This is a genomic window from Candidatus Eisenbacteria bacterium, assembly GCA_016867715.1.
Classification (GTDB): Bacteria; Orphanbacterota; Orphanbacteria; order Orphanbacterales; family Orphanbacteraceae; genus VGIW01.
Window position 1 is genome coordinate 57,672 of record VGIW01000001.1, and the last position, 57,671, is coordinate 115,342.

At 66.9% G+C, this 57,671-nt stretch carries 51 protein-coding genes (2 of these 51 cut by a window edge); all 51 read left to right on the forward strand.

Annotated elements, in window-relative coordinates; translation table 11 throughout:
* Positions 1–868, forward strand: the 3' end of a protein-coding gene (gene ligA / locus FJY73_00235; GenBank protein ID MBM3319089.1) for an NAD-dependent DNA ligase LigA. It extends 1,142 nt beyond the left edge of the window; only the last 868 of its 2,010 coding nucleotides appear in the window; the start codon falls outside the window, past its left edge; its stop codon occupies positions 866–868.
* On the forward strand, positions 868–2,397 hold the full coding sequence (gene hutH / locus FJY73_00240) for a histidine ammonia-lyase (protein ID MBM3319090.1): 1,530 nt from the start codon (positions 868–870) through the stop codon (positions 2,395–2,397). The genes ligA and hutH overlap by 1 nt, the downstream gene beginning before the upstream one ends.
* A gap of 3 nt (positions 2,398–2,400) precedes the next feature.
* Positions 2,401–4,068, forward strand: a complete 1,668-nt coding sequence (gene hutU, locus FJY73_00245; GenBank protein MBM3319091.1) for a urocanate hydratase — start codon at positions 2,401–2,403, stop codon at positions 4,066–4,068.
* Positions 4,065–5,357 (forward strand): imidazolonepropionase, encoded by a 1,293-nt coding sequence (locus tag FJY73_00250; GenBank protein MBM3319092.1) that lies wholly within the window; start codon positions 4,065–4,067, stop codon positions 5,355–5,357. The genes hutU and FJY73_00250 overlap by 4 nt, the downstream gene beginning before the upstream one ends.
* Positions 5,358–5,587: 230 nt before the next feature.
* Positions 5,588–6,946, forward strand: coding sequence for a tetratricopeptide repeat protein (locus FJY73_00255; protein MBM3319093.1), 1,359 nt, complete (start codon positions 5,588–5,590; stop codon positions 6,944–6,946).
* Between the two features lie 61 nt (positions 6,947–7,007).
* Positions 7,008–7,832 (forward strand): PHP domain-containing protein, encoded by an 825-nt coding sequence (locus FJY73_00260; protein ID MBM3319094.1) that lies wholly within the window; start codon positions 7,008–7,010, stop codon positions 7,830–7,832.
* A gap of 16 nt (positions 7,833–7,848) precedes the next feature.
* Positions 7,849–9,738 (forward strand): hypothetical protein, encoded by a 1,890-nt coding sequence (locus FJY73_00265; protein MBM3319095.1) that lies wholly within the window; start codon positions 7,849–7,851, stop codon positions 9,736–9,738.
* A 1-nt stretch (position 9,739) separates the two neighbouring features.
* A complete protein-coding gene (locus tag FJY73_00270) occupies positions 9,740–10,303 on the forward strand; it encodes a CvpA family protein (GenBank protein ID MBM3319096.1) in 564 nt (187 codons plus the stop codon).
* A gap of 36 nt (positions 10,304–10,339) precedes the next feature.
* Positions 10,340–11,716: a phosphomannomutase/phosphoglucomutase gene (locus FJY73_00275; GenBank protein ID MBM3319097.1), complete on the forward strand. Its 1,377-nt coding sequence runs from the start codon at positions 10,340–10,342 to the stop codon at positions 11,714–11,716.
* On the forward strand, positions 11,670–12,788 hold the full coding sequence (locus FJY73_00280) for a mannose-1-phosphate guanylyltransferase (protein MBM3319098.1): 1,119 nt from the start codon (positions 11,670–11,672) through the stop codon (positions 12,786–12,788). The genes FJY73_00275 and FJY73_00280 overlap by 47 nt, the downstream gene beginning before the upstream one ends.
* A 451-nt stretch (positions 12,789–13,239) precedes the next feature.
* Positions 13,240–13,638, forward strand: coding sequence for a helix-hairpin-helix domain-containing protein (locus FJY73_00285; protein ID MBM3319099.1), 399 nt, complete (start codon positions 13,240–13,242; stop codon positions 13,636–13,638).
* Positions 13,532–15,226 (forward strand): type IV-A pilus assembly ATPase PilB, encoded by a 1,695-nt coding sequence (gene pilB / locus FJY73_00290; protein MBM3319100.1) that lies wholly within the window; start codon positions 13,532–13,534, stop codon positions 15,224–15,226. The genes FJY73_00285 and pilB overlap by 107 nt, the downstream gene beginning before the upstream one ends.
* A gap of 17 nt (positions 15,227–15,243) precedes the next feature.
* Complete coding sequence (locus tag FJY73_00295) at positions 15,244–16,332, forward strand: type IV pilus twitching motility protein PilT (protein MBM3319101.1); 1,089 nt, start codon at positions 15,244–15,246, stop codon at positions 16,330–16,332.
* Positions 16,333–16,344: 12 nt separating this feature from the next.
* Complete coding sequence (locus FJY73_00300; GenBank protein MBM3319102.1) at positions 16,345–17,556, forward strand: type II secretion system F family protein; 1,212 nt, start codon at positions 16,345–16,347, stop codon at positions 17,554–17,556.
* Positions 17,557–17,569: 13 nt separating this feature from the next.
* Positions 17,570–19,378 carry a PAS domain S-box protein gene (locus FJY73_00305; GenBank protein MBM3319103.1) on the forward strand — a complete coding sequence of 603 codons (1,809 nt, stop codon included), beginning with the start codon at positions 17,570–17,572 and terminating at the stop codon, positions 19,376–19,378.
* Positions 19,375–20,724, forward strand: coding sequence for a sigma-54-dependent Fis family transcriptional regulator (locus FJY73_00310; GenBank protein ID MBM3319104.1), 1,350 nt, complete (start codon positions 19,375–19,377; stop codon positions 20,722–20,724). The genes FJY73_00305 and FJY73_00310 overlap by 4 nt, the downstream gene beginning before the upstream one ends.
* A gap of 308 nt (positions 20,725–21,032) precedes the next feature.
* Positions 21,033–21,479, forward strand: coding sequence for a type II secretion system protein (locus FJY73_00315; GenBank protein MBM3319105.1), 447 nt, complete (start codon positions 21,033–21,035; stop codon positions 21,477–21,479).
* Between the two features lie 669 nt (positions 21,480–22,148).
* Positions 22,149–23,072: an ABC transporter ATP-binding protein gene (locus tag FJY73_00320; GenBank protein ID MBM3319106.1), complete on the forward strand. Its 924-nt coding sequence runs from the start codon at positions 22,149–22,151 to the stop codon at positions 23,070–23,072.
* Positions 23,073–23,083: 11 nt separating this feature from the next.
* Entirely contained in the window at positions 23,084–23,848 is a 765-nt protein-coding gene (locus FJY73_00325) for an ABC transporter permease (protein MBM3319107.1), read from the forward strand.
* Complete coding sequence (locus FJY73_00330) at positions 23,845–24,939, forward strand: hypothetical protein (protein ID MBM3319108.1); 1,095 nt, start codon at positions 23,845–23,847, stop codon at positions 24,937–24,939. The genes FJY73_00325 and FJY73_00330 overlap by 4 nt, the downstream gene beginning before the upstream one ends.
* Positions 24,936–26,333 (forward strand): PAS domain-containing protein, encoded by a 1,398-nt coding sequence (locus FJY73_00335; protein MBM3319109.1) that lies wholly within the window; start codon positions 24,936–24,938, stop codon positions 26,331–26,333. The genes FJY73_00330 and FJY73_00335 overlap by 4 nt, the downstream gene beginning before the upstream one ends.
* Positions 26,330–27,691, forward strand: coding sequence for a sigma-54-dependent Fis family transcriptional regulator (locus FJY73_00340; GenBank protein MBM3319110.1), 1,362 nt, complete (start codon positions 26,330–26,332; stop codon positions 27,689–27,691). Before FJY73_00335 ends, FJY73_00340 begins: the two co-directional genes overlap by 4 nt.
* Entirely contained in the window at positions 27,688–29,043 is a 1,356-nt protein-coding gene (locus FJY73_00345) for a hypothetical protein (GenBank protein ID MBM3319111.1), read from the forward strand. Before FJY73_00340 ends, FJY73_00345 begins: the two co-directional genes overlap by 4 nt.
* A 182-nt stretch (positions 29,044–29,225) precedes the next feature.
* Positions 29,226–29,684, forward strand: a complete 459-nt coding sequence (locus FJY73_00350) for a prepilin-type N-terminal cleavage/methylation domain-containing protein (protein ID MBM3319112.1) — start codon at positions 29,226–29,228, stop codon at positions 29,682–29,684.
* A 2-nt stretch (positions 29,685–29,686) separates the two neighbouring features.
* Positions 29,687–31,240 carry a hypothetical protein gene (locus FJY73_00355; protein ID MBM3319113.1) on the forward strand — a complete coding sequence of 518 codons (1,554 nt, stop codon included), beginning with the start codon at positions 29,687–29,689 and terminating at the stop codon, positions 31,238–31,240.
* Between the two features lie 2 nt (positions 31,241–31,242).
* Positions 31,243–31,725: a prepilin-type N-terminal cleavage/methylation domain-containing protein gene (locus tag FJY73_00360; GenBank protein ID MBM3319114.1), complete on the forward strand. Its 483-nt coding sequence runs from the start codon at positions 31,243–31,245 to the stop codon at positions 31,723–31,725.
* 2 nt (positions 31,726–31,727) lie between these two features.
* Positions 31,728–34,598, forward strand: coding sequence for a prepilin-type N-terminal cleavage/methylation domain-containing protein (locus FJY73_00365; protein ID MBM3319115.1), 2,871 nt, complete (start codon positions 31,728–31,730; stop codon positions 34,596–34,598).
* Between the two features lie 99 nt (positions 34,599–34,697).
* Positions 34,698–35,744: a type IV pilus assembly protein PilM gene (gene pilM / locus FJY73_00370; protein MBM3319116.1), complete on the forward strand. Its 1,047-nt coding sequence runs from the start codon at positions 34,698–34,700 to the stop codon at positions 35,742–35,744.
* Positions 35,745–35,757: 13 nt separating this feature from the next.
* Positions 35,758–36,372 (forward strand): PilN domain-containing protein, encoded by a 615-nt coding sequence (locus FJY73_00375; GenBank protein ID MBM3319117.1) that lies wholly within the window; start codon positions 35,758–35,760, stop codon positions 36,370–36,372.
* 6 nt (positions 36,373–36,378) lie between these two features.
* Positions 36,379–37,050, forward strand: coding sequence for a type 4a pilus biogenesis protein PilO (gene pilO / locus FJY73_00380; GenBank protein MBM3319118.1), 672 nt, complete (start codon positions 36,379–36,381; stop codon positions 37,048–37,050).
* A complete protein-coding gene (locus tag FJY73_00385; protein MBM3319119.1) occupies positions 37,010–37,702 on the forward strand; it encodes a hypothetical protein in 693 nt (230 codons plus the stop codon). Before pilO ends, FJY73_00385 begins: the two co-directional genes overlap by 41 nt.
* Positions 37,702–39,042, forward strand: a complete 1,341-nt coding sequence (locus tag FJY73_00390) for a hypothetical protein (GenBank protein ID MBM3319120.1) — start codon at positions 37,702–37,704, stop codon at positions 39,040–39,042. The genes FJY73_00385 and FJY73_00390 overlap by 1 nt, the downstream gene beginning before the upstream one ends.
* Entirely contained in the window at positions 39,039–42,320 is a 3,282-nt protein-coding gene (locus FJY73_00395; protein MBM3319121.1) for an Ig-like domain-containing protein, read from the forward strand. The genes FJY73_00390 and FJY73_00395 overlap by 4 nt, the downstream gene beginning before the upstream one ends.
* A 21-nt stretch (positions 42,321–42,341) precedes the next feature.
* Positions 42,342–43,094: a hypothetical protein gene (locus FJY73_00400; GenBank protein MBM3319122.1), complete on the forward strand. Its 753-nt coding sequence runs from the start codon at positions 42,342–42,344 to the stop codon at positions 43,092–43,094.
* A 66-nt stretch (positions 43,095–43,160) separates the two neighbouring features.
* Entirely contained in the window at positions 43,161–43,685 is a 525-nt protein-coding gene (locus tag FJY73_00405) for a shikimate kinase (protein ID MBM3319123.1), read from the forward strand.
* Positions 43,686–43,769: 84 nt separating this feature from the next.
* On the forward strand, positions 43,770–44,324 hold the full coding sequence (gene rsmD, locus FJY73_00410) for a 16S rRNA (guanine(966)-N(2))-methyltransferase RsmD (GenBank protein ID MBM3319124.1): 555 nt from the start codon (positions 43,770–43,772) through the stop codon (positions 44,322–44,324).
* The gene (gene coaD / locus FJY73_00415) at positions 44,321–44,809 is read left to right on the forward strand and encodes a pantetheine-phosphate adenylyltransferase (protein ID MBM3319125.1); all 489 of its coding nucleotides are present in this window, start codon (positions 44,321–44,323) and stop codon (positions 44,807–44,809) included. Before rsmD ends, coaD begins: the two co-directional genes overlap by 4 nt.
* On the forward strand, positions 44,809–45,363 hold the full coding sequence (locus FJY73_00420; protein ID MBM3319126.1) for an NUDIX hydrolase: 555 nt from the start codon (positions 44,809–44,811) through the stop codon (positions 45,361–45,363). The genes coaD and FJY73_00420 overlap by 1 nt, the downstream gene beginning before the upstream one ends.
* A 3-nt stretch (positions 45,364–45,366) precedes the next feature.
* Positions 45,367–45,687, forward strand: coding sequence for a zinc ribbon domain-containing protein (locus FJY73_00425; protein MBM3319127.1), 321 nt, complete (start codon positions 45,367–45,369; stop codon positions 45,685–45,687).
* A 175-nt stretch (positions 45,688–45,862) separates the two neighbouring features.
* Complete coding sequence (gene obgE, locus FJY73_00430; protein ID MBM3319128.1) at positions 45,863–46,852, forward strand: GTPase ObgE; 990 nt, start codon at positions 45,863–45,865, stop codon at positions 46,850–46,852.
* Positions 46,849–47,931: a DNA-protecting protein DprA gene (gene dprA / locus FJY73_00435; protein ID MBM3319129.1), complete on the forward strand. Its 1,083-nt coding sequence runs from the start codon at positions 46,849–46,851 to the stop codon at positions 47,929–47,931. The genes obgE and dprA overlap by 4 nt, the downstream gene beginning before the upstream one ends.
* A complete protein-coding gene (locus FJY73_00440) occupies positions 47,928–48,842 on the forward strand; it encodes a lysophospholipid acyltransferase family protein (protein MBM3319130.1) in 915 nt (304 codons plus the stop codon). Before dprA ends, FJY73_00440 begins: the two co-directional genes overlap by 4 nt.
* On the forward strand, positions 48,839–49,834 hold the full coding sequence (locus FJY73_00445) for a carbohydrate kinase family protein (protein MBM3319131.1): 996 nt from the start codon (positions 48,839–48,841) through the stop codon (positions 49,832–49,834). Before FJY73_00440 ends, FJY73_00445 begins: the two co-directional genes overlap by 4 nt.
* Complete coding sequence (locus FJY73_00450; GenBank protein ID MBM3319132.1) at positions 49,821–50,903, forward strand: glycosyltransferase; 1,083 nt, start codon at positions 49,821–49,823, stop codon at positions 50,901–50,903. The genes FJY73_00445 and FJY73_00450 overlap by 14 nt, the downstream gene beginning before the upstream one ends.
* 18 nt (positions 50,904–50,921) lie before the next feature.
* Positions 50,922–52,094, forward strand: coding sequence for a glycosyltransferase family 4 protein (locus FJY73_00455; GenBank protein ID MBM3319133.1), 1,173 nt, complete (start codon positions 50,922–50,924; stop codon positions 52,092–52,094).
* A complete protein-coding gene (locus tag FJY73_00460; protein MBM3319134.1) occupies positions 52,091–53,374 on the forward strand; it encodes a glycosyltransferase in 1,284 nt (427 codons plus the stop codon). Before FJY73_00455 ends, FJY73_00460 begins: the two co-directional genes overlap by 4 nt.
* Positions 53,375–53,470: 96 nt before the next feature.
* Complete coding sequence (locus FJY73_00465) at positions 53,471–53,947, forward strand: hypothetical protein (protein MBM3319135.1); 477 nt, start codon at positions 53,471–53,473, stop codon at positions 53,945–53,947.
* Positions 53,944–54,375: a hypothetical protein gene (locus FJY73_00470; GenBank protein MBM3319136.1), complete on the forward strand. Its 432-nt coding sequence runs from the start codon at positions 53,944–53,946 to the stop codon at positions 54,373–54,375. Before FJY73_00465 ends, FJY73_00470 begins: the two co-directional genes overlap by 4 nt.
* Positions 54,369–55,898 carry an alkaline phosphatase family protein gene (locus tag FJY73_00475; protein MBM3319137.1) on the forward strand — a complete coding sequence of 510 codons (1,530 nt, stop codon included), beginning with the start codon at positions 54,369–54,371 and terminating at the stop codon, positions 55,896–55,898. The genes FJY73_00470 and FJY73_00475 overlap by 7 nt, the downstream gene beginning before the upstream one ends.
* A 27-nt stretch (positions 55,899–55,925) precedes the next feature.
* Positions 55,926–56,990 (forward strand): Gfo/Idh/MocA family oxidoreductase, encoded by a 1,065-nt coding sequence (locus tag FJY73_00480; protein MBM3319138.1) that lies wholly within the window; start codon positions 55,926–55,928, stop codon positions 56,988–56,990.
* Positions 56,987–57,671: the 5' portion of an alkaline phosphatase family protein gene (locus tag FJY73_00485; GenBank protein MBM3319139.1), read on the forward strand. The gene runs 920 nt beyond the window's last position; the window shows 685 of its 1,605 coding nt (coding positions 1–685); the start codon lies at positions 56,987–56,989; its stop codon lies beyond the right edge, outside the window. The genes FJY73_00480 and FJY73_00485 overlap by 4 nt, the downstream gene beginning before the upstream one ends.

Below are 57,671 nucleotides of genomic sequence, written 5' to 3' on the forward strand. Positions count from 1 at the left end.
CGAGATCATCCCGCGGATTCTCGGTGTCGAGCCCGGGGAGCGAAAGGGAGACGAAAAGCCGTTTCGATTCCCGGACGAATGCCCGGTGTGCGGGGAGCCTCTCGAGCGTGCGGAGGGAGAGGTCGTCGTCCGCTGCGAGAACCCGAGCTGCCCCGCGCAGGTGCGCCGGCGGATCGTCCACTACGCATCGCGCGATGCGATGGACATCGAAGGTTTGGGTATCAAGGTCGTCGAACAGCTCGCAGACTCAGGGCTTCTCGCCGAGATCCCCGATCTCTACCGCCTTCGAAAGGAGGCTCTCGTCCCGCTCGAGCGCTTCGGCGAGAAGTCGGCGGAGAACCTCCTTCGAGCGATCGAGGAGAGCAAGACGCGCCCATTCGACCGCTTCCTCTTCGCGATCGGAATCCGCCACGTGGGCCGAACGACGGCGCGGGCGATCGCCCTTCGCTTCGGGACGATCGAGAAGACGATGCGCGCGAAAGAGGCGGAGCTTGCAGCCGTCGATGACGTCGGACCGGTCGTCGCTCGCTCCGTGCTCCACTTCTTCGAGAGCGCGAAGGGTAGGCTTCTCGCCCAGAACCTCCTCGCGGCCGGCGTCCGTCCGGCTCCGGTCGAACACACCTCGGAGGGAGCGTCGCCTCTTCGAGGGAAGAGAATCGTCCTCACCGGAACCCTCGCGAGCCTCACGCGCGAAGAAGCGCGCGACAAGATCGAGGCGGCAGGCGGCAAGGTGGTCGCTTCGGTCAGCGCGAAGACCGACCTCGTCGTTGCGGGGGAATCCCCCGGATCGAAGAAGACGAAGGCGGAGACGCTCGGCGTCCGCGTGATCGGAGAGAAGGAATTTCTCTCGATGATCGAGGAGAAGTGATGGAGCCGATCGTTCTCACCGGCGAGAACCTCACGGTTCGGGACGTCGCGGACGCGGCGGCGCGCCGGCGCGAGGCGCGGATCGATCCGGAGGCCCGCGGGCGAATGGAGAAGAGCCGAGCGCTCGTCGAGGCGGCGATCGCGGAGCGGCGCGTCGTCTACGGCGTGGACACCGGCTTCGGCGACCTCGCCGATACGCTGATCGACGAGAAGGATCTAGCGGCGCTCCAGCGGAACCTCGTGCGAAGCCACGCCGCGGGGGTGGGCCCTCCTCTCGACGACCGGGCGACGCGCGCGATCCTCCTCGCGAAGGCGAACTCGCTCCTCAAAGGCTACGACGGCGTGCGGTTCGAGATCCCGGCGACAATCGTCGCGTGCCTCGCGCGAGATCTCCTTCCGGTGATCCCGTCGATCGGATCGGTCGGGGCGAGCGGCGATCTCGCGCCCCTCGCGCATCTCTCGCTCGCCCTCGTGGGCGAGGGGGAAGTTCGGTGGGAGGGGAAGAGGATCGCCGCGGCGGAAGGGCTCCGGCGGGCGGGAGTTCCGCCTCTCGTTCTTCGTCCGAAGGAGGGGCTCGGTCTCATCAACGGGACGCAGGGGATCTCGGGAATCCTCGCGCTCGCGGTGCACGACATGGAGATCACGCGCGAACACGCCTTGATCGCGGCCGCGCTCTCCGCAGATGCGCTTCACGGAACGGACGATGCGTTCGACCCGGCTCTCTTCCGCGTGCGCCCGCATCCGGGAGGCGCCCGCGCCGCCCGGAGGCTCCGCGCGCTCCTCGCGGGGAGCGCGATCCGCGAGTCGCACCGCCTGATCCCGAAGACCCAGGACGCCTACTCGATCCGATGCGCGCCGGTCGTGATCGGCGCGGCGGGGGATGTTCTCGAGGACGTCCGCCGGACGGTCGAGATCGAGCTGAACTCCGCGACGGGGAACCCCCTCTGCTTCGCCGAGGACGGACGAATCCTTTCAGGTGGAAACTTTCACGGGGAACCGGTCGCCCTCGCCGCCGACTTCCTCGCGATCGCGGCTTCGGAGGTCGGGAACATCGCCGAGAGGCGCGTCGCACGCCTCGTGGATCCGAAGGTCTCCGGTCTTCCGCCGTTTCTCGCGAGGGACCCCGGCCTTCACTCCGGCTATATGGTCGCCCAGTACACCGCGGCCGCGCTCGCGTCGGAAAACAAAGTCCTCTCGCATCCGGCCTCCGTCGATTCGATCCCGACGTCGGCCGGTCAAGAAGATCACGTGAGCATGGGCTTTCACGCCGCGCGGAAGGCGAGGGAGGTCGTCGAGAACGTGAAGCGGATCGTCGCGATCGAGTTTCTCGCGGCGTCGGAAGGGATCGGTTTCCGGAGGCCCGTCCGTTCGAGCCGCGCGCTCGAGGCGGCGGTCGAGGCGATCCGCGAAGCGGTTCCTCCGGTCGCGGAGGACCGAGCGCTCGGCCGGGACATCGAGCGCGTCGTTCGATTGATGGATGAAGGAAGTCTTCTCGAGCGTGTGGAGCGCGCGCTCAGTGCGGGGGAATAGAGCATGAGCGGAATGGAGACGGTCCGAGCGCCGCGCGGCCAGAGCCTCGCCTGCCGGGGATGGGTGCAGGAAGCCGCGTACCGAATGATCCAGAACAACCTCGACCCGGAGGTCGCCGAGAAGCCGGAAGAGCTGATCGTCTACGGCGGCTCCGGAAAGGCGGCCCGGAGCCCGGAGGCGTTTCGCGCGATCCTGCGCGAGCTTCGGCGCCTCGAAAACGACGAGACCCTTCTCGTGCAGTCGGGGAAGCCGGTCGGCGTCATTCGCACGAGCGCGGACGCGCCTCGCGTCCTTCTCGCGAACTCGCTTCTCGTTCCCGCCTGGGCGACCTGGGAGAAGTTCCGCGAGCTCGAGCGGATGGGCCTCATCATGTACGGACAGATGACGGCCGGATCCTGGATCTACATCGGGACGCAAGGGATCATCCAGGGGACCTACGAGACGCTCGCCGAGCTCGCGAGACGGCATTTCGGAGGGAGCCTCGCGGGGAGGATCGTGCTCACCGGAGGTCTCGGCGGGATGGGCGGCGCGCAGCCGCTCGCCGTCACGATGAACGGCGGCGTCTGCCTCGCGGTCGAGGTGGATCCGGCCCGGATCGAAAGGCGCGTCGAGAAGGGCTTCTGCGACGAACAGGTCGACGATCTCGACGAGGCGCTTCGCCGCGCCGAGTTGTATCGAAAGAAGAAGGAGGCGCGCTCGATCGCGCTCCTCGCGAACTCAGCGGATGCCGTTCCGGAGATCGCGAGGCGCGGTTTCGCGCCGGATGTCGTCACCGATCAGACGTCCGCGCACGATCTCCTGAACGGATACGTGCCGAACGGCATGACGCTCGCCGAGGCGACCCTGCTTCGCGCGAAGAACCCGGACGAGCACGTCGCGCGCGCCGGACGCGCGGTCGCCGCGCACGTCGAGGGGATGCTCGCTCTCCGGAAGGCCGGCGCGGTCGTCTTCGACTACGGGAACAACATCCGCGCGCAGGCCGAGGCGTACGGCGTGAAGAACGCGTTCGATTTCCCCGGGTTCGTGCCGGCGTACATCCGTCCGCTCTTCTGCGTCGGGAAAGGTCCCTTCCGCTGGGCCGCGCTTTCGGGAGATCCGGCCGACATTCGGCGCACCGACGCGCTCGTTCTCGAGACGTTCCCCGAGAACGAGTCGCTCGCGCGCTGGATCCGGATGGCGGCGGAGCGGATCGCGTTTCAAGGGCTCCCCGCGCGAATCTGCTGGCTCGGTTACGGAGAGCGCGCGCTTCTCGGCGACAAGATCAACCATCTGGTCCGGAAGGGGGAGATCCGCGCGCCGGTCGTGATCGGACGGGATCATCTCGATTGCGGATCGGTCGCCTCGCCGTATCGCGAGACGGAAGGTATGAAGGACGGCTCCGACGCGATCGCGGACTGGCCGATCCTGAACGCGCTCTTGAACGCGGCGTGCGGCGCCTCGTGGGTCTCGGTGCATCACGGAGGCGGGGTCGGCATCGGTTACTCGATCCACGCGGGGGTGGTGATCGTCGCCGACGGGAGCGAACGGGCGGAACGCGCGCTCGCGCGGGTCCTCACGTGCGATCCGGGCACCGGCGTTCTCCGCCACGCCGACGCCGGCTACGAGGAAGCGATCCGCTTCGCCGGCGAGAAGGGGATCCGCATCCCGATGCGGGAGGAGGTGAAACCGTGAAGGAGCGCTGCGAGCTTCTCATTCGGAACATCGCCTGTCTCGTGACGGCGGCGGGCGGAAAGCCGGGACCGCTTTCGAACCCGGCGTGGGGCGATCTCGGGATCGTCGAGAACGGAGCGATCGCGATCCGCCGCGGGAAGTTCGTCGCGGTGGGAACGACGGCGGACGTCGAGAGCCGCGTCTCGATCACGCCGAAGACGAAGACGCTTTCCGGCCGCGGGCGGCTCGTGCTCCCCGGTTTCATCGATCCGCACACGCACTTCCTCTTCGTGGGGACGCGCGAGGACGAGTACGCGATGCGCGTGGAGGGGGTGGACTATCTCGAGATCCGCCGAAGGGGAGGAGGGATCCGGAAGACGGTGCGCGCCTTCCGCGCGGCAAGTGACGAGGAGCTTCTCGACGCGGGCCGAAGGCGTCTCGATTCGTTCCTCGCGTACGGAACCACGACGGTGGAGGGGAAGAGCGGGTACGGGCTCACGACGGATCAGGAGATTCGCGCGCTTCGATTGATGGCGCAGCTGAACGAAGCGCACCCGATCGAGATCGTGCCGACGTTTCTCGGGGCGCACGAGATCCCCGAGGAGTACGAAGGGCGGACCCGGGACTACGTCCGGCTCGTCATCGACGAGATGATTCCCCGCGCCCGCGGTCTCGCGCGCTTCTGCGACGTCTTCTGCGAGAAGGGGGTCTTCGAGATCGAGGAGTCGCGCGCGATCCTCGAGGCGGGGAAGCGGCACGGGCTTCTTCCCAAGCTGCATGCCGAGGAGTTCGTCTCGATCGGCGGAGGCGAGCTCGCGGCGGAGGTCGGAGCGGTCTCGGCGGATCATCTCCTCGCGGTCACGGAAGAGGGATGCGCCCAGATGGCGAGAAGCGGAACGATCGCGATCCTTCTCCCCGGAACCGCGATCGGGCTCGCGAAGAGAGCCTTCGCCGACGTGGAGCGGATGCGAAGGAACGCGCTTCCGATCGCGCTCGCCACCGACTGCAATCCCGGAAGCTCGTTCACCGAGTCGATGAGCGTGGTCCTCTCGCTCGCCTGCTCGCTCGAGGGGCTCACGCTCCCCGAGGCGATCCTCGGGGCGACGCGAAACGCCGCCGCCGCGCTCGGCCTTCTCGATTCGATCGGGACGATCGAGGCCGGAAAGAAAGCGGACTGCATTCTTCTTCGCGCGACGCACCCCGCGGCGATCCCGTACCGCTTCGGAACGAACCTCGTCGAGACGGTCGTGAAGAACGGGCTCCCGATCCGCCGCCGCCGCCGCCCGAACCTCGTCGGACCGACCGTGTAGCTCGGATCCCGCGCGCGTCCTGGCGACGGAAACGCGTGCAGGATCCGAGCGAGAGCCTCCTCGCTCGCTTTCGATTTCTTCCGCACATTCGTCTTTCCTGTCCCATCGGTCGGCCCGCGAGGCGACGTGCGGTCAAGGAAAGGCCGGGACGGCCGAAACTCGTTCTAGACAAGGAGAAACAAGGGGGCGGCCGCCCTCCTCTGGATCGGTCCACCCGGCGGGAGAGACCCTTGGCGTCGAATTCCGAGATTCTCAAGAAGGCGAGGGATTGCGAGAGGAGGGGGGACTTCGACGGCGCGGCGTACGAGTACCGGAAGCTGGCCGAATCGGACCCGTGCCCACCGATCGCCTGCAACCTTCTCGGCGATCTCTACCATCGCAAGGGGGAGCCGGACGACGCATACGGATGGTACCAGAAGGCGGTCGACCGCTACTCGCAGGAAGGTCTCTTCGGGAACGCGATCGGCGTCTGCCGCAAGATGCTCCGCCAGTATCCCCACCGGATCCATGCGATCGAGCAGCTCGGCGCTCTCTTCTTCTCTCAAGGTCTCGCGCGCGAGGCGGTCAAGCACTACATGGTCTACGCTGCTCGGACGGCGGAGATCGGCGACGCGGAGGCGGTTCTCCGCACGGGCGGGCGCGTCCGCGAGATCCTGGCCGGCGACCCGGAGGTCCGCGAGCGGCTCGGCGAGATCTTCCTTGCCCTCTCGCTTCCGGACGAGGGAATGGTCGATCTTCGGGCCGCGTTGCAAGGCTATCGGGACGCGGGAAGAATTGCGGACGGGGACCGGATCGCGACCCGGCTTCACGAGCTCGAGAGGAGCGAACGCACCGATCCCCTTTCCCTTCTGAACGAAGGGGAGGCGCACGCACCCCTCGATCTCGTTCCTCCGTGCGCGCCGTCCGCTTTCCCTCCCGCCGGTGAGGAAGCCTTCGAGAGCCTCGACCACAGCCGGGCCGAGCCGGCCCCGCGGCCGATCGGCCGGGAGGTCCTGCCGCGCTCCTCCTCTCTGCGGGAGGGAAGGCCCGTCCGCGACGAGGCTCTCCGGCCGGTCGCGCCGCGCCCTCCGGTTTCCGAAGACGAGGTCGAGCTTCTCCCCCTCGAACGCGCGCGGCCCGCCCCCGAGCCGGATATGGGGCCCTTCGCGGCGCCCGCTCCCCGCGACGCGGACTTCGTGCCGGTCGAGGAGATCCTCCGCGAGTTCCAGAACGGCGTCAGCAAGATCATCGGGAAGGAGGACTACCAGTCCCATTACGACATGGGGATGTCCTACAAGGAGATGGGGCTTCTCGAGGAGGCGCTCGCCGAGTTCGAGAAATCCGCCGCCTCGCCGGAGCTTCGCTCCTCCTCGGACGAGATGCGCGCCGCGGTCCTTCTCGATCTCGGGCGCTACGAGGAATGCGTACGCCTGCTCGAGGGTCTTCTCCCTCTGGAGACGGAGGAGGGCCTCGGGATTCGCTTTCTTCGCGGCCTCGCCTATGAGAGACTAGGAAACGAGGATCGCGCGCTTCGCGAGTTCCGCCTCGTCGAGGAGCGGGATCCCGAGTTCCGCGATGTGCGCGCGAGGATCGCGCGCATGTCGGCTTAGTGCCGTTCGGAGCGGCCGCTCCCCGGTTGCTCCATAGTTCAAGCATCGGGCGAGGGCGCGCTTGGGAGAGATCTTCGCGGACCTGCATCTTCATTCCGACTTCTCCGACGGGCTCGTCCCTCCCCCCGAGCTGCTCATACGGGCCGGATACGCCGGGCTCTCGGTCATCGCCCTGACCGACCACGACACCCTCGACGGAATCGAGCCGATGATCGCCGCCTCGCGGAAAGGCGCTCCGGAGGTGGTCCCCGGCCTCGAGCTCTCGTGCACGGAGGGGAACGACGAGGTCCACATCCTCGGCTACTGGGTCGATCCGGACCACCGGAGGCTTCGCGCCGAGCTCGCGCGGATGCGCGAAAAGCGAATCCGCCGCGCCGAGACGATCATTGACCGGCTCCGGACCTATCAAATAGATTTGGACCTCGAAGACGTGATGGGGCTCACGCGGAACGGGCTCGTCGGGAGGCCGCACATCGCCGAGGCGTTGGTGCGGGGCGGATGGGCCCCGGACACGGAGAGCGTCTATCGCAAGTACATCGGGGACGGCAAGCCGGCGGCGGTGCCGAAGCGCTTCCTGACCCCTCTCGACGGGATCGATCTCATTCGGGAGGCGGGGGGAATCGCGTCGGTCGCGCACCCCGGCGTCAGTCGCGTGGAGGATCTGCTCCCGGAGCTGGCGGGAGAGGGCCTGGCCGCGTTGGAGGTGTGGCATCCGAAGCACTCGCAACGGGACATCGAGCGTTTCCAGACCGTCAGCCGGCGGCTGGGACTCGTTCCGACCGGCGGCTCGGACTACCACGGTTTCGAGTTCGGGGCGACCATCCTCGGCCACTACGGGCTCACCGAAGAGCGCTTCCTTCGCCTCCGCCTCGCGGTCGGCCGTTAGCATCTCGTTCATCCTCGTGCTCCTGCTTCCGATCGTTGCTACCTTTCCGAGCTTCGCGTACGCGGACGAGGAAACGCCGCCGCCGAAGAAGGGCGCGGCTCTTCCGATGGCGCCGGGGCCCGCCTCTCCTGCGGCCCCGGACTCGATCGAGGACGCGGCTCCGCCCCCGGAGGAGAAGCCGGCCGCCCCCTCGAGACCGCCCGTCCCCGTCGACTCGCTCCTCCGCGGCGTCTCCCCTCGGCTCGACTCGTTCTCCGCATGGACGCTCCGCGCCGCCGATCTCTCGTTTTACGCTCCCCGCTCGTTCGCGGACGCCGCCGCCGCGCGACCGGTCGCGCGCGCCGACCGCTTCGGTCCGCCGGCCTACTTCGAGACGATCCGCGTCGGCGGGACCGGGGCGCCGCTCGTTCTGGTCGACGGGATCCTCTGGCCGCGCGAGGCGGGCGGGCTTCCGAACGCCGGAGCGCTCCCGCGCCAGGGGATCGGAACGTTCGCGCTCGCGGGGCCGCGCCTTCTCCCCGAGCTCGCCCTTGCGGCTCCCGGAGGCGCGATCCTCCTCGACGAAGAGCCGTGGCTGGGGGGACCCCCGAGGAGCGTGGTCGCCGCCGATCGCGGGGCGGACGGCTTTCGGGATTATCGCTTCGGCCTTGTCCGGGACGTGACGAGTCGGCTCGCCCTCCGGTTCGACGGGCAGTTCCGCAAGGCGGATGCGTTCACCGTGGACAGCCAGCGCGCGTTCTCCAGCGGCATCGCCGCCGAGGCGCGCCTGGGGCCCTCGCTCCTTCTCCGCGCGCGGCTCCGCCGCCACGACGGCGAGGAGGTTCTTCTCGACCGAGATCTCCGGCAGCGGTTCTCGCATCGTGCGAGCGACGAGCGAGAGGTTCTCGCGATCGAGCTTCTCGCTCCCGGAATGAATGGACAAGCCTACCGGACGTCGATACACTCCCGCGCGGATGCGGCGGACGCCGCGTACGCGTCGACATCGGTCGTCGACGAGCGGAGCGGCCTTCGTCTCTCGCGGGCATTCCGCGCGCGGGGCGCGGGGATCGCGGTCGCCCTCCGCGGCGAGAAGCGCGAGGCGGAAGCGGACGGATCGCGACGGGAGAGCGCCCGAGGGGCGGTGTCCGCGGGGGGCTCGTTCGCCCCGGTCCCTTGGGGCGACGCATCGGTCGCGCTTCTCGGCGGCGCGGAGAAGGGGGAGAGAGGGAGCCTCGCCGCGGAGGTCTCATTCGCGTGGAGCGGGGTCCTTCCGGGGTTCTTCCGCGCGGGGCGTTTCCGCGAGGAACGCGCGGTGCGGCGATGGATCGCGGACGATGCCGATCCCGGGGTCGTCCGCTCCGCCGAGGCGGGAATCGGCTTTGGGTTCCTTCCTCTTCGCCCGAAGGTTCGATGGTTTCGACGTGAAGGAAATGGCGTCGACCATCTCCTCTCCGTCGACGCCCACTTGGAGAGCTTCATGCGGATCGACGAGAGGACGGACGGCGTGGAGGCCTCCTTCGAGGGGAGGGCCGGCGCGGTCGAGTGGGAGGGATCGTACGCGTGGATCCGCGCGCGGGAGAAAGGGAAGCCCGATCCCTTGCCGTACCACTCCGATCATCTGGCGCGCGGGCGGGTCTCCTACGAGCGCTCGATTCCCCGGTTCCCCGCCGTGCCGCGCATGGACCTCCTCGGCGAGTGGCGATCCGACCGGCGCGCGCCGGGTCGGTCCGCGCCGATGGAGGACTACTTCACTCTCCGCGGGCGGGTCACGCTGAACGTGCGGGGGACCGATCTCTTCGCAGAGATGGAGCAGGTGCTCGGGCATCAAGTCGAGTACATCGACGGCCCGCTGGAGGGGACCGACGGCGTCCTTTCTGGCAGCCGTCAGATCTACCTTGGGCTCGTGTGGGCCTTCACGGACGGGTAAGATGGATACTTTTCGAACCCTCGGCGTCATCGACATCCTGATCGCTATCCTTCTCCTGCTTTTCCTGATCCACGGTTTCCGGCGCGGGTTTCTCCGCTCGCTCTTCGGGCTTCTCGCCATCGGCGCCGGCTGGATCATCGCCTCGCGCTTCCACCTCGCGCTCGCGATGCGCTGGAGCACGTCGCGTCCGGAGGCGGAGATCGCGCTTCGTCTCGGCGTGTTTCTCCTTCTCTTCGTCATCACCGCCCTCGCCGTGCGGCTCGTCGGTCTGGCGATCACGGGCGTCATCTCGGGAACCCCGCTCTCCCTGATCGACCGGCTGCTCGGAGGGGTCTGCGGCGTCGGGATCGGCGCGGTCTTTCTCGGCGCCCTCTTTCTCGTCGCGACGATCTACTTCCCCGGAGGCGCGCGCGTCCTTGCGGGCTCCAAGTTCCACCAACCGCTCATCGAGGTGGTCCGCGTCCTGTCGAACACGATGCCGCGGGAGATGAAGGACCGCCTCCATCGCTTCGAACCGAGAAGGATTCCGTCGTCCGCGGCGGACAAGACCGAACAAGATGCTTGAACCGATCGTGAATCGCTCCGGGCAAAAGGGGATCGCATGAATCCGGAGATCTTTCGCGAGTACGACATTCGGGGGGTGGTCGAGAAGGACCTTCCGCCGGAACATGTCCGGCGGATCGCCCGCGGGATCGGGACCTACGTGAAGCGCCGCCACGAGGGAGAGGTGGTGGTCGGGCGCGACGTCCGCCTCAGCTCGGAATCCCTCTGCGCGCAGGTGATCGAGGGCCTGAACGCGTGCGGGCTCGATTGCGTCGACATCGGCATGGTCCCCACGCCGCTCCTCTACTACGCGGCGACGCGCGGCGGAGAGGATTCGTTCGCGGCCGGCCTCATGATTACGGGGAGCCACAACCCGCCCGAGTTCAACGGTTTCAAGATCTGTCACGGGACGACGCCGATCTTCGGGCCGGACATCCAGGTGATCCGCGCGCTCGTGGAGAAGGGGGAGTTCGAGAAGGGGAGCGGCACGGTTCGCCGGATGGACGTGCGCGAGGACTACATCGAGGAGATCGTGCGCGGCATCCGGATCCCGCGCAAGGTCCGCCTCGTCGTCGATTCGGGCAACGGGACCGGGGGGCCGATCGCCGTCCCGATCTTCCGCAAGCTCGGCTGCGAGGTGATCTCCCTCTTCGAGGAGCCGGACGGCCGCTTCCCGAATCATCACCCCGACCCGACCGTTCCGAAATACATCCAGACGCTGATCCGGACGGTCCGCGAGAGCGGGAGCGAGCTCGGCGTCGGTTACGACGGTGATTCGGACCGGATCGGGGCGGTCGACGAGAAGGGAGAGATCCTCTTCGGCGACACGCTGACCGGCATCTTCGCACGCTCGGTTCTTCGATCGAACCCGGGCGCGACGATTGTTTTTGACGTCAAGTGTTCGAAGGGTCTCGTCGAGGCGATCGAGGAGGCGGGCGGAAGGCCGCTCATGTGGAAGACGGGCCATTCGCACCTCAAGCGGAAGATGAAGGAGGAGCGCGGTCCCTTCGCGGGGGAGATGAGCGGCCACGTCTTCTTCGCCGACCGCTACTACGGCTACGACGACGCGATCTACGCCTCCTGCCGCCTCGTCGAAATCGTCGCGAACGAAGGGCGGCCGCTCTCCGCGATCGCGGCCGAAATCCCGCGCTACTTCTCGACCCCCGAGATCCGAATCGACTGCCCGGACGCGGTGAAGTTCCAGGTCGTCGAGAAGGTGCGGGACCGTTTCCGCGCGACGCACGAGGTGATCGACATCGACGGGGCGCGGATCGACTTCGGGGATGGGTGGGGGCTTCTTCGCGCCTCGAACACGCAGCCGGTTCTCGTTCTTCGGTTCGAGGCGAAGAGCGCCGATGCGCTCGCGAGGATCCGCCGAACGGTCGGGGATGCGCTTCGCGGGCACGTTTCCGTTCCGGACGAGGTGTTCGCCTGAGATGATCGCCGTGATTCTCGCGGGGGGGAGCGGCACGCGCTTCTGGCCGGTCTCCCGCGCGTCGGAGCCGAAGCAGTTCCTCCCCCTTCTCGGCGGCCGCTCGCTTCTCGCCGAGACGGTCGCCCGCGTTCTCCCCCTCGTTCCGGCGGAGAGGATCTTCGTGGTGACGGGAGGGTCGTTCACGGAGCGGGCGAGGCGCGAGGCGCCGATGCTCCCCGCGGAGAACGTGATCGGAGAGCCGACGGGAAGGAACACGGCGCCGGCGATCGTTCTGGCGGTCGCGCGCGCCGATCGGGGAGGCGGCTCAGACGAGGTGATGGTTGTCCTTCCCGCCGACCACGCGATCGGAGACGTCCCCCTCTTTCACGAGACGCTCCGCGCGGGCGAGGAGTTCTGCCGAACCGAGAAGGCGCTTCTCACGCTGGGGATTCGGCCGGCGCGCCCAGAAACCGGCTACGGATATCTCGAGATCGGCGAGCGGCGCGCCGTCCGGCGCGGCCGCGCGGTGCACGAGGTGGCGCGCTTCGTGGAGAAGCCAAACCGCGAGACGGCGGAGAGGTTCTTCGCGTCGGGACGGCATCTCTGGAACAGCGGGATATTCCTCTGGCGGATGGACGCGATCGAGGAGGCCCTTCTCCGGCACGTTCAGGGAGCGCGGGCCGCGATCGCGGCGTTTCGCGCGGCCTCCGCCGAGGATCTCTACCCGGTTCTCGAGGAGACATACCCGAAGCTCCCCGCGCTCTCGATCGACTACGCGGTGATGGAGAAGGCTTCGAACATCGCCGCGATCGGCGCCGATTTCGCGTGGAACGACGTCGGGAGCTGGAGCGCGCTCGGCGATCTCCTTCCGCGCGACGCGGAGGGGAACGAGGTCGACGGGCGGCACGTCGGCCTCGACACGCGCGGCTCGGTCATCCGCTCGGGAGGACGTCTGATCGCGACGATCGGGCTCGACGGGGTTGTCGTCGTCGAGACCGACCGCGCGGTTCTGGTCTGTCCGAGAGAGCGCGCGCAGGACGTGCGGGCCCTCGTGGAGAAGCTCCGCGCGCTCGGCCTCGAAGACGAGCTCTGATCGGTACGAACGGGTAGGGCGCGGCCTCGGTCCGTTTCTTCCCCGGGACTCCCAAGCGTTCCCACGGAACGTTTCCCCCATTCTCCCCGATTCTCTGTAAGCGGGAACAAATCCGTCTAAATCGTTGTGAAACATAAGATTCCGCCGTCTGGACCTGTTCAGAAACTCCTCCAACTGCCGATTCGTGGGAAGGCAGGATCAGCTTAGGGGGCGTCTCTTCCGGACGGCCGGGAGGGATGCCATGACGGAAGAAGAACGCCGATTGGCGATCGCGGTTGCCGTTCTTGTTCTCTTCGGCAGCGCGGTCCGATGGTTCGAACTACGGGGGCAGGAGCCTCCACCGGCGACGGAAAGCGGTCGCACGGTCGAGAGCGCGCCGCGCGCGGAGAACGTGGAGGAAGCGGAAGGGGAGCCGCTCGAGGAGGCGCCGGCCTCGGATCCGAGCCCTGCGATGGTCGAGGCGCTGCGCGCGCGGGTCGATTTGAACCGAGACGGCGCCCCCGCGCTGGAGACGCTCCCCGGGATCGGTCCGAAGAAGGCGCGCCTCATCGTCGAGTGGCGCGAGGCGCACGGGCCGTTCCGATCGCTCGGCGACCTGGACCGGGTGCCCGGAATCGGGCGGAAGACGATCGAGAGGATCGCGCCGCTCGTGACAATCGAGGATCGAACGGCCGGAAGCGAGGGTGGAAGCGCTTCGGGCGGTCGGGAGGCGGATGCCGGCCGGGAAACGAGCGGAAAGGACGATGGGCTTGGATCTCGCGGATCTTCTTCTTCGCTCGGAGCGTCTCACTCCGGAGCAATTCCAGAAGCTCCGGAAGCAGAGGGAGTCCTCGGGCGATCCGACGGATAGCTGCCTGGTCAAGCTGGGGCTCTTGTCCGAGCAGGACCTCCTCGATTTCCTCAGCGCGCAGTTCAAGCTGCCGCCCGCGGACCTTCGCGCGCTCGAGGCGGACCGGGCGGTCCTCGACCTCGTTCCGCACGAGATCTGCTCCCGTTTCAACGTGATCCCGATTCGGAGGCAAGGCCGGACCCTCCAGCTCGCGATGGCCGACCCGACGAACATCTACGCGGTGGAGGACATCAAGTTCCTCACCGGGCTCGAGATCCAGCCGGTGGTGGCGGTCGAATCGAAGATCCGCGAGGCGATCGGAGCGTACTACGACAACTCGTCCGAAGCGCTCGAGAACCTCATGAAGGACTTCGAGGAGGAGGACGTCGAGGTCCTCGACTCGCAGGTCGAGCCGGACGCTGGGGTCTCCGTCGATGAGGCCTCCGACGCGCCCGTGGTCAAGCTCGTCAACTCGATGATCGCCGAGGCGGTTCACCGGAGAGCGAGCGACATCCACATCGAGCCGTTCGAGAAGCAGCTCCGTGTCCGTTTCCGGATCGACGGGACCCTCTACACCGTGATGGGCCCGCCCATCCGGATGAAGAACGCGATCGCTTCACGCGTGAAGATCATGGCCTCTCTCGACATCGCCGAGAAGAGGACGCCGCAGGACGGCAACATCAAGATCCGCCTGCACGACAAGACGGTCGATCTTCGCGTGTCGACCCTTCCGACGGTTTTCGGGGAAAAGGTGGTGATGCGCGTTCTCGACCAGTCGAACCTGAGCGTCGATCTCTCGAAGCTCGGATTCGAGGAGCTCGCGCGGCGGAACTTCGAGCGCGCGATCCGGTCGCCGTGGGGAATGGTCCTCGTGACCGGGCCGACCGGGAGCGGGAAGACGACAACCCTCTACTCGGCCCTCTCGACGGTGAACACGCCGGACACGAACATCCTGACCGCCGAGGACCCGGTCGAGTACAACCTCGAAGGGATCAATCAGGTGGGGATCAACGAGGCGGCCGGCCTCACGTTCGCCTCGGCGCTCCGCTCGTTTCTCCGGCAGGACCCGAACATCATCATGGTCGGCGAGATCCGCGACCTCGAGACGGCCGGCATCGCGGTGAAGGCGGCGCTCACCGGGCACCTCGTGCTCTCGACGCTGCACACGAACGACGCGCCGAGCACGATCAATCGTCTCATCGACATGGGGGTGGAGCCCTTCCTGGTTTCGTCCTCCGTGCGGCTCATTCTCGCCCAGCGTCTCATCCGCCGAACGTGCGCGCGGTGCGCCGAGGAGATCGAGCCGCACCCGGAGGCGCTCGCCGAGCTCGGCGTCACGGAAGCGTGGGCTTCGAAGATCTCCTTCAAGAAGGGGAAAGGGTGCGACGCCTGCAACGGGTCGGGGTATTCGGGAAGGCAGGGGCTCTTCGAGGTGATGCCGATCACGCCCGCGGTCTCGCGGATGATCCTGGATCGCCGTTCGGCGGACGAGATTCGGGACCGGGCGGTGGAGGAAGGGATGCTCACGCTTCGCCAGGACGGCATCCGCAAGATCGAAAAGGGAATCACGACGATCGAGGAAGTTCTCCGGGAGACGTCCGCGGCTTGACCTCGAAAGGAGCGCGCATGCCGTCGCTTCGAGTGCTGTTGGAGGAGATGCTGGAAAGGAACGCGTCGGACATCCATCTTTCCGCCGGGCATCCGCCGCAGCTCCGCATCGACGGAGATCTGACGTCGAGCCGGACGGCGGAACCGCTCGGCCCCGAGGCGGTTCTCCAGCTCGCGTACTCGATCCTCACTGAGGATCAGAGGAAGCGCTTCGAGAAGGACAAGGAGCTCGACCTCTCGTTCGGAATCCGGGGAGTCTCCCGCTTCCGCGCGAATGTTTATATGCAAAGAGGTTCGGTCTCCGTCGCGATCCGGCGCATTCCGTTCGAGATCCTCTCGTTCGAGGAGCTCGGGCTTCCGCCGATCGTGCAGGAGCTCGCCCAGAAGCCGAAGGGGCTCATTCTCGTGACCGGGCCGACCGGGTGCGGGAAGTCGACCACCCTCGCGTCGATCATCGACAAGATCAATGAGGAGCGCCGGTCGCACATCATCACGATCGAGGATCCCATCGAGTACGTGCACCGGAACAAGTCCTCGACGATCGACCAGAGGGAGGTCGGCGCCGACACCGTCTCCTTCCACGCCGCCCTCAAGTACGTCCTCCGGCAAGATCCGGACGTGATCCTGATCGGCGAGATGCGCGACCTCGAGACGATCCAAGCGGCGCTCACGATCGCGGAAACCGGCCATCTCGCGCTCGCGACGCTCCACACGAACTCGGCGGCGGAATCGATCAATCGAATCGTCGACGTCTTTCCGGCCGGCCAGAAGAACGAAGTCCAAGCCCAGCTCGCTTTCGTTTTGGAGGGAGTGATCTGCCAGCAGCTCGTCCCGCGGAGCTACGGCCCGGGCCGGGTTCTCATCGCGGAGGTTCTCGTCTGCACGCCGGCGATCCGCGCCGTCATCCGCGAAGGGAAGATTCATCAGGTCTACGGCATGATGCAGGCGAGCGCGAAGTTCGGGATGCAGACGATGAACCAGTCGCTCTTCCATGCGATCCGGCGGCGGATGCTCTCTCGGGAGGCCGCTCTCGAGCGGAGCCAGGATCCGCGCGAACTCGAGCAGATGCTCGGGCGAGCCGATGCGCCGGTCGCGTCCCGAGCGTAAGAAGGATTCCCCATGACGGTAACCTATGCGTGGAAGGGGAAGACGGCGACGGGTGAGATCGTCTCGGGGGAGACCGCCGTCGAGAACCGGAAGGAGCTCGGGAACGTTCTCCGGAAGCGGCGGGTGATCGCGACCGAGGTGAAGGAGAAGAAGACGCGCGCGAAGGGGAAGAAGCGGGGATCGGTCAAGACGAACGACCTTGCGGTCTTCACGCGCCAATTCGCCACGATGATCAACGCGGGCCTCCCGATCGTGCAGTGCCTCGACACGCTCGCGAAACAGGTCACAAAGGAGCGCTTCCGCGACGCGATCCAGCAGGTCACGAGGGACGTGGAAACCGGCTCCACGCTCGCCGAGGGTCTCGCGAAGCACAAGTCGATCTTCCCCGACCTCTACATCGCGATGGTGGAGGCGGGCGAGTCGGGAGGCATCCTGGACGAGATTCTCCAGAGGCTCTCGATTTTTCTCGAAAAGCTGGACGCGCTGAAGAGAAAAGTGAAGACCGCGATGATCTATCCGTCGGTGGTCCTCACCGTCGCCGTGCTCGCGACGGTCTTCATGCTGGTGTTCATCATCCCGACCTTCGCGAAGATGTTCAGCGATTTCGGCGGCACGCTTCCGCTTCCGACTCGGATCGTGATGGGGGCGAGCGGCTTCCTGCGAGGCCAGTGGTACCTCCTCGTGGCGGCACTCGCGGCGGGGATCTTTCTCTTCAACCGCTACCGAGCGACCGAGAAGGGGCGGCTTCGAATCGACACGATTCTTCTTCGGGTTCCGGCGATCGGCGACATTCTGCGCAAGGCGGCGGTCGCCCGCTTCACGCGGACTTTGGGGACGCTCATCGCGAGCGGCGTGCCGATTCTGGACGGTCTTGGCATCACCGCGCGGACGGCCGGGAACATGGTCGTTCACAATGCGATCATGCAGACCCGTGTCAGCATCCGCGAGGGACAAACGATCGCGGAACCTCTTCGCGTCTCGGGGGTCTTCCCGCCGATGGTGGTGCAGATGATCGCGATCGGCGAGGAGACGGGCGCTCTCGACGAAATGCTCGGCAAGATCGCCGACTTCTACGAGGCGGAGGTCGACGCGGCGGTCGAGGGGCTCACCTCGATCATCGAGCCGCTCATGATCGTTCTCATGGGAGGCATGGTGGGCGGGATGGTGGTCGCCATGTACCTTCCGATCTTCAAGATGGTCAACGTCATCATGGCGAACCAGTAGGCGGGGGTCGGCCTTGGAACGCGCGGATCGGGAAAGAGACGAGGCGTCGGTCAGGCGTTCGCTCCGGGCGCTCGTCGCGCTTCGGCTCGTCGTGGTATCGGCCATCCTCGGGCTCGGGATCTTCTTCCTTCGCGGAGACGGGGGTCTCGAGAGGTGGAACAGGCCCTTCTTCGCCATGCTGGGGATCACGGTCCTTCTCTCCGCCGTCTACTGGGCGGGCGTGAAGAGGGGGAGAAACTTCCGGTTTCAGGCGGTTCTCCAGCTCCTCGTAGACATCGGGCTCGCGACCGGAATCATCCACTACACGGGGGATTTCGCCTCCCCCTTTGCACTCCTTTATATCTTGATCATCTCGGCCGGCTCCCGTTTTCTCCTTCTCCGGGGAACAATCCTGATCGCGCTCCTCTGCGCGGCGGTTCACGGGGCGCATCTTTCTCTCCACCTCGTCTTCGGCGGGGAGAGGATCGTGGAGCTCGCCGGGCTCTTCCCGCCGGCCGCGTCGGCGGAGGAGGGAAGCCGCCTTTTCGCGCTCCAGATCGGTCTCTACACGATCACGTTCTTTCTCCTCGCTGTCGTATCGGGATATCTCTCTGTGCGCGTTTATCGCGGGGGCGAAGCGCTCGCCGCCGTGCGAACACGCCTCCGCCGCGCCTGCCTCAACACCGACCAGATCGTGGGGAGCCTCTCGAGCGGCCTTCTCACGGTGGACGAGGCGGGGAGGATCGTGCACTTCAATCGGACGGCCGAGAAGATCACAGGTCTCGAGGCACGCACCGTGCTCGGGAGGCCTTTCGAGGAGGATCTGGAGAAGGCGTCGCCGCCCCTCGTCACGCTCCTCAGGGGGATTCTCTCCGGTTGGGGCGACGTGCTGCGGCAGGAAACGACGCTCGTCTCCGCATCCGGGGAGATGGTGCCGATCGGCATGAGCGCGTCGCCGCTTCGCGACGAGACGGGAAACGTGGCGGGGGTCGTCTGCATCTTTCAGGATCTCACGGACGTGCGAAGGATGGAGGAGCATGTGCGTCACGTCGATCGTCTGGCGGCGATCGGGGAGTTGTCGGCGGGAATCGCGCACGAGATCCGGAATCCGTTGGCGACGATCAGCGGGTCCGTTCAGGTCCTTCAAGCGGAGCTTTCGGTCGGCGGAGAGAATGCCAGGCTTCTCGAGATCGTGGTGCGCGAGTCGGACCGCCTGCATCGGATCGTCGAGGACTTCCTCTCCTTTGCGCGTACGGGCCCGACGGAGCGCCGTCCGGTCGATATCACCGCGCTCCTCGAGGAGATTCGGGACCTCGCCGCGGCTCACCCGAAGCGGGGATCCGGTGTCACGATCCGCTTCGATCCGCCTGGGGAGCGCTTCACGGTGCGCGGGGACGCCGAACAGCTCCGCCGCGTTCTTCTCAACCTCGTCACGAACGCTCTCGAGGCGATGGGGGAGAGGGGAACGCTCGCGGTGCGAACTCAAGCGGTTCGCGCGTTCCAGGCATCTCCGGAAAACGATCCGGTATCCGCCGTGGCCCTCTCGGTTTCGGACACGGGGCCCGGAATTGGGGCGCGAGCGCGGGCCGATCTCTTTCGCCCCTTCTTCACGACGAAGAAGGGAGGCGTCGGGCTTGGGCTACCGCTCGCGCAGAAGATCGTGGTGAGCCACCAGGGGAAGATTGACGTAAGAAGCGATCACGAGGGAACCACCTTCACGGTTCTTCTCCCGAGAGAGGAAACCGCAGTTCGTTCCGGCGCTCGTCCGGCGGCGGAAAGCCCGTGCGGCGCTTCCGCGCGGACGATCGGAACGGGAAAGAAGAACGAGGAATCGCCGTCATGACGTCCTCCCGTATCCTAATCGTGGACGACGAAGAGAGCATGTGCCAGTTCCTCTCCATCATGCTTCGCAAGGAGGGGCACGAGGTTCGAACGGCCGGGTCGGGGAAGGAAGCGCTCAAGGCGGTCGCTGAGGAGCCGTTCGACATCGTGATCACCGACATCCGCATGTCCGGCGTCGACGGGCTCGACGTGCTTTCGGGCGTGAAGGAGATCGATTCTTCGCTCCCCGTGATCATCCTCACGGCGTACGCGTCCCAGGAGACCGCGATCGAGGCGGTGAACCGCGGCGCGTTCTATTACCTGACGAAACAGGCCAAGAACGAGGAGATCAAGCTCGTCATCCGGAAGGCGCTCGAGCACAGGAAGCTCCGCGTGGAGAACCGCCTTTTGAAGAGGGAGCTGCGACTTCATCACGATACCCGGAAGGTTGTCGGCCGAAGCCCGAAGATGGAGGAAGTCTACCGTCTCGTGCAGCGGGTCGCGGCGTGCGATTCGACCGTGCTGATCTATGGCGAGAGCGGGACGGGGAAAGAGGTGATCGCTCGCGAGATCCACTTCGCGTCGGCGCGCGCGGATGGCCCGTTCGTTTCGATCAATTGCGGCGCGCTTCCGGAGAGCCTTCTGGAGAGCGAGCTCTTCGGACACGTGAAGGGATCGTTCACCGGGGCGGTGCGCGACAAGGAGGGGCTTTTCGCCGTGGCGAACGGAGGGACCTTCCTTCTCGACGAGGTCGGAGAAACGACCCCGGTGATTCAGGTGAAGCTCCTCCGCGTCCTTCAGGAACGCGAGATCATCCCGGTCGGCGGCACCCGGCCGATCAGCGTGAACGTCCGCCTCATCGCGGCGACGAACGCGGATCTCGAGGAAAAGATTCATGAGGGAACCTTCCGGGCGGATCTCTTCTATCGTCTGAACGTCATCCCGATGCACGTCCCGCCCCTCCGCGAGAGGAAAGAGGACATTCCGATTCTCGTCGATCACTTTCTGAAGCGCTTCGATGCGGAGGGAAGGAAGCGGATCACGCCCGAAGCGATGGAGATCCTGCTTCATTACGGGTGGCCGGGGAACGTGCGGGAGCTCGAGAACATCATGGAGCGCATGGTGATCCTTCACGACAAGGATCTCATCACGCCGGACGATCTTCCGATGCGCGTGCGGAGCCGCGCGGAGAGCAGCCCGATCGACGAGGCGGATCTCTCTTCCCTCACGCTCGAGGAGTTGGAGAAGAGGCATCTCATCCGCGTGCTCGAGGAGACCGGGTGGCAGAAGCGAAAGGCCTCGTCGATCCTCGGCATCAACACCTCCACGCTCTATCGAAAGCTCCAACGCTACGGCCTGGAGAAGTGAGTCGTGCCGGGCACGTGTGACCGGCGCACGGCTCTCGTTGCGTTTTGGCCCCGCCGGTCGCATTCTGCGATGAAGCCTTCTGTCCATTCCGTGCGCAGGAGAGGCCTCGTTCGTTAACGCGTTGGATGGGAACGGATTCCATGCGCTCTTTCCGGTTCCCCGCCTGGCATGGGCTTTGCTCCATCCACCCGTCGGAGAGCAAAAGGGTACGGGTCCCGGATCTTGAGAAAACCGGAGACCACCTTGGGAAGAGCAACAACGGATCCCGGGACCCGCCCACAACCGAAGGCTCGAAGGGGGGTACGACCATGAGAGGACAGAAGGGCTTCACGCTGATCGAGCTGATGATCGTCGTGGTCATCATCGGGATCCTCGCGGCGATCGCGATCCCGAACTTCGTCTCGATGCAGAGCCGCGCGAAGGAAGCGGGTGTGAAGGGGAACCTGCACACGGTACAGCTGGGATTCGAGGACTTCAGCGTTCTGTCGGACGGCGTCTATCCGGTGAACGCGGCGAGCGTCTACGGGGGCGCGGGAACGACCCTCGAGAGCCTGCTTCCGGATTGGGACGGGGTCGCGGGCGGCGACTTCCCGCGGAACCCGTTCGATGGGCTCGAGACCCCGTTCGCGTGGGGCGCGGCCGCGGCGGGTTCGTCCGGCGCGTGCGCGGCGACGACCGCGTTGGTCGGCGGCTACGTTCTCGAGGCGCGTGGCAAGGACATCGCGACCTACATCCTCACGCTAAAAAACTCCTAATCGGCGGCGGGCCGTAAGGTGTCGGGCCCCGGGAGGGGCCCGACGCCGAGGCCGTCGCCGGTCGTCTGATCCCGCCCGGGGTCCTCCGACCTCACACCACCGATCCGCACCGGACCCCGGCGGGGTCCTTTTCTTATGCAAATGTTTGCCGATACGCGGGGAGAGAGAAGCCACCCGCCGTGGGTGCGTTCTCGAATGGCGGGTGGCGGCGGCAGGAAGGGACGGATCCGATCCTGTGGGAACGGAAGGCTCCGGAGCCGAGGGGCGGGGCTCGCTTGCTCAAACATGCCGCGCGGGCCGCGGTCCTCACCCAAGTGTTCGTTCGTAGCGGGATCGGTGCGGCCCGCGCGGCAACTCGCCGCTCTGCCCCGCCCCCCGTCTCCGGAAGGAGACGGAGCGCGGGGTTCGGCTCCCGCCGTCAGACGGTGAGAGCACGGCGGGTGGCGGCCACGGGCGCCTGCTCGCGCGCAGGCCACCAAGTGCGTAGGCGCGACTGGCCGGAGCGCGAGCGGGCTGTGGCCGACACGACTGAGCCGGGGCTCCCCGTCGCGAAGAGCGACGGGGTGGCGAGGAAGCTCCTTCGCGCATGCGGCGCGAAGGAGTGACCCGCCGAACGAGAACGCAACCACGGCGGACGGCCCAGCTTGAAGGATGAAGGAGCGTAGAGAGGTGATCCGACTCGACGGGGTCCGGAAGGTTTTTCGGAGCGACTTTCTGCGACGCAAGAAAGAAGTCCTTCGCGGTCTCTCGTTCCATGTGGAGCGCGGGGAGACCTACGCGCTTCTCGGTGAGAACGGGGCGGGGAAGACGACGACGATGAAGATCCTTCTCGGGCTCGTGCGCGCGGACGGCGGCTCCGCGATGATTGGGGGGATTTCATCGACGAATCCGGAATCCCGCCGCGGGCTCGGCTTTCTTCCCGAACATCCGTACTTTCTTCCACACCTCACGGGGGAGGAGCTCGTCCGTTACTACGGGCGCCTTTCCGGGCTTTCCGCCCGGGAGGCATCCGCCGCGACGGACCGCCTTCTCGCGCGCGTTCGTTTGGAGTCGGCGCGCGCGCGGCGCATCCGGACGTACTCGAAGGGGATGCTCCAGCGCCTCGCTTTCGCGCAAGCCCTGGTCGCGGACCCGGAGGTTCTTGTCCTCGACGAGCCGCTCTCCGGGCTCGATCCGGTCGGAAGGAAAGAGATGCGCGAGCTTCTTTTGGACCTCAAGCGAAGGGGGACGACGATCCTCTTCTCCTCGCACATCATCGAGGACGTCGAGAAGCTCGCCGATCGCGCCGGGTTCCTTACGGACGGGGCGATCGGCCTCGAAGCGGACGGCGAAGGGAACGAGCGGATCGAGGTCTTCGCCGAGGGGGTGGACGCGGAAGCGGTGGCCGCGGCGGCGATCGAGGCGGAGAGGATCGCGAACGAAGGAGAGCGGCTTCTCATCACGCTCCGAAGTGAGAGGGACCTCCCTCGTCTTCGGGATCGGCTCCGCTCCCGCGGGGGACGAATCGTGCGCGTGGAAAAGCGGCGCGAGACCCTCGAGGATCTCTTCGTCGAGAACATCTTGTCCAGGCCCGGTGCGCGGGATCCGGTGTAGGAAGGAACGGCATGCGCATCGTCCAGGTCGCCCTGCACACGCTGAAGGAAACGACGCGCGACCGGGTCTTCGCCGCGTCGATCCTCTTCGCGGCTCTCCTCATCGGCGGCTCCGTGGCGGTGAGCCCGCTTGCCGCCGGGCAGCAGGACAAGGTCGTGAAGGACATCGGGCTCGCGTCGATCGCGGCGATCGGGGTTTTTCTCGCGGTCTTCGTCGGCGTCTCGCTCGTTCACCGAGAGATGGAGCGACGAACGATCGTCACGCTTCTCGCCCGACCGATCGGGCGGACCGATTACTTGATCGGGAAGTATCTCGGCATCGTGCTTACGCTCGCCCTGAACACGGCCGCGATGGGGACGCTCTTTCTCCTCTTGGTTCACTTCCACCTCCGCACGCTCGCCGCGGGGCACGTCGCCGCGATCTACATGATCGGCGTCGAGCTCGCGGTGATCGCCTCGTTCTCGGTCCTCTTCTCGGTCGTCTCCTCGCCGGCGCTCGGAGGGCTTTTCACGCTCGCCCTCTTCTTCGTCGGGCACCTCGCGGAAGATGTCCGCACCTTCGCCTCGATGCTCCCCGCCGGCGCGGGAAGAACCCTCGCGGAAGCGCTCGCGTTTCTTCTCCCGAATCTCGAGCTGTTCAACGTGAAGGGGATGGCCGTGTATGGGAAGCCGATCGGGGCGGGGCTGCTCCTCTGGGCGACCGCCTATGCGTGCGGGATCATCGTCTCATCGCTCCTCGTCGCATCGGTCGTCTTTCGGCGAAGGGATCTCCAATGAGACGCGCGCGCCGGGCGGAGACCGCGCTCTCTCTTCTCGTTTCTCTCACTCTTCTCTTCGGCCTCAACCGGTTCGTCGCGCCGGCCGCGGAGGCTCGGCGCGCGGCGACGACGCTCGAACAGGAGCTCGCGTTCTATCCCTCGGGCCGAATGTTGAAGCCGCTCGCCTCCGGCTTTCATAACGCGCTCGCCGACATCCTCTGGCTCCGCGCGATCCAGTACTACGGCGAGCACCGGAAGACGGATCTCGTGTTCGACAAAGCGGCGCATGTCTTCCGGGTTCTCACCGACCTCGATCCCCACTTCGTGGAAGCGTACCGCTTCGGAGCGCTCGTCGTCGTCGAGGACGCCCGCGATCCGAAGTCGGGGTACGCCCTCCTCCGCAAGGGGATCTTAGAGAACCCGGAACGATGGGAGCTTCCCTTCGATCTTGCCTTCCATCACTTCCTCCAGGGCGAGCACGGATGGGCGGCTTCGTACTTCCGAAGGGCGGCGCGGCTGAACCCGGAAAACCAGCGGGTCGCGCGCTTCGCGGCGTTCGCGGAGAAGAGACGGGGGGGACTCGACGCGTCGGAGGAGATGTGGCGAGAAATTCTTCGGACGACGGAGAACGAGCGTTTCCGCGAGGCCGCGGAGGCGGCGCTCCTCGGGATTCAGGCGGCGCGGGACACGACCGCCCTGGCGGAGGCGGCGCGGAAGTTCCGCGATCGGACGGGGATCTTCCCGCGCTCGCCGGAGGCGCTCGTCCGCGCGGGCCTTCTCGCGCGCGTGCCGCCCGAACCGTTCGGCGAGCGCTACGTGATCCATCCGGTCACCGGGGAAGTGCGGTCGCTCTTTCTTCTCGCGCGCGAAGTTCGACGCGATCTTCATGTCCTGCAGATCGTCGTCGAGGCGTTCCGCGAGGCTCGGGGACGATCGCCGGCGAACCTGGAGGAGCTCGTCGTGGCGCGGATGTTGGAGGCGATCCCCTCTCCGTGGGGGGTCGAGTACTTCCTCGACGACGCGTCGGGCGGGGTTGAGGCGCGTTCCGCGGCGGCCGGGCTCGATCTCCGGGACTCGCGCCGCGGGACGGACGGGAGGGAACGCGCGTGAAGTCGCTCGTCGCGGTTCTCCCTCTTCTTCTCCTCGCCGGAGTCTTTCTTCTCTTCTTCCTCCCGTGGGCGGCCGCCCGCTTCACGCGGGTCTTTCGAGGGAAGGCGCAGCGCGCCGACGAGACCGCGCTCCTTCTCGGAACCGTTCAGGAGATGCTGAGCGGAATTCGGGCGAGCGAGAGCGATCTTCGCGACCTCTACTCGAGGGCGGAGCGCCGCGCGTCGTTCCTCGAGCGCTACCATCAGGGAATTCTCGAATCGCTGAAGACCGGCGTGGTCGCGTGCAACCGCCGCGGCGAGATCGTTTCGCTGAACCGCGCCGCCGCCGACATCCTTCGGATTCCCGCCTCCAAGGCGCGCGGGAAGCCTCTCGATGGTCTTCTCGGGCCGGGCCATCTCTTCACGCGGATGCTCGGCGCCGTCGCGCGGGGAGAGCCGGTGGAGGACCGCGTCGAGCTCGAAGCACGCCGGGAAGGGGAGGAACCGCTCTTCGTGGAGCTTCGCACGTCGATCCTTTATGGCAAAAGCGGCCAAGCGGTCGGCGCGACGTTTCTCTTGGACGACGTGAGCGAGAGAAAGATCCTTCGCCGGAGAATCGCGCTCAAGGAACGGCTCGCGGCGATGGGCGAGATCTCCGCGGGGATCGCCCATGAGTTCCGGAACGCTCTCCACTCGCTCGGCGGCCTCGCGAAGTTGATCGCGCGGCGCGCCGAGGGGGACGAGCGGGTCGAGCCGCTCGCCCGCGAAATCCTGAACGAGACGGCGAGGATGGAGAGGATCTTGCACGAGCTTCGTCTCTTCGTGAAGCCCGAGGAGCTCTCGATCGAGCCCATCGTCCCGGCGGAGCTCATTCGGTCGGTTCTCGTTCCGTTCGTCGAGGACGCGGGCGCGCGGGGGATTCGCGTCCGAATGGCCGCGGCGTCGGATCTGCCGGAGATCCGCGCCGATCGCGCTCTTCTCGCGCAGGCTCTCCGCAACTTGGTTCGGAACGCGGTGCAAGCGATGGGTTCGGCGGGAGGCGTGGTGACCGTGCGAGCGTCGGCGCACGGGCCCGTGCGCGGACCGATCCGACAGGTCGTGATCTCGGTGACCGACACGGGTCCGGGAATCCCGGAAGAGATCCGCGCGAAGATCTTCACTCCCTTCTTCACGACGAAGCCGGAAGGAACCGGGCTCGGGCTCGCGCTCGTCGAGAAGGCGATGGCCGCTCACGGAGGAAGCGTCGATCTGGAGAGCGCGGCGCTCCGAGGGACGACCTTTACCCTCTCGTTCCCCGCGGGGGGGCGGGAAGCGGCCGAGACGGGTCTCTCCGCGCGCGAGGATCGATCGCGCGTGTGCGGATCGCTCGCCGCCGCCGGCGGTCCTTCGAATCAAGTGGAGGAGGGGAGGCGATGACGGAGAAGAGGATCCTCGTCGTGGAGGATCGCGCGGGGACGCGCAAGATGCTCGAGGGGACGCTCGCCGACGAGGGATATCGGGCGGTTGCGGTCCCGACCGGCGAGGAGGCTCTCCGACGCCTCGAGGAGGAGAGCTTCGATCTCGTTCTCACCGATCTCGCCCTTCCCGGGATCGACGGCCTTCGAGTGCTGGCGGCGTCGAAGGAGAGCGATCCGCTCGCGCCGGTCATCGTGATGACCGCCTATGGAACGATCGAGAACGCGGTGCGCGCGATGAAGGAAGGGGCCTACGACTTCGTCGTGAAGCCGGTCGATCCGGAGCGCCTTCTCCTTCTCGTCCGGCGCGCGGCGGAGCGGCGGACGCTCGAGATCCGGAATCGCGGGTTCTCCTCGGCCGAGGCGCCTCCGGCGATCGTCGGCAAGAGCGCGGCGATTCGGAAGGTCCTCGATCTTGCCGACAGGGTCGCGCCGAGCGACGCCGCGGTGCTTCTCTCAGGCGAAAGCGGAACAGGCAAGGAGCTCTTCGCCCGAAGAATTCACCTCTCGAGCGCGCGCGCCGGGCATCCGCTCGTCGCGGTGAATTGCGCCGCGATTCCCCGCGAGCTGGTCGAGGCGGAGCTCTTCGGCGCCGAGAAGGGAGCGTACACCGGCGCGGACCGGCTGCGGGTCGGGAAGTTCGAGCTCGCCGACGGGGGCACGATCTTCTTCGACGAGATCGGCGAGCTCTCGCTTCCGCTCCAATCGAAACTGCTTCGAGTGCTCGAAGGAAAGACGGTTGAGCGGATCGGCGGGTCGCGCGCGATCCGAGCGGATGTCCGCCTCATCACCGCTACGAACCGGGTTCTTGAGGATGAGGTGCGCGCCGGCTGCTTCCGAGAGGATCTCTTCTATCGCCTCAACGTCTTTCCGGTCCGGATTCCGCCGCTTCGGGAGAGGAGAGAGGACATCGCCCTTCTCGCGGGGCATTTCCTCGCGCGGTTCGCCGCCGAGATGCGGAGAGACCGGATCGCTCTCTCGGCGGACGCGCTCCGCGCTCTCGAGGAGTACGACTGGCCGGGGAACGTTCGGGAGCTCCGGAACGTGCTCGAGCGCGCGGTCATCCTCGTCGAGGGAGACACGATCCCGGCCGAGCTCGTCGTTCCGCGCGCGAGAACTTCCCGAACCGACGACGAACGTTCCGCTCTCGCCGCGACCGATCTTCACGCCGCGGTCCGCGAGACGGTGCGGCGGGTCGAGGCGGATCTCATCGGGCGCGTGCTTCGGGACTGCGGAGGGAACAAGAGCGAGGCCGCCCGGCGTATGAACATCAGCTATCGATCGTTGTGGTCCAAAGCAAGGGAGTATGGTCTGGAATGAAACCCCTCGCGGTTCTATGCGTTGCGTTGGTCTTGTTGGCCGCCGCTTTCCCGGCCGAGGCGACCCTCTCCCATCCCGAGCGGGTGGTCGCGGGCGTCTGGCGGCTCCCGTTCTTCTATCTTCCCGACGAGCCGCTTTCGCTCCCCGCGTCGATTCGGTGCGTCCAGGGGGGCGTCACAGCCGAGGTTCCGCTCGACTCGCTCCCGAGACTGGGAGGAGGACCCCGCTACGGGGCGTTCGTCGAGGAGCCGCTCCTCACCGCGAAGCCCGGAACAAAGGTGCGCGTGGAGGTTCTTCTCGGGGACTCCGTCGTCGAGTCGGCCGCGATCTCGGTGGAGGCGCGCCCCTCTCTCGCGCGGATCGTCTCGATTGACGAGGAAGGGGGAGTCGCGCTCTGGGCCGAGGACGGCGCGGGCGGTCTCGAACCGCTCGAGCGGGCGCTGGCTCCGTCGGTGGTGCGCGAGGTTCTACTTTTGCGGACGCGCGAAGGGGACGCGCGGATCGTCGGCGCGACCGACGACGGGGAGGCGATCGTCTGGAAGTGCGATGGACCCCTGCTGGAGATCGCGCGCCGGCCGCTTGGCGGCCGCCCCAGCTCGGCAGCCGCAGGATCGAATCCCGGAGAGGGCTTCTTCGGACTCCTCGACGGCCGCATCGTGCGGATCGCGCTCCGCGGATCGGCGGAGCCGGAAGTGATCGCCTCGGCCGACGGGATCCCGACGAGCCTCGCCCTCGGCGATGCCGACGGGGACGGGATCGAGGATCTCGCCGCGACAGTCCTCGAGGTCGAACGATCGAACCTCGTCGTGTGGCGCGGCCAGGAGCGGGGAGGGTTCGACCGGGAGCATCCGACCGTCATTCTTCTTCCCGGGACGGGACGGGCGGTTCTTTTCGCTTCCTTGAGGCGCGAGCCGGAGCTCCTTCTCCTCCTTCATGCGGCGGATGTCGATCTCTCAGGCGTTCTGGTCTGGAGTCTCTCGGGGCAGGATTCGGTGCGCGTGCTCGACCTGCCGGGGATCTCGGAGAAGAGCGTGCATCGCTTGGTGAGCGGCGATTGGAACGGCGACGGGATCGGCGATCTTGCCGTGCTGACTGGAGGAGCGCGTTCCCTTCTCGAGTTCTTTCTGATGGACGAGGACGGCTCCGTGGGCCGCCCCGCCTGCGCGGTCCCGGTCTCGGGCCCCGAGGTCGATCTTCTCGCGGTCGATCTCGACGGGAGCGGGGCGGAGGATCTCGTCGCCGTCGAGGGGGCGTTTCACGTCTGGCTCTCCGACGGTTCGGGGCGGATGACGGCGCTGCCGCACACGCCCGAAGGCGCCCCCTCGCGGGCGGCGCGACTCGGCCCGCCCTAGTCCCGTTCGGCAGATGTTTGCCGACCCTCGGAAACGAGATGCAGGAAACCGGTGAAATGCCCTTCGAGAGAAGGGGAGGAGATCAACAGAAACCGTTGGAATCAAAGTCGATCGCTCGAATGTCCTCGGGCCGACGGTCCGGGAATGGAAGTTGCCCGGATCGACGGGCGGGAGGTCCGACGATGCATGCGAAGACGGTTCGCGGCCGGAGCGGGTTCTCGCTCATCGAGATGATCCTCGCGATCGCCCTTCTTGGGTTCGCGTTCCTCGGAATGGGGAAGCTCTTTCTCGCCTCGTCGGAGCACGCGAAGCAGGGGCGGCACGATCTGATCGCCCTGAACACCGCAAACGAGATCCTCGAGCGGATGCACGCGGTCCCCTTCGAAAGCGTGAAGCCTCTTTTCGACGGGATCGACACGCGGCAGCAATCGACGATCCCGACCGAAGCGCGAAACTGGGCGGTCCACCTCCGCGAGCACCTCGGGCCGACCGCGTGGGCGACGGTCTCGGTCCTCGACGAGAACGACAACACGGCGCTCCCGCGCGGGCTGGTCGAGGTCGACATCCGGACCTCGTGGACCGAGCGCGGGCGGGAACGAACCGTTCAGACGAGCACCTACGTCGTTCGGATGGGGAGCTAGCCATGACGACGCGAAGAAATCCCGGAAACGAGAGGGGCTCGGCCCTCGTCCTCACCCTTCTTCTCCTCACGGCGCTCTCGCTGATGGGGATGACGCTCGCGCTCCTCTCGGGGACCGACCGGCGAGTGGCGGCGTACGACCGCGAGAGCATCGCCGCCCTTCACGCGGCCGAAGCAGGGATCGCGATGGCGAAGAGGAACATCCAAGACCGGGCGATCACGTTCGACGACGAGAACGGAAACGGATATCCGGATTTCCGCCTCGTGGACACGCTCTCCTGGGGCGGGCGCTACGATGTCTTCGGCGAGTCGAACCTGCCCCTCGGAAGCGGCGCCTCCCCCTACTCGGGAAGCAAGTTTCTTCTCGCGGCCGAGGGGCGCTCGCGCGACGCGGTCCGTCTCGTCGAGGCGGAGATCGAGCACGATTCCTTCCTCAAGTACGCGCGCTTCGTGGAAAGCGCCGGGACCGCGTACGAGTGCGGCGCGGTGCTCACCGGCGAGGTGTACATCGGCGGGACGCTCGGTCTTCCGAGCAGCTGTCCTTCCGGCTCGAAGGTCGTGTTTCTCGAGATGGTCGCCGCGACGAACGGCATCACGAACAAGTCGAGCGCGGTCTTCCACAAGGGCTACACCGATTCGGCGAGCGCGATCGATCTCGAGAGCTCGGTCGACTTCACGCTTCTCCGGAACAAGGCGAAGGGGCTGGGGAGCGAGTGCGACTGCGAGGGGAGGGGAAGGATCGGTCTCTATATGGGCTGGAATCCGCTCGGTGTCGGAACGAACGGCACGATCGATCTGTCGCGTTTCGATTTTTCGTTTCCCGATCCGGTGACGTCCGACACGATCATCCGCTACAACGGAAGCCCTGTGATCGACCAGACTACCGGGGTCCCGATGCTCGCCTCCGATTTCAACGGCGTGATCTTCTACGAAGGGGACGGCTTCGTTCGCGGCACGATGGACGGCGTGAGCGCGACCGGGCTTTGCGTGTTCGCGACGGACGACATCTTCATCGAGGGGAACATCCTCACCGGGCACACCGGTTACGACGAGACGACCCGGCTTCCGGACCACTCGGGGGATCCGGTCAACATCGGGCTCGTCGCGTACGACTACGTCTACTTCGGGAACGTGAGCCGCGTCGTCACCGTCGACGCCGCTCTCTTGGCCGTGCGCGCGAACTGGCGCGTCTACAACACGAGCTTCTCCGCGCACCCGCCGGCGCCGCCCGGCGCCTACGATCTCGATCAGGACGGCATCGTCGGCGAGTCGCCGCAGAACCACGATCCGAACCCGGGCGAGGGCTGGGACGAGATCATCACCGCCTCGAACCAGAACAAGACATGGGTGATGAACATCAACGGCCCGATCATCACGCACGACGGCGGATCCGCGTACCCTTGGAACGCTTCGACCGTGCTCGCCGACGCGGACGGACCGACCCGCCGCTACAACTACGACATGGACATCACCGACTTTCCGCCTCCGTGCTTTCCGGTTCCTCTCAACCTATGGAAGGACTTCGCGTGGGCGGAAAAGTACGACTCGAGGAACTGACGATGAGGAGAAATCAACGAAGGGGCTTTAGCCTCGTCGAGCTGATGGTGGTCGTCGGCATCATCGGCCTCGTGATCGCGGCGACAGCCGTCCCGGCGGTGAAGACGTGGAAGCGCGCCGATCTCGATCGGAACGCCAACCGGATCGCTGGAACGATGCGCCTCTGTCGCCAGAAGGCGATCTGGAAGCGCGTCCCCTACCGGCTGACGATCGACCCCGCTCGCCGGCTCTTCTACTCCGAGCGGAGCGATTCGGCGAGCGTGTGGGTTCTCGATCCGCCCGAGACGACATTCGTCGATCGGGGAATCTCTCTTTCAGTGACCGCGGGCGGGAGCCCGTCGAACCGCGACCTCGTCTTCGAGGGGCGGGGAACGGTGGCGAGCGGGGACGCCCCCGCGACGGTCCTCTTCTGGAACGACCGTGCGGAGAGCCTCGCGGTGCAGATCATTCGGACCGGAAGGGTCCGCCTTGCGAGGAGGGGATAGCCATGCTGGGAAGACGCGGGTTCACGCTCATCGAGATCGTGGTGGCGCTCTTCGTCCTTGCCGCGGTTTCCGCCTTCTCGTATCAGATGCTGGTGAGAGCGCAGAATGCTTTTGAGACGCAAAGGGATCTCGTCGAGGCGCAGGAGAACGCGCGCGCGGCGATCGGAGAGATCACCACCGACCTTCGCCAGATCAGCTACAGGAAAGACGCGACGCAGCCTTCAGTCATCTTCGCCGGAATCGACTCGATCGTTTTCGTCGCGGATCTCTACGACACGATCCCGGGCGCGGAGATCGTCTCGATCCATCTGACGCCGACCCTCGATTCGGGGACCGCGAACCCGAGCGACCGTCTGATCGAGCGGGTCGTCTGGGACACGTCGGGGACGCAGGTCCTCGCCGGTCCGATCGCCTACGGGATCTCGGACAGCGGGCTCACGTTCTTCTACTACGACCGGGACGGCACGCCGATGACCTTCCCGATCGGACAACCCGAGCACATCGGAGAGGTCGAGGTCGCCCTCACGGCCCAAACCGCACGCGCGCGGAGGGAGGTCGGCTACCAGGACGTGATCGTGACCTCGATCGTCTATCCGCGGAACCTCCCGTTCACCCCGCCGATGCCCAGGCCGAACCCGCCCGGGTGCGGCTCCCTGACAAGCCCGAACTGCGAGTCGCTGACGATTCCCTGGACGACTCCGACGCAAAACACAGACGGGAGCGCGCTCGCCTTCAACGACATCGCCCACTTCTCCGTCTACTTTGGAACGCGCCTCGATTCGATGAACTTGGATACGAGGCTGGCCCGCAACGTGAACATTTGGACAGTGAAGAGCCTGATCGCGGGCCTCTCCTACTATGTCGGTGTGACCGCGACGAGCACGGCCGGCGTGGAGAGCGCGCTCTGCGCGCGCCAGGGAAACGTCGGGGCATCGGCTCCCCCGCGCGCCCCCTCGTCGATCGCCGGAAGCGGCGGGATCGGGGCGATCTCGCTCGCGTGGTCCCGCGTCCTGGAGGACACGCTCGGGAACACGATCACCGCCGAAGTACGATACAGCGTCTATCGAGGAACGTCTCCCGGGGTCGCGCTCGTCTCGGGGAACCGGATCGCCGCCGACCTCGTCGACACCACCTACACCGATCTCGTTTCCGACTCGTGCGTGACGTACTACTACCGGGCGACCGCGAAGGCCTGCGGATGGGAAGGTCCGGGATCGGGCGAGGTGGCCTTCTCGCTTCCGGCTCGCCCCTCATGCCCTCCGTCGGTCGAGGCCGAGGAGGGGGCGGTCGCGGGTCAGATCGTGGCGAGGTGGTCGCGCCCGACGACGCGCGCCGACGCGACCCCTCTTCTTGAATCGGACATCGCGGGTTATCGGATCTTCTACTCGTTGGTACCCGGGGCGTACTCAGACTCGGTGAGCGGGGCCGCGGGCGTTCTCGAGAAGACCTTGAGCGGGCTCCAGGATTGCGCCACGTACTACGTGAACGTGGCGGCGATCGACAACTGCGGCACGCTCGGGGTCTTGTGCGGCGGGCGTGAGGCGGCGGCGCGAACATCCGCGCCTTGCAACGAGTACGTTCCCGCCGCACCGGCCGGTCTCGCTCTCGTCTCCGGCGACAGGCGGATGGAGCTCACCTGGCCGGCGAACCGCGCGGACTGCGACCTCGACGGCTACTTGGTCTACTACGGACGTGCGGCAGGTCAGTACAACGGGACCGAGGCCGCTGAAGGATCCTCGCCGGTCTTCGTGGACGCCTCGGCGGCGCACATCGACTCGAGCACTGGCTTCTTCGTTCTGACGACCCTCGAGCCGTGCACTCGCTACTACTTCGCGGTCTCGTGCGTGGACGTGTGCAGCCCGCGTCTCGAGAGCGCGCTTTCGCCGGAGAGGAACGAGCTTACGCAATGCGGGACGTGCGAGATCGAGAAGGCGTGCATCACGGAAATCGCCGAGGGCGCGTCGCAGGAACGGGTGCGCTTCCAGATCGGGAACGAAGGATCGACGAGCGTGGCGGTCGAGGAGATCCAAGCGGATTGGAGCGGGGGAGCATCGCTCCTCGAGGTTCTCCTCGGGGGGACGGCGATCTGGAAGCACGACGGGACCGCGGGCGCGGGCCCGAGCGGGCCGCAGAGCTCTCCCTCGAAGATCGACATCAATGACTTCTCGCTCACCCCGGACGACGACTTCGGCCGGCCGAAGGAGATGATCCTCGTCTTCAGCGCTGCCGCGACAGGGTCCGTGATCAACCTCACGTACGAGACCGAGGACGGGATGTGCACGATCTCTCTCTCGCCGTGCGCGCGCCTCTTCTCCGAGACGTTCACGCAGGCGGACGGACCGCCCGCGGGTTGGACGCCGAGGACCGGATCGAACTGGCGGGTCGTCTCCAACCAGCTCCGGACGTCGAGCGACGGGAGGATCACGCCCGACGCCCTCGGCTTCTCCCGCGGCGACTACACAGCGTCCGCTCGGGTGAAGGTCGAGGGGACGAGGATGAACCGGAGGGCCGGCTATTACGTCCGCTACCGGGACACCGGGAACTACTACCTCCTACTCATCCAGCCGTACTACAGCCGCATCGTGTTTCAGAAAAAGGTGAACAACGGCAGCCTCATCACCCTTGCCCAGAAGACCAGCGTCTCGATCGCCAACGGCCAGTACTACTCGCTCCGCGTTTCCGCCTACGGGAACACGTTCCGCGTCTGGTTCGAGGGGACTCTCATCGATTGGGACGGTGCCACGGGGACGGTGATCACGGACGCCTCGATCGCGACCGGCAACATCTGCATGTACGCATGGGACGCATCGTACGGCTGGTACGACGACGTGGTCGTCGAGCCGACCTGCGGTTGCGGAGGGGCGATTCCGTAGATGATTGCGGTCCAAGCGCGGCCGTCAAGTTCGACCGCGCGCGGCCGATCCTCAGGGGGAACCGGAGCATTGCGCTCCCGCGGGGGAAGGGAAGGATTCATGGGATTTTGGAAGGCTTTCCTCAAGATGGAGACGGGGCTCGTCGGCCTCGACATCGGGAGCCGGTCGATCAAGGCGGTGGAAGCCTCGCGGAAGGGAGGACGTCTCACCGTCGCCCGCTACGGAGCCGCTTCTCTTCCCCCGGACGCGATCGTGGACGGCGAGATCATGGACCGCGAGGTCGTGGTCGAGTGCATTCAGGATCTTCTCCGGGAGACCGGCATGCGCTCGCGCCATGTCGCCTCCGCCGTCTCGGGACGATCGGTCATCGTCAAGCGGATCACGCTCGACTCGATGACGACCGAGCAGGCGAGCGAGGTCATCTACTGGGAAGCGGAGCAACACATCACCTACGGGATCGATGAGGTCTCCCTCGACTTCCAGATCCTCGGGGAGACGGGCCAGGGGAAGATGGACGTCCTCCTCGTCGCGGCGAAAAAGGAGACGGTGGAAATGCACACTTCGCTCCTTCGCGACGCGGGCCTCGTCCCGGTGATCGTGGACGTCGACTCCCTCGCGGTGCAGAACGCGTTCGAGGCGAACTACGAGACGGACAAGAGCGAGAAGGTGCTTCTCCTCAACGTCGGGGCGTCGGTCACGAACGTGAGCCTTCTCACGGGAGGAGCGCCCCTCTTCACGCGCGACCTCTCGGTCGCCGGGAACGCGTTCGCGGATGAGATTCAGCGCATGCTCAGCGTGGACCGCGACGAGGCGGAGAAGATCGCCAGAAGCACGCGCGAAGAGGACCGGGAGCGGATCGGACCGATCCTGGACACGGTGGGCCAGGACCTTCTCCTTGGGGTGGAGCGATCCCTCTCGTACCTGAGAGGCGTATCCGGGTCGGCGGAGATCTCGCGAGCCCTTCTCTCGGGGGGCGGCGCGTTGCTTCCCGGTTTGCATGGATACGTTGCGAACCGGCTCGGGGTCCCGGTGGAGGTCGCCGATCCGTTCCGATCCCTCGATTTCGACGAGGCGCTCTTTCGCGAAGGCGAGAGGGAAGAAGTCGGCCCCTCGCTGATGGTCGCCGTCGGGCTGGCGCTTCGGTGAAGAAGGAGCACGGATGATTCGGATCAACCTGATCCCGCGCGAAGAGCGGGTCACGATCCAATCGGCGAGACCCAACTGGCTCCTGATCGCGGCCGTCGTTGGGCCGGTCTTCTATGCGTTTCTCCTCCTCGCCGTCGTGATGGTGCAGAACCACCGGTCGATCGTGTTGGACGAGCTCATCCAGCAGGAGGAGGCGGCGATGGCGCACTACGCCCCGGCTCTTCAGAAGATCGACACGATGACGCGCGAGAAGGCCGAGCTCGAAAGCCGCCTCGCCGCGATGGATGAGCTGGATGATTCGAGGCGGTTGCCCGTGGTTCTCCTCGAGACGCTGGCCCGCAGCGTTCCGCGCTTCCTTTGGATCGAGAGGATGGAGGAGGTGCTCGGGGACAGCCTCGAGATCGCCGTCAAGGGGAACACGTTCTCCAACCTGATCGTCTCCGACTTCATCGACCGCCTCGAGGAGAGCGAGATCTTCACGGTCGTCGACCTCGACCTCACGAAGGAGAACCGGATCGGCGAGACGAAGGTGGTGGAGTTCTCCCTCGTCGTGCGTGGGTCGCCGGTGCTTCCGGACGAGACGGAACAGGGCCTGGCGGCTCTCCCGGTTCGGGTGCACGGAGGCTAGGGGCCGATGAAGAAGATCGACATCCGCGACCGAAGCTCGCAGAAGATCGCGCTCGTGGTGATCCTCTTCCTCGGGCTGAACTACCTCTTCTTCTTCACCTCGTACCTTCCGTTCTTCTACATGCCGAAGAAGACGGCGATCCAGGAGAAGGAGAAGCGGTACGAGCATCTCGCGCTCCGGGTGGAGGAGGCGCGCCGCGCCGCGGCGGACCTCCCCAAGCTGGAGGCGGAGCTCGCGGAGCTGCACGGCCGTTGGAAGATCGCGATGAGCCACCTGCCGGAGAAGAAGGACATCGCCTCGCTTCTTCGCCGCGTCACGCTCTCGGGAGAGCGCGCGGGCGTCCGTTTCCTCCTGTTCGAGCCGCAAGAGGTCTCGAGCCGGGGAATCTACGACGAGCATCCGGTCCGCGTTCGGGTCGAAGGAGGCTACCACGGGATCGGTTCGTTCCTCGGGAACCTCGTTAATCTCGACCGGATCGTTCATGTGTCCGGGATCGCCCTTAAGGCGCATCGAACCGACGAAGCGGAGCAGGTCGTGCAAGGGGAGATGATCGTTTCCGCGTTCACCGTGCCGGCCGGTCGCGCGGATCAAGCCGTGGTCCGACCGAGCCCCGGAGGGGCTCCGGAGTCGTTGCGAAATGAACCTTCGCAGCACGATGAAAACGTTCCGAACGAGTAAGAGAAGGACGGCGCTTCTCGCTTCGGCGGCGGCCGTTCTCTTGGGGATTGCGTTCGCGGGGCCGCATCTGGCGGGCGCCGCCGGCGGGGGAGCCGGCTGGGTGGTGCGCCAGGTCGTCCGCGCCGTGGCGTACCGGAATGTGTCGCCGGAAGACGAAACGGCTGTCCTGAGCGCTCGGGTCCGAGTCGCCGCGCATCCCGGGGCGCCGTCGATCGAGCAGGCGGGTCTTCCTTCGGTCCCCGAAGGCGAACCGTCGGAGGAGCCCGCGCCCCCCGAGGAGCTTCCGGCGGTCGATCTCGTCACGCCTCTTGAGCAGGAGATAGAAGGCCGCCGGCCCGACCTTCCCTCGTATCGGACGTTCGGCCTTCGCGATCCGATGGTCCCGCTCGTGACGATCGACGGCGAGCAAGACGACGAGACACAGTTCAGCGTCTACCGGCTCACGCTCGTCGGCGTCGCTTGGAACGGAGAGCGGGTCGCGCTTCTCGAGGATCCTGCCCGCAAGAGTTACCTCTACCGCGTCGGGGAGTGGACGAAGGACGGCGGGCGTGTGACCGACATAACGGAGAACTCCATCACCTTCGCGCACGTGCGGTACGGAGAGATGACCCGGTTCACCCTCCGTCTCGAGGCGCCCAAGGAGGAGCAGTGATGAGCATGGATGCGGGCGGCGCGCGGAGAGCGCGCGCGGCGGTCGGGGGGCGAGGCCTCCTCGCGGTCGTCGGGATCTCGGGCCTGTTCCTGCTCCTCTCGCCGGTCCTCGCCGCGGACCCGTACGAGGAGCCGGGCATTCTCTCGCTTGATGTGCAAAAGGCCGAGATCGCAACGGTGCTTCGGACGATCGCGGACTTCAGCGGAAGGAACATCGTCGCCGGCCCGGAGGTAACGGGGCTCGTGACCGTTCGCATCCTCTCCGTTCCGTGGCGGAGCGCCCTCGACGTCGTGCTTAGGGCGAACGGATACGGGTGGAAGGAGGACGCGGAGGGGATCATCCGCGTCACGACGATCAAGAACCTCCAGAACGAGGACGTGGAAAAGGAGGCGGCCGAAAGAAGAAGGGAAGATCTCCTTCCTCTCCGAACCCGCGTCTTTCCCGTGAACTTCGCGAAGGCGGAGGAACTCAAGGACGCCGTCGAGACGATCCTCTCTCAGAGAGGACAAGTCCACGTGGACGAACGAACGAACGCCCTCCTCGTGAAGGACATCGATCTCAACCTCGATCGCATCGGCGAGCTGGTTCGAGAGCTGGATCTGGAGACGAAGCAGGTCGAGATCGTGGCGAAGCTCGTCGATCTCGACGCGAAGGTCTCGCGGGAGCTCGGCATCGAGTGGCTCGCCTCGGGGTTGAACAACCCGGCGATCGACGCAACGGCGGACGTAGCGGTCAACGCGGCGAGCCCGGCGCGCGCCGGGACCTTCTCGGTCGGAACGGTCGGGCCCGGAGGGAGCCTCGACGCGACCCTCACGGCGCTCGCCACACAGAACAAGGCGCGGATCATCTCGAACCCGCGGATCACGACGCTCGACAATCAAGAAGCATGGATCCTCGTCGGCAAGAAGATCCCGCTCATCGTTTCGGACCCGTCGGGGAACCCGATCACCGAGCTCACGACGATCGGAATCCAGATGACGGTGACGCCGCACATTCACGCGAACGGGAACGTGACCCTCGACCTCCATCCGGAGGTGAGCGATCTCTCCTCTCAGGCGACGGTGCAGGGCGGGATCATCATCGTCACCAGCGAGGCCTCCACGCGCGTGATGGTGGAGAACGGCCAGACCGCGGTGATCGGAGGCTTGATCCGCTCGAACACCTCCGAGGCCGGCTACGGAATCCCGTTCCTCAGGGATATCCCTCTTCTCGGTCATCTCTTCAGCTCCAGCTCGGAGGTCGAGGAGCAGCGGGAGTTGCTCATCTTCGTCACCCCGAGAATCATGGATCCCGAGGACCTCGTGAGCGGGAGCGAGACGTCGGAGGCGGAGCAGCGATGAACGGACTCCTCGGTCGATCGAGCGCTCTTTTCGGAATCGTGCTTCTTGCCGGCCTGCTTCTTCTGCCGGCCGGATGCGAGAACAAGGGATCGCTGCGTCCCTTCGAGCCGACCGATCTGCCGAACGCGTTCCTGTACGCGATCTCGGCCGACCCGAGCATGGTGGGTCTCGGCGGGAGGGAATCGACGATCACGGTGTACGTGGTCGACAGCGAGGGAAACCCGGTGGACGGCGTCGATGTGGCGTTCGCGAGCGACCTCGGGACAATCGATCGCGTCGCGCGGAGCGACACGGCCGGGGTCGCGAGGGCCGTCTTCCGAAGCGGAAACGAAAAGGGAACGGCGACGGTTGTCGCGTCGATCGGATCGTTCCAAGCAGAGGCGAAGATCCTTCTCGGAGCGAACGAGCTCGTCGTGGGAGCGAGCTCCGCGGTGGCGGACGGCCGCACGAAGGTGTCGGTCGCCGCACGGGTCTACCGCGTCGACGGCCGGGCGGCGGCGGAAGTGCCGGTCATCTTCGCGGCGACCGCCGGGTCGATCCCGGCGCTCGCGCTCACCGACTCGTCCGGCAACGTCCTCGTTCACCTCACCGCGCCCGCCAGTCGGACGGACGTCCAGGCCGAGGTCCGCGCGACCGTCGAGTCCGAGGACATCGGCGCGCCCGACGCCGGCGGAACGGAAGTCGTCGGGGTCGCCGTCGTCTCCTTCCGCGGGATCACGCTCTCCCTCGCCGCCGACGAGAGCGAGCTCGTCGCGTCCGGCTTCGACACGACTCTCGTTCGATGCCGCGTCGCCGAGACGGTGAGCAAGGTGCCGGTGGAGAATCTCGAGGTCTCTTTCGGAAGCGATCTCGGATCGATCGCGTCTTCCGCGCGCACGAACGCGAGCGGGACCGCGTCGGCGACCCTTGTGAGCGGGATCTACGCGGGGACCGCGAAGATCGTCGCGATCGTGGAAACGCTCCGCGATTCGACCTCGATCGAGTTCACGCCGCTCCAGCTTCTTCCGCTCAAGGCGACCCCGAGCGCGATCCTCGTCGGGGGCGCCCAGTCGATGATCTCGACGCGGATCCTGAACCGGAGCAACAACCCGGTCGAGGGCTTGCAGGTTCGCTTCGAGACCGATCTCGGCGTCATTCCCTCGCGCGCCGTCACCGACGCCTCGGGAGAAGTGGCCGTTCCGTTGACGAGCGGGGACTCGTCCGGAACTGCCACCGTGCACGCCTGGTTCGGATCTCTCTCCGTTGAGAAGTCGGTGCAGTTCAACCGACCGGTGGAAGAGCCCCTCCGTCTGACGGCGCTCGCCTTCGAGCCCCGATTCCTCGTCGCGGATGGAAGGAGCCGAGCGAAGGTCTCGACACGGCTTCTTAACGAATCGAACAACCCGGTCGTGGGTCGAACGGTCGCGTTCTCGACGACGCTCGGCGTGATCACGGAAGAGGGGATCACCGACACGAACGGCATCGCGTCGGCGTGGCTCACGAGCGCGGAGACGAACGACACCGCGGAGGCCTCGGTGACGGCGGAGCACGGGAACCTCGCCGTGTCCGCGACGTTCCCATTCTACCCGGCGGGAACGAGGGTTCCGAACGCGCTCTCTCTCTTCCCGGCCGCATCGAGCATTCAAGTCGCCGGTCTTGGAGGAAGCGAGAGCGTCCTCCTCACGGCGATCGCGCTGGACGAGGCGGGGGATACGATCGACGCCGGTTGGGACGTCGACTTTCGCATCCTGAATGGTCCCGGCGGCGGCGAGGTTCTCGTCTGGCCGGCTTCCGGATCGGGAAGCGCGATCACGGTTCCGATCGTCGGCGGCCGTGCGCGGGCGACGCTCACCGCGGGGACGGAGAGCGGTTTGGTTTCGGTGGAGGCGCGCGTCGGAGGCGGCGTCGTGGCGACGACCTCCGTGGCGATTGCCTCGGGGCCTCCTCTGTCCGCGGTCATCGGCATCGATTCGCTCACGGCGACCTACGCCGGAGGCGGTCTCTGGGGCTACGTGATCAGCGCGGCCGTTCGCGACGCGTACGCGAACCCGGTGACGGCGGGGACGCCGGTGACCGTGAGCGTGGTCTCCGGCGCGTGCGGATCGGCGGTCGTTCCGGAGGCGATGCAGATCGATGGGGCGGTCGTCGTGGGGAACACCCCCTCCTGCGGATCGGGGACCGCGCAAGCGGGGATCGCATACGCCTGTCTGACCGCGCCGTACGACGAGTTCGCGAGCTTCCCGAGCTTCGCCGTCGAGGTTCGCGCGGCGAGCGGGGTGATCGGGTGTCTTGCGATCGATCACGGGGGAACGGGGGCCGCGCCCGCGAGCATCGTGTTGGTCTCGGTGGAGGATAGCTCGATCGCTGTGGCGGGGGTCGGCGGCGACGAAACCTCGATTCTCGTCTTTGAGGTGCGGGATTCCGCGGGCCGTCCGATGCGCGAGGGGAACCCGACATCGGTCGCGTTCCAAATCGTCGCCTCGCCGGGCGGAGGTGCTTCTCTCTCTCGCGCGGCCGACACGACCGACGCGACCGGACGCGTCACGACGACCGTCCGGAGCGGGACGGCGAGCGGCGTTGTGAAGGTGCGCGCGACCTCCGGCTCGGCCGCCTCGGGAGTGGTCAGCCTCGCGATCCGGAGCGGGCCTCCGGACGCGGATCACTTCAGCATCGCCGCGGAGAAGGTGAACATCGAAGGGCTCCTTCGCTTCGGCATCGAGGACAAGGTGACCGCGTTCGTCTATGACATCCACGGGAACCCGGTGCAGCCGGGGACTGCGGTCTACTTCACGTCGCAGTTCGGCGGCATCCTCGGTTCGGCGGTGACGGACACGACCGGACGCGCGCAGTCGATTCTCTATTCGGCCGCGCCGCTCCCGACGTGCGCCGAGGGCGGGCTGGTGCCGGTGACCGCTCGAACCGTAAACGGTTTGAACCAGACGATCGAGGCGCGGATGAGCGTTCTCTTCACGGGACCGACCGTGATCTCGGCGTCGCCTTCGTCGTTCGCGGTCCCGAACGGAGGCTATGTGGATCTCGTCGTCTTCGTCCACGACGCGTGCGGAAACCCGCTCGTGTCGGGAACGTCGATCGAGATCACATCGAGCGGCGGCACGCTGGTCGGGAACACGAAGGTCACGCTTCCGGACACGCAGTCGCCCGGATACACGCAGTTCTGGGTGCGTCTCACCGACGACAGCGCGAACGAAACCGATCCGCCGGTCGGCGCCACGATCACCGTCGAGGTGACGAGCAAGAACGGCGACGCCGGCTACGTGATCTTCGGAACGATCGACTAGCTCGAGGGGGGAGATGGACAGATGAAACGCCGGTTGCTAGTCTCGCTCGGGGCGTTCCTTCTTCTCGCGCCTTCCGGCGCCTCGGGGACGTCGATCGGGGTCCCGATCGCCTACGGCGAGGGAGCGTATCTCGTCGGCTTCGAGGTCGAGTCGGTCGAGGAGACGATCGATCAGGAGACGTTCCGATCGACCCGTTACCTCGGGCGGATCTCGATGCGGGTCGCGGATCCGCTCGTTCTCTCGCTCCGGATCGGAGGATCGGAGATCGACGTCGGGTCGGATGTGCACGGGAAGCCGACCGTGTTCGAGGGGCGGCCGAAGCTCGCCCTCGGGATCGGCGCCGGATCGTTCTTCCCGCTCGCGCGGGAGGGGCTCGGCCTCTTCGCCGACGTGGGGGTTCTCTACACGCTCTCCTCGGGGAGGACGAGCTTCTCGACGACGATCCAATCGAACACGTTCCATGAGGAGTACGAGAATCGTTATCGGTGGATCGAGGCTCAGGCGGGCGCCGGCGTTCGAGTCGGCCTTCCGTTCGGGTCGGCGCACGCGGGGGTCCTCGCGCGCGGCGTCGACGGAGAGGTTTGGCGAGAGACGTACCAGGGGGGCGCCGGGGTCTCCGCGGGATCGGAGGAGTTCTCGCGCGCGGTCGCGCTCCACGGCCTCGCCGGGGTCGATCTTCGTCTCCCCGGCAGGTTCGTCCTTTCGATCGGAGGGAACGCGAGAAGCGCCGACGATTTCGGTTGGACGGTCGCGATCGCCGAGATCTCTCGCTGATCGGCCGAAGGCCGCTCCCTGTCCTTTGAATCAGAGCCCCTTCCCGGGCGGGGAGGGGCTTTCGCCTTGATCGACCGGATCGCCCTCGTCGGCATGATGGGCTCGGGAAAGAGCGAGGTCGGACGAGAGCTCGCCTCACGCCTCGGGTTGCCGTTTCACGATCTCGATGCTCGGATCGAAACGGCGGAGAAGACGTCGATCGCATCGATCTTCGAGAAGCGGGGAGAGGGGGCGTTCCGCGATCTGGAAAGGGCGCATCTCGTCGTCCTTTGCCGCGACGAGCGTGGGGTCCTCGCGACGGGAGGAGGGACGGTGCTCGACCCGGGGAACCGGGAGCGTCTCCGCGCGTGGGGGAGCGTGGTCTACCTCCGCGCGCGGGCGGAGAGCCTCGCGGCGCGTCTACGGGGGCAAGAGCCCGACGCGCGGCCGCTCCTGGCCGGCGCGCCGGCAGTGGAGAGGATCGAGGCCCTGCTCGCCGCCCGCGAAGCCTTCTACTATATGAGCGCCCACTTCGTTCTCGACACGGACGATCTTGTCCTGAACGATGTGGTCGAACGGGTTCGGCTCGCGCTTCGCATTCCTCCCGCATGACCGGTCCCCCCCGGGACGCGACACTCGAATTCCCTTGACCGGTCGCTTCCAATGCAAATAGAATCAACAACTTGAGGTGAACGGATGCGCATCATCGCGGGGTCGAGGCGGGGAGCGCGCCTCCACACCGGAAAGGCCGAAGGCTTTCGCCCGACCTCCGACCGTGTGCGGGAGGCGATCTTCGCCGTGCTCGGGGACGAGGTCGTCGGGCGGCTCGTGCTCGACCTGTACGCCGGATCGGGCGCCCTCGGCTTCGAGGCGCTCTCGCGCGGGGCCGCTCACGCGCTCTTCGTCGAGAAGAACCGCGCGCCGGCCGGCTGGATCGAGCGGAACGGACGCGCTCTCCGGTTCGAGGGAGCGTTCCGCGTCGTGCGCGGGGATGCGATCCTCTTTCTCAATCGGCGGCCGGAGGCCGCGGCGTGCGACCTCGTGTTCGCGGACCCGCCGTACGGGGCGGGTCTCGTGAGCCGAACGCTGGCGGCTCTCTCGGCGCTCCCCGGGTCGAGACGGGTCGTCGTCGAGAGGGACAAACGGGAGGCGCGCGGGGAGGCGGGAATCCCCTGGCGCGAGGCGGGCGCATACGGGGACACGGTGGTCGAGTATCTTCTGTTCGGCGAGGCGAAGGAGGAGGGTCGATGAGCAAGGTTCTTTATCCGGGAACGTTCGACCCGGTCACGAACGGCCACATGGATCTCATCGAACGGGGATCGCGGCTCTTCGATCGGATGGTCGTCGGGGTCGCGGCCGCCCATCACCGGGAGAAGACCACCTTCTCGGTCGAGGAGCGGGTCGAGATGGTGCGCGAGGCGACCCGAGGGAACCCCGCGGTGGAGGTTCTTCCCTTCGACGGGCTGCTCGTCGCCTTCGCCCGCGCGGTCGGCGCGCGGGCCGTTCTTCGCGGGCTCCGGGCGATCTCCGATTACGAGTACGAGACGCAGATGGCCTTCATGAACCGGAGGCTCGATCCGGGAGTCGAGATTCTCTTTCTTCCGGCGGACGAGAAATACACCTACGTGAATGCTTCGTTGGTGAAGGAGATCGCGCGGCTCGGCGGGAACGTCGCGGCGTTCGTCCCGCCGGTCGTTCTTTCCCGCATGACCGCGCGCATTCGCGGGGAGAAATGATGCGGCGCTGGGAACGTCTGTCGAACGAGGTCTTCTTCCGCTCGCCGTGGGTCTCCTTCGAGCACGACCGCTACCGCTTGCCGGACGGCGTGGAAGGAGACTACTTCTACGTGCGGTCGGCGGGAGCGGTGATGGTCGTTCCGATCGACCGGGAGGGGGGCGTCCATCTCGTCCGCCAGTACCGCTATCTTCTCGATGAGGACTCGCTGGAGTTCCCCGCGGGGGGGATGCGGGGAGGAGTCGATCCGGTCGAACAGGCGCGCGCGGAGCTTCGAGAGGAGGCCGGCTTCGAGGCGGGCGAATGGGAGCCCCTCGGGCGATTCGCCTCGTGGAACGGTGTGACGAACGAGATCTGCCACGTCTTTCTCGCCCGCGACCTCGCGCCGGCGGCGGGTGAGCCGGACACGACCGAGGAGTTCGAGAGGATCCGCGTGACGTGGGAGGAGCTTCTTCGCATGGCCGAGACGAACGAGATCTTCGACGGGATGACCCTTGCCTCGATCGCGCTCGCCCGGCGAGTCGTCGAGGGAGAGCGGGGCCGCGCGGAGGGCTAGGAAATGCCGACCTACGAATACGAATGCGAGAGGTGCGGCCATCGCTTCGAGCGATTCCAAAGCATCACCGAGAAGCCGGTGAAGCGATGCCCGGAGTGCCGGGGAAAGGTGAAGCGGGTCCTCTCGGGGGGAGCCGGTTTTCTCTTCAAAGGTTCAGGGTTCTATTGTACGGATTACCGGAGCTCCGAGTACCGGAAGCGCGCCAAGGAGGAGACGGGCGGCTCCTCGAAGGAGGACCCGGGAGCGGGGAAAGGGGCGAGCTCGAAGGAGCCGGGGAAGAAGGCCGAGAAGGAACGCCCGGCGAAGTCCCCGGCCTCCGAGTGAATCGGCGCGCTCCGGCCGCGGGGCCGTTGACACGCGCCGCGCGGTCCCGTACTCTTGCGTCCTCCACGGTTGCATCGTCCCGAAGAGGCCGGGCGTCGCCCCCCGGGAAACTGCGGGAGCGCCCGGGCTCGTCGAGGGCGCGGCGAAGCGCGTGCGCCGTTCACGGGAGGACGATCTGAACCGCTTTGTCGATCGCGCGATCATTCTTGTCGAGTCGGGCGCGGGCGGAAACGGATGCGTCAGCTTCCGGCGGGAGAAGAACGTCCCGCGCGGGGGGCCGGACGGGGGAGACGGGGGGAAGGGCGGGGACGTCGTCCTCGCGGCCGATCCGGGGAAGAGAACCCTTCTCGACTTCCGTTACGAGAGCCGCTTTCGGGCCGGGCGCGGCGGGCACGGGAGCGGCGGAAACCGCTCGGGAAAGGACGGCGAGGACCGGGTCATTCCGGTTCCGTGCGGGACCCTCGTGCGGAACAATGAAGACGGTTCGCTCCTCGCCGACCTCGTCGCCGAGGGGGAGCGGGTCGTCGTCGCGCGCGGGGGGCGCGGGGGTTTCGGGAACGCGCGCTTCGCGTCGCCGACGAACCGCGCGCCGACGAGGGGGGAGCCGGGGGGCCCTGCGGCGCGGATCGAGCTCGCGCTCGAGCTCAAGCTTCTCGCCGACGCGGGGCTCGTCGGGCTTCCGAACGCCGGGAAGTCGACCCTCCTCGCGCGGGTCTCGGCGGCGCGCCCCAAGATCGCCGACTACCCCTTCACGACGCTCGTCCCGAACCTCGGCCTCGTGCGCGTCGGCCCGCTCGATTCCTTCCTTCTCGCCGACATTCCCGGTTTGATCGAGGGGGCGAGCGAAGGGAAAGGGCTCGGGCACGACTTCCTCCGCCACGTGGAGCGATGCCGCGTGCTGATCTACCTCATCGACGCGACGTCGGAGAGCCCGGAGCGCGATCTCGAGGTTCTCCGCGCCGAGGTCGGCAAGCACAAGCGGGAGCTTCTCGACCGAGCGAGCCTTGTCGTGTGGAACAAGATCGACGCGCTGCCGGAGATGAAGAGGAAGGCGTTGGAGGACGGGAATCGCCGGCTCATTTCCGCCGTCTCCGGCGAGGGGGTCGATGCCCTGATGGCGGAAGTGAACCGTAGGATTCGGGACGCGGAGGACGAGGGGGAATGACCGAGAGTTGGCTCGCGCTTCACTTGGCGCCCGGGATCGGGGACCGGAAGAAGCGGGTACTGGTCGAGAGGCTCGGCGGCCCGGAGGAGGTCCTTCGGCTCTCGCCGGAGGAGGTCGCCGCCGAGACCGCGTGCGGCGCGGTGGCGGCGCGGCGCTTCGTGAAGGATCGTCCGGACGTCGAGCGGGTGCGGCGCGGGCTCGAACGATCGGGCGCCGAGATACTCCCCTTCGACGACCCGAGTTATCCTTCACTGCTCAAAGAAATCCATGATCCTCCTCTCGTCCTCTTCGTGAAAGGGGATCTCCGGTTTCTCTCCCGGCCGACGGTCGGTCTCGTGGGGGCCCGGAAGGCGGACCCGGGGGCGGCCGCGTGGACCGAGGAGATGGCCTTCACGCTTGCGCGGAGCGGCTTCGTCGTCGCGAGCGGTCTCGCGCGGGGGATCGACGCGGCGGCGCATCGGGGGGCGCTCCGAGCGGGAGGCGCCACAACGGCGATTCTCGGAACCGGACCAGACGTCATCTATCCCCCTGAGAGCGCGGATCTCGGGCGGGCGATCGCGGGCTCGGGGGTGATCGCGACGGAGCTTCCGCCGGGGGAGGGACCGTTCGCCGGGAACTTCCCGAGGAGGAATCGGATCCTCGCGGGACTCTCGCGAGCGGTCGTCGTCGTGCAGGCTTCCGAGAAGAGCGGGGCGATGATCACCGCGCGCCTCGCGCTCGAGGCCTCGCGCGAAGTGCTCGTCGTCGCGGCCTTCCCGTGGGATCCTCGCTTCGCCGGGAACCGGAGGCTCGCCCGGGACGGGGCGATCGTCGTTCAAGACGGCGAAGAGGTCGCTCTCCATCTCGGCGCGACGCCCCCCTCGCCCGCGGAGAGGGGAAGAGCGCTTGTTCTCGACCTCGAAGGCCTCGAGCGAGAGGTCGCGGAGGTTCTCGCCGAAGGGCCCAGGACCGCGGACGAGATCTGCCGCGCCGTGCGGAAGAGCCCGGCCGAGATCCTTCCCCTCTTGCTCGAGCTCGAGATGGGCGGCCTCGTGGTCGAACGGCCGGGGAAGGTCTTCGCGTGGGCGGCGCCGCGATGAGAGAGGGAGTTCGCTGGAAGCACCGGATCGAGGATTGGGGGCTTCGCCTCCTCGCGCGGCCGCTCGGGCCTCTCGGATGGAGGGGGACGCAGCGTCTTGGCGCCTTTCTCGGGAGCGCGGGCTACCGGCTCGTTCCCATTCGCGTCTCCGTGGCGCGAGCGAACCTCACGCGCGCGTTCGGGGAGCGGCTCCTTGCGGAGGAGATCGAGCGTATCCTGCGCGCGACGTATCTCCAGTGGGGGACGACCTTCCTCGAGGTCGCCCGCTTCGGAGCGATGAGCCCGGACGAGGTCCGCGCCGTCGTGCGCTTCGATCGTCCCGAGGTTCTCGATGCGGTCCGCGCGGAGGGGAGGGGGGCGCTTCTCATCACCGGGCACTTCGGGAACTTCGATCTTTTCGGTGCGGCGGTCGCGGCGAGCGGGTACCCTCTTTCGGTGCTCGTGCAGAGGCAGAGCAACCCTCTCGTCGAGAGCCGTCTTCGCGCATCGCGCGAGCGGATGGGGGAGCGGGTGATCGCGCGGGGGGCCGGCGTGCGCGAGATCCTGCGGGCTCTCCGGAGGAACGAGTTCGTGGCGATCGTCGGGGACCAGGACGCGGGGAGCGCGGGGATCTTCGTCGATTTCTTCGGGAGGGCGGCCTCGACCGCGAAGGGGCCGGCGCGGATCGCCTATCGCTCCGGAGCCCCGATCGTCTTTGGCGTGATCGAGCGCGGCGAGGAGGGGACGCACGTCGCGCGGTTCGAGAACCCGCTTTGGGCGAACCCGGACCGGCCTGAGGAGGAGGAGGTTCTCCGCCTCATGTCTGCGGTCTCCAGGATGCTGGAGGAGGCGATCCGCAGGCGTCCGGATCACTACTTCTGGCCGCACCGGCGCTGGAAGACCGCCCCCTCCGGCGAAAGGAAGGCGCCGTGAGCCGGATCGCCGTCGTCGGCACGATCAACCACGACCGGATCGTGGCTCCGGATGGGAGGACGCACGAGGATCTCGGAGGGATTCTCTACAACGTTCTCACGCTCGCACCCTTCCTTCGCGAAGGGGATGCCGCGCTTCCGATCGCGCGCGCCGGGATCGAGAAGCGCGAGGAGGTGGAAAGCCTCTTCTCCGACTATTCCTGTATCGATGGTTCGCATCTCATCTGGTGGCCGGGGGGGACGAACGAAACCGTTCTTCGTTATGTCACGCCCGACGAGAGAGAGGAGACGCTGATCGAGCGGATCGTTCCTCTTCGCGAGGAGGAGGTGCGGCCGGCCGCGGAGTGCGATCTCGTCGTCGCGAACCTGATCTGGGGGAAAGAGCTCACGCCGGAGCTTCTTCGCGCGATGGGGTCGCGCGGAACGCCGATCGTCCTCGACATTCAGAGTCTCGTGCTGACGTTCGAAAAGGGCCCCGGGCGCGGCTACCGGAACATCCCCGCCTGGCGCGAATGGGCGGCGCCGATCCGGGTGCTCAAGGGGAACGAGGAGGAAATACGCTGGTTCGCGGGAGAGAGAGGACGCTTCGAGGGGGAGCTCCGCGACGTTCTCCGGACGCTTCTCGATGCGGGCCCGAACGTCGCGATCGCGACGCGCGGGACATCGGGCGCTTCGATCGCCTGGCGCGAGAACGGGGGGCGTCTCTTCGCGGAGATCCCCGCCGTTCCGATCCGCGCCGCGGAGCGCGCGGACAGCACCGGTTGCGGGGACGCGTTCACCTCGGGATACGTCCTCGGCTGGATGCGCGGGGAACGCCCGCTCGATGCGGCGCTTCTCGGCTCCTCCCTCGCCGCCCTCGTCTTGAAGACCCGCGGCCTCCGCGCGCTCCGCGGCCTTTCCGATCCGTTCGTGCTCCGCGGGGAGGCGTATGGCGATCGTCTCGAGCGCCCGGATTCATCGAGGAAGGGGGCATCGCGCCGTGGCGAGCCGTGAGAATCGAGGAGGAAGCAACCTCTCCGCCTGCGTGATCAACCACGAAGGGGAGGCGGTTCTGGAGGGGACGCTTCGCGCGCTGTTCGAGGAAGGGACCGCGTTCGACGAGGTCGTTCTCGTCGACGACGCCTCGAAGGACCGAAGCCTCGCGATCGTGCGCGAGAGGTTCCCGTCGGTCCGGATCGTCGCGCTCGAGGAGAACCGGGGGCCCGCCCATGCGCGGCAGACCGGGTTCCTCGAAGCGCGCGGCGATCGGGTCCTCTTTCTCGACAACGACGTCTCGCCTCTTCCCGGTTCGGTCGCGCTCCTCACCGAAGCGCTCGACGAGATCCCGCGCGCGGTTCTCGCCGTCCCGCGCGTCCTCTTCGCGTCGAAGCCGGACACGATCCAGTACGATGGGGCGAGGAGCCACTTCACGGGCGTTCAGGTGCCGGAGAACGAAGGACTGCCCAAAGCCGGAGCGCCGGCGGGGATCCGGCGGATCGACTCGATGATCAGCGCGTGCTTCCTTCTCGACCGGGCCCGCTGGGGGACCGGCCCTCTCTTTGATCCTTCGTTCTTCATCTATTTGGAGGATCACGATCTCGGGTTTCGGGCGCGCCTCGCGGGGCACGAGGTTCTCGCCGTCCCGAGGGCCGAATGCCTGCACGGGGAGGGGACCGCGGGGCTCTCCCTCCGGCGGAGCGGCCGCTACACGCCCCGGCGGGTCCGGTGTCTCATACGAAACCGGTGGCAGGTGGTTCTTCGTCTCTACAGCGCGCGCACGCTCCTCCTTCTTTCCCCCGCGCTTCTTCTCTATGAGATCGCCCAGATCGCGATCGCCCTCCGGATGGGATGGATCGGACTCTATCTCGGCTCGGTTGGCTGGCTTCTCGGCCGGAGCGGGGCGCTTTGCCGGGAGCGGCGGCGGATTCAGGAGGGGCGGAAGACGCCGGATCGCGAGATACTCAGCGGCGGACCGCTCCCCTTGCGCAAGGAGATGACGGAAGGCGCGGCCGAGCGGGCGGGAAGGCGTATGCTGGAGGGGGCGCTTGATTTCTATTGGCGATGGGTGGTTCGCGTTCTTTGATGGTCGGGAGATAGACGGATGAAGCATCGACTCCGAATCGCGGTCGTCGCCGCGTGTCCCTTCCCGGCGGCGAGGGGCACGCCGGTCCGGATCCTCCGGCTCGCAGAGGCGCTCGCCGCGCGCGGTCACGAGCTTCATGTCGCCGCCTATCATCTCGGCGATCCCCGAGCGGCGGAAGGGATTCGGATCCATCGAATCCGCGAGGTCGCGACCTACCGGAAGACCTCTCCCGGACCGAGCCCCCAGAAACTCCTCGTTCTCGATCCGCTCCTCGTGCTTCTCCTTCGCAAGGTTCTCCGGGAACAGCCGATCGATCTCGTGCACGCGCATCACTACGAGGGGCTCCTCGTGGCGCGGCTCGCCGGTGTTCGGGGGAGGATCCCTCTCGTGTACGATGCGCATACTCTTCTGGAATCGGAGCTCCCCTACTACGGCGGCCCGTTCGCGTCCCTCAAGAAGAGGGTCGGACGGTGGCTCGACCGGCGGGTGCCGCCCTCAGCCGACCACGTGATCGCGGTCGCTCCGCGCATCCGCGAGCGGCTGATCCGAGACGGGATCGTGCGCGGCGAGAACATCACGGTCGTCTCGAACGGGGTGGAGCTCGAGCTCTTCGAGGAAGCGCGAAACCGCGCCCGACCGCCGAGCCGCGTTCGGCGTCTCGTCTTCACCGGAAACCTCGCGCTCTACCAGAGGATCGATCTTCTTCTCGATGTCTTCGCTCGGGTCGCCGCGGTCCGGGCCGATGTCCGGCTTCTTCTTGTGACGAACTCTCCTTTCGATCCCTACGAGGAATCTGCGCGCCGGCTCGGCATCCGGGATCGCGTCGATCTTGTGCAGGCTCCCTTCGCCGAGATCCCGAGCCTCCTCGCGGGGGCGGACCTCGCCTTGAACCCGAGAACGGAATGTGACGGCATCCCGCAGAAGGTGTTGAACTACATGGCGGCGGGGAGGCCGATCGTGTCGTTCGAGGGATCGGCCGTCTCCGTCGAGCACGAAAGGACCGGTCTTGTCGTGCCGAACGGCGACGTCGAGGCGTTCGCGGCGGCCGTGCTTCGCGTCCTCGAGGACCCCGCTCTCGCGCGGCGTCTCGGCGATGCGGCCGCCGCGCGGGCCGCGGAGCACTCGTGGGCGGCCAAGGCGGAGGAGACCGAGGCGATCTACCGCCGGCTTCTCGAAAGGAGCCGGCCGTGAGCGGTGCGCGGCGGCTCCGGATCGCCTACGTCGTCCCGGGGCACAACCTCCTCCCCTCGGCCGGCCCGACCCGAAACGTCCTCAACCTCGCGGGGGCGCTCGGAGAGCACGCGGACGTCACCGTCGTCTTTCGCTCGATGCTGGAACCGTTAGCACCTCAAGCGTTCCGAGTCCTCGAGATCGAGCCGTCCGGCCGCCCGGGCGGCATTCCGCTCGACGACGCGGCGGCGCGTGGAGTCGGTCTCTTCGCGTTCTTCTCGTACCTCCGTTCGGTCGATCGCTGGGTCCGGAAGGAAACCGCCTCCTTCGACGTCGTGCTCGAGAAGAGCTGGCTTCTCTCGGGGTACGTCGCTCAGAAGACCGTCCGGGCGGGCGTTCCCGGAGTGCTGGTGGAGAACATCCCCCCGATGCTCGAAGAGCCGATCCGAGGGCTCTCCGGTCTCCTCCGGCTCGCGCGGCACCGGACCGCGCGCGCGTGGGCCGGGCGGTGCGCGCGGAGCGCATCGCGCGTGATCGTCGAGACGGAAGAGCTGAAGGTTCTCGTCGCGCGCGGCTGGAGGATCCCCGAGGAGAAGATCGCGGTGGTCGGGCTCGGCGTCGATCGCGCCCTCTTCCGGCCCCGGGATCGCGAGGAGGCGAGGGCGAAGCTCGGTGTGCGCTCCGATGCGGTCGTTCTCCTCTACTCGGGAGTGCTCGATCGGACGCATACGCTCGTTCCGCTCCTCACGGCGCTCCGGCATGGGTCGCCGCGGGGGGCGGAGCTCCACATCGCGGGGGACGGAAGCCTGCGAGAGACCTACGAGCGGATCGCGCGGGAAGTTCCGGCTCCGGTCCTCTTCCACGGGAGAATCCCTCACGAGACGATACCCGAGTACATCGCAGCCGCCGATCTCTGTCTCGCGCCGTACGACGCCTCGGTCTTTCTGGGAGGCGAGGTCGTCTATTCAACCCTAAAGATTCCGGAGTATCTCGCCTCGGGGCGCGCGGTGGCGAGCGTGCCGAGCGGGAACATCCGAAGGCTGATCCGAAGCGGGGAGACCGGCTTTCTTCTCGAGAACACCGAAAGCGCCTGGGCCCTGTTCTTTTCCGACTTCCCGCCGCGCGAGCAGCTTCGGGAGATGGGGGAGCGGGCGGGCTGCTCGGTCGCCGTCCCCTCTTGGGAGGAGACGGCGCGGAGTTATCTCGCGATCTGCGAGGAGGAAGTCCGCAAGGCCGCCGGCCGATCGCGGGTAGCCCACCCGCGCCGGGAAATGTGTTGCACGGAACGCGAAGTGGAGTAGGATCGTTCGAGACCGCGGGCGCCGATACTCGCCGGGCGCGGAGAGGGGACGGACAGAGGCCCGGCGAGGAAACCACGAGGAGGGCTCTCGGGCGCGATGGCTGTGCATCTTCTCGTCGTCTTCCTGCATATCATGACGTCGATCCTCTGGGTCGGGTACGTTCTCTTCTGGACGATCGTCGCCGGACCGATCGCCCGCGCCGGCGGATCGTCTGAAGCGGCGCGCGTGTTCGAGGCCGTGAACCGGGCACCTTGGCCGCCGCGCAAGATCCCGGCGCCTTTCCGGTTCAAGTTTTCACAGGTCGGAGGTTTGCTCCTCGTTGTTCTGGCGATCACGGGCTTTCTTCTCGTCTTCGCGGAAGGGATCGGGCTCGGCGATCTCGTTTCGGGGCGCTTTCTGACCGATCGTTTCGGACGCCTTCTCGCGGTGAAGCTCGTTTTGGTTCTTCTCCTCGCCGGCCTTCAGTTTCGCCTGGCTGCCCGCCCCTCGCGGCGGACGGCGTATGGGAACCTCCTGGGGGCCGTCATCGTCGTCGTTCTTTCCGCGCTTCTCGCGCGCTTGGTGGGGAAATGAACGCCTACTCGGTTCTTGTCGCGCTCCACGTTCTCGCCGCCCTCGCCTGGTTCGGCCACATGTTCTTCTGGTCCCTGGTCGCGGGGCTTTCGCTGAAGGAAGTCGATCCCCCGGAAACGGGGCGGCAGGTGCGCGAGGCGGGGCTCCGCTGGGGAGGCTTCGGGTGGCCGAGCCTTGCCGTTCTCGGGGTCACCGGCGTTCTCATGATCATCCTGAACAACATCACCGTTCATCACGTGGTCTCGGGTGAGTTCTGGAACGAGCCGCTCGGCCGCGTGATGGCCGTGAAGATCGTCCTCGTCGGCTGCATGGCCGCCTACCAGTGGTTCGTCGGACACCGCCCGGCGCCCCGGCTCATCTACCTGAACATGGTCTTCGCGATCGCGGTCATCGGCCTCTCCATTCTTCGGGTGCGTTCGCCATGGTAGGCCCCGCCGAGCGGAGGGTCCTTGTCATCGGGCTCGACGGCGGCTCCGGCGAGAGGATCCAACGATGGGCGGAGGACGGGTCTCTTCCCGTCCTCCGATCGCTTCTCTCGGGGGGAATCCGGCGGGATCTTTCTACCCCGGCGGAGGACCTGCATGTCTCGGCGTGGCCGTCGATCTACACTGGAACGCATCCGGGGAAGCACGGGGTCTATTACACGGTCCAGCCGGCGCCGGGGCTTCAGGGATACCGCCGCTTCCACAAGGGGCTCTACGGGCGGCCGACGTTCTGGAAGATCCTCGCGGACGCGGGGAAGCGGTGCGTGGTGCTCGACGCGACCTACACGCATCCCGAGGAAGGATTCCGCGGCGCCCAAGTCTTCGATTGGGGAACGTGGGCGCGTTACTGGAAACCGATGTCGACGCCCTCGGGTCTCATCGGGCGTCTCCGGAGGGAAGTCGGACCGTATCCTCTCGGCCTCGACGCCCTGCAGGTCGGGCTCTCGCCCCTCGAGGCGGAACCGATCGCGGAGCGACTCGCGCGGGCGGCGCACGCGAAGACCGACGCGATCCTCTGGTTGATGGACGAGGAGCCGTGGGATCTCTTCCTCGCGCTCTACTGCGAGACGCATCCCGCCGCCCACTGCTGCTGGCCGCCGGGGGCCGAGCCGGGAAGAGAAGAGGGGGACGAGTTTCTTCCTCTCCGAAAGGTTTATGAGGCAATCGATCGCGGCCTCGGGCGGATTCTGGAGAAGGCGGGTCCCGAGGCCCTGGTCGTCGTCGTTTCGGGCGAGGGGGTCGGACCCAACCGGGCGGGATGGCATCTTCTCCCCGAGGTCCTCCGGAGGCTCGGTTACTACGCCGCCTCGCCTCCGCCGGAACCGGGCCCGGCCGGCGCTCCCCCCAAGAAGGGGATCGCGAAGCGCGTGAAGAACCTCGTTCGACCGGAGGTCCGGAAGGCGATCGCGGGACGGCTCCCGTGGGGGATTCGGGACGCGATCAACCGCCGCCTCGACTGGAAGGGGGTCGACTGGACGAGGACCCGGGCGTTCTGCCTGCCGACCGATCTGGAAGGGTGTATTCGTTTGAACCTAAAAGGACGAGAGCCGAAGGGAACGGTCGCCCCGGGGACCGAGGGCGGGAGGGTTTCTCTGGAGCTGGCGGAGTCTCTCCGGAAGCTCGTGAACCCGCGCACCGGAAGGCCGGCCGTGAGGGAGGTCGTTCTCACGGACGACCGCTATCCCGGGGAGCGCCGCTCCTTCCTCCCCGACCTCATCGTTCTCTGGTCGAACGAGACAGAGATCGACGAGCTCTCCTCTCCGGAAATCGGGACCGTGAGCGGTTTCTCGCCGGACGGAAGGACGGGCACGCACGCGCCCCCCGGCTTCGCGATCGTTCGAGGGCCGGGGATGCCGCGCGGGGAGACGCGCGAGGGCGGAAGCGTGTACGATCTCGCGCCGACCGTGCTCGCCGCGTTCGGCGTCGCGCGCCCCTCCTCTATGGACGGACACGCGTGGAGAGATTGACCGAACCGCTTGGGGAGGATGCCTGAAGTGGCTCTCCGTATTCTTCAGATCGGGGTGGGCGTGCGGGGCGGCCATTGGATCGAGTTCATCCGGGCGCATCCCGACACGACCACGGCCGCGTGCGTCGATTGCCGGCGGGAGGCGCTGGATGCGGTCCGCGCCCGTTACGGCAGCGGCTTCTGCGCCCTTTACACCGACATCCGCGAGGCGATCGAGAAGACCGAGGCCGACGCCGTGCTCATCGCGACCCCGTCCGACCTCCACGCGGAGCACGCGCTCCTCGCCCTCGAGGCCGGTCTTCCCGTGATGACGGAAAAGCCGCTCGCGGTCACCGTCCGCGAGGCGAAGCGGGTTCTCGAAAAGGCTCGCGAGGTCGGGAAGCCGATTCTCGTCGCCGAGAACTACCGCTACTGGCCGGCGGAGCGGACGGTCCGGAAGGTCCTCGCCGACGGCGTGCTCGGGACGATCAGCGCGGCGACGTTCGTCGACTATCGGAACCAACCGAAGGATCGGCTCCCCGCGTGGGTCGACGAGCTCGAGAACCCGCACCTTCAAGAAATCGGCGTGCACCATTTCGACAGCATTCGCGCGCTCTTTTCACGCGACGCGGCCTGGATCTCGGCGCGCGCGTGGAACCCTCCGTGGAGCGGATGGAAGGGCTTCGCGAGCACGGAGGCGCTCGTCGAGATGGAGGGCGGAATGCACGTTCAGTACTACAGCACGCTCGCCTCGCCCTACTTCTCCTTCATGCTCCGCGTCGAGGGGGAGAAGGGCGATCTATGGACGAATCGGAAGTATGTCTTCCGGCGCGCGCGCGGGAAGAAGCTCTTCCTTCCGGTCCGGGGCGTGAAGGTGCCGCCCGGGGACGCCACGAAGTACCCGCGGGGCGGAACGACGTCCCTCCTCAACGCTCTTCGTGACGCGGTGGTTACCGGCGCTCCCGCTGAAACGCGCGGCGAGGACAACATCCGCTCGCTCGCCATGGTCGAGGCCGCGTGGATCTCGCACAAGGAGGGGAGGCGCGTGGCGATCGACGAGGTGATGGGCGGGTCCTCTGAGCGGGACTCGACTCTGAGAACGCGATCGGGATGACGAAGCGAAGCGGGCGCGCGAATAGGGGAAGCCGAAGAGCGCCGGCGGGGAACCGGCGCGTTCTGCTTGTCGGGGTGGACATCGCGGACGGGGCGCTCATCGACCGCTGGTGCCGCGAAGGTCATCTTCCCCATTTCCGCGCGCTCCGCGAGGAGGGGGTCTGGGGAGAGCCCCGAACCGCCGCCGAGATCCTGCACGTATCCGCGTGGCCGACCGTGCACACCGGCACGCTGCCCGGCAAGCATGGGATCTATCACGCCTATCAGGTTCGCGCCGGCGAGCAGGGGATTCGCCGCGCCCGCGCGCAGGATCAAGCGATGCCCCCCTTCTGGAAGTTCCTCGACGAGGCGGGCCGCCGCTGCCTCGTCGCCGATGCCTTTTTCGCGCACCCGGTCGAGCCGTTCGCGGGGATCCAGGTCCACGAATACGGGACCTGGACCTGGTTCTCGGACCCGGAAACGGTTCCCCGTGCGATCGGCAAGGAGATCCGCCGGCTTTTCGGGGCCTATCCGTTTCCGGAGCACACGAAGGTGCTCACCGTCCCCGACCCGCGTTGGCTACGTGATCGGCTTCGAGCCGCTCTTTCCTTGAAGTCGAAAGTGAATCGGTGGCTTCTCCGCGAGCACCCGTGGGATTTCGCCTACGTCAACTTCGCCGAGACCCACGCGGCGGGCCATTACC

Excerpts from the sequence above, each read along its gene's own strand:
- hutH (MBM3319090.1), top strand. The coding sequence starts at position 868 with ATGGAGCCGATCGTTCTCACCGGCGAGAACCTCACGGTTCGGGACGTC.
- hutU (MBM3319091.1), top strand. The coding sequence starts at position 2,401 with ATGAGCGGAATGGAGACGGTCCGAGCGCCGCGCGGCCAGAGCCTCGCC.
- FJY73_00270 (MBM3319096.1), top strand. The coding sequence starts at position 9,740 with ATGGATACTTTTCGAACCCTCGGCGTCATCGACATCCTGATCGCTATC.
- FJY73_00275 (MBM3319097.1), top strand. The coding sequence starts at position 10,340 with ATGAATCCGGAGATCTTTCGCGAGTACGACATTCGGGGGGTGGTCGAG.
- FJY73_00280 (MBM3319098.1), top strand. The coding sequence starts at position 11,670 with ATGCGCTTCGCGGGCACGTTTCCGTTCCGGACGAGGTGTTCGCCTGAG.
- FJY73_00285 (MBM3319099.1), top strand. The coding sequence starts at position 13,240 with ATGGTCGAGGCGCTGCGCGCGCGGGTCGATTTGAACCGAGACGGCGCC.
- pilB (MBM3319100.1), top strand. The coding sequence starts at position 13,532 with ATGGGCTTGGATCTCGCGGATCTTCTTCTTCGCTCGGAGCGTCTCACT.
- FJY73_00295 (MBM3319101.1), top strand. The coding sequence starts at position 15,244 with ATGCCGTCGCTTCGAGTGCTGTTGGAGGAGATGCTGGAAAGGAACGCG.
- FJY73_00300 (MBM3319102.1), top strand. The coding sequence starts at position 16,345 with ATGACGGTAACCTATGCGTGGAAGGGGAAGACGGCGACGGGTGAGATC.
- FJY73_00310 (MBM3319104.1), top strand. The coding sequence starts at position 19,375 with ATGACGTCCTCCCGTATCCTAATCGTGGACGACGAAGAGAGCATGTGC.
- FJY73_00315 (MBM3319105.1), top strand. The coding sequence starts at position 21,033 with ATGAGAGGACAGAAGGGCTTCACGCTGATCGAGCTGATGATCGTCGTG.
- FJY73_00325 (MBM3319107.1), top strand. The coding sequence starts at position 23,084 with ATGCGCATCGTCCAGGTCGCCCTGCACACGCTGAAGGAAACGACGCGC.
- FJY73_00330 (MBM3319108.1), top strand. The coding sequence starts at position 23,845 with ATGAGACGCGCGCGCCGGGCGGAGACCGCGCTCTCTCTTCTCGTTTCT.
- FJY73_00340 (MBM3319110.1), top strand. The coding sequence starts at position 26,330 with ATGACGGAGAAGAGGATCCTCGTCGTGGAGGATCGCGCGGGGACGCGC.
- FJY73_00345 (MBM3319111.1), top strand. The coding sequence starts at position 27,688 with ATGAAACCCCTCGCGGTTCTATGCGTTGCGTTGGTCTTGTTGGCCGCC.
- FJY73_00350 (MBM3319112.1), top strand. The coding sequence starts at position 29,226 with ATGCATGCGAAGACGGTTCGCGGCCGGAGCGGGTTCTCGCTCATCGAG.
- FJY73_00355 (MBM3319113.1), top strand. The coding sequence starts at position 29,687 with ATGACGACGCGAAGAAATCCCGGAAACGAGAGGGGCTCGGCCCTCGTC.
- FJY73_00360 (MBM3319114.1), top strand. The coding sequence starts at position 31,243 with ATGAGGAGAAATCAACGAAGGGGCTTTAGCCTCGTCGAGCTGATGGTG.
- FJY73_00365 (MBM3319115.1), top strand. The coding sequence starts at position 31,728 with ATGCTGGGAAGACGCGGGTTCACGCTCATCGAGATCGTGGTGGCGCTC.
- pilM (MBM3319116.1), top strand. The coding sequence starts at position 34,698 with ATGGGATTTTGGAAGGCTTTCCTCAAGATGGAGACGGGGCTCGTCGGC.
- FJY73_00375 (MBM3319117.1), top strand. The coding sequence starts at position 35,758 with ATGATTCGGATCAACCTGATCCCGCGCGAAGAGCGGGTCACGATCCAA.
- pilO (MBM3319118.1), top strand. The coding sequence starts at position 36,379 with ATGAAGAAGATCGACATCCGCGACCGAAGCTCGCAGAAGATCGCGCTC.
- FJY73_00385 (MBM3319119.1), top strand. The coding sequence starts at position 37,010 with ATGAACCTTCGCAGCACGATGAAAACGTTCCGAACGAGTAAGAGAAGG.
- FJY73_00390 (MBM3319120.1), top strand. The coding sequence starts at position 37,702 with ATGAGCATGGATGCGGGCGGCGCGCGGAGAGCGCGCGCGGCGGTCGGG.
- FJY73_00395 (MBM3319121.1), top strand. The coding sequence starts at position 39,039 with ATGAACGGACTCCTCGGTCGATCGAGCGCTCTTTTCGGAATCGTGCTT.
- FJY73_00400 (MBM3319122.1), top strand. The coding sequence starts at position 42,342 with ATGAAACGCCGGTTGCTAGTCTCGCTCGGGGCGTTCCTTCTTCTCGCG.
- rsmD (MBM3319124.1), top strand. The coding sequence starts at position 43,770 with ATGCGCATCATCGCGGGGTCGAGGCGGGGAGCGCGCCTCCACACCGGA.
- coaD (MBM3319125.1), top strand. The coding sequence starts at position 44,321 with ATGAGCAAGGTTCTTTATCCGGGAACGTTCGACCCGGTCACGAACGGC.
- FJY73_00420 (MBM3319126.1), top strand. The coding sequence starts at position 44,809 with ATGCGGCGCTGGGAACGTCTGTCGAACGAGGTCTTCTTCCGCTCGCCG.
- FJY73_00425 (MBM3319127.1), top strand. The coding sequence starts at position 45,367 with ATGCCGACCTACGAATACGAATGCGAGAGGTGCGGCCATCGCTTCGAG.
- dprA (MBM3319129.1), top strand. The coding sequence starts at position 46,849 with ATGACCGAGAGTTGGCTCGCGCTTCACTTGGCGCCCGGGATCGGGGAC.
- FJY73_00440 (MBM3319130.1), top strand. The coding sequence starts at position 47,928 with ATGAGAGAGGGAGTTCGCTGGAAGCACCGGATCGAGGATTGGGGGCTT.
- FJY73_00455 (MBM3319133.1), top strand. The coding sequence starts at position 50,922 with ATGAAGCATCGACTCCGAATCGCGGTCGTCGCCGCGTGTCCCTTCCCG.
- FJY73_00465 (MBM3319135.1), top strand. The coding sequence starts at position 53,471 with ATGGCTGTGCATCTTCTCGTCGTCTTCCTGCATATCATGACGTCGATC.
- FJY73_00470 (MBM3319136.1), top strand. The coding sequence starts at position 53,944 with ATGAACGCCTACTCGGTTCTTGTCGCGCTCCACGTTCTCGCCGCCCTC.
- FJY73_00475 (MBM3319137.1), top strand. The coding sequence starts at position 54,369 with ATGGTAGGCCCCGCCGAGCGGAGGGTCCTTGTCATCGGGCTCGACGGC.